This is a genomic window from Aeromonas sp. QDB03, assembly GCF_027707985.1.
In the GTDB taxonomy this organism is placed as follows: domain Bacteria; phylum Pseudomonadota; class Gammaproteobacteria; order Enterobacterales; family Aeromonadaceae; genus Aeromonas; species Aeromonas hydrophila.
This window is the reverse complement of sequence record NZ_JAPCJG010000002.1, coordinates 340,429-397,051: the sequence shown is the minus strand read 5'-3', so window position 1 is coordinate 397,051 and position 56,623 is coordinate 340,429. Positions and strand designations below refer to the sequence as shown.

Below are 56,623 nucleotides of genomic sequence, written 5' to 3'. Positions count from 1 at the left end.
CAAGCGCCTGCCCTGGCTCAGTGGCGGCCGTTACGGCCTCTCCTCCAAAGAGTTCACCCCCGCCATGTGCGCGGCGGTGTTCGAGGAGCTGGCATCCGATGCGCCGCGCCCCCGCTTTACCGTGGGGATTGTCGATGATGTGTCGGGCCTCAGTCTGGCATGGCACCCCATCGGTGATCTTGAGCCCGCCAGCTGGGTGCGGGCACTCTTCTTCGGCCTTGGTGCCGACGGCACCGTGGGCGCCAACAAGAACAGCATCAAGATCATCGGCGAGCTGGAGGGGTTCCACGCCCAGGGCTACTTCGTCTACGACTCCAAGAAGTCGGGCTCGCGCACCGTCTCCCACCTGCGCTTTGGCCCCGAGCCCATCGACGCCCCCTGGCTTATCGAGCAGGCGAGCTTTATCGGCTGCCACCAGTGGGGCTTTGTCGAATCGGTGGATCTGCTGGAGTTCGCCGCCGAGGGGGCGACCCTGCTGCTCAATGCCCCCCATGAGCCCGACCGGGTCTGGGCCGAGCTGCCCGAGCGGCTGCGCGCCCGCATCCGTGCCCTCAATATCCAACTCTATTGCATCGACGGCGATCGGGTCGCCGAGCGCAACGGCATGGGCAATCGCATCAACACCATCATGCAGACCTGCTTCTTCGCGCTGGCCGGCATCTTGCCGCGGGACGAGGCGATCGCCCTTATCAAGGAGAGCATCGAGAAGAGCTATGCCCGCAAGGGGCCCGAGGTGGTGGCGCGCAACTTCGCGGCGGTGGATGACACCCTGGCCCATCTGCACCGGGTGGCCATCCCAGCCGGTGAGGAGCAGATCAGCGATTATCCGCTGCCGCTGGCACCGGGGGGCAGCGAGTTTGTCCAGCGCGTCACCGGCGAGATGCTGGCGGGGCGTGGCGATCGCATCCCGGTCTCCATGCTGCCGGTGGACGGCACTTACCCCACCGCCACCAGCCGCTTCGAGAAGCGGGATATCGCCCGCGAGATCCCGATTTGGCACTCGGATATCTGCATCCAGTGCGGCAACTGCGTCTTTGTCTGCCCCCACGCGGCGCTGCGGGCCAAGTTCTACCATCAGGACTGGCTGGCGAGCGCCCCCGAGGCGGCGCAGTCGGTACCCGTCACCGCCAAGGGCTTCCCCGACAGTCGCTACACCTTGCAGCTCTATCCGGAGGATTGTACCGGCTGCGGTCAGTGTGTGCAGGCCTGTCCGGTGCGGGCCGGAGCGGATGAGAGCCATGAAGGCGAGCGTGCCATCGCCATGATGGACAAGGCGCCCCATCTGACTGGCCAGAAACAGGCGCTGCGCTGGTTCGAAAGCCTGCCCTGGCCTGCCCGCGAGCGGGTGGATTTCTCCACCGTGCGCGGCACCCAGTTCCTCGAACCGCTGTTCGAGTTCTCCGGCGCCTGCGCCGGCTGTGGCGAGACCCCCTACCTCAAGTTGCTGACCCAGCTGTTTGGTGACCGCATGCTGGTGGCCAACGCCACCGGTTGCTCCTCCATCTATGGCGGCAACCTGCCGACCACCCCCTGGGCCAAGAACGGCGAAGGGAAGGGGCCGGCCTGGTCCAACTCGCTGTTTGAGGACAACGCCGAGTTTGGCTTTGGTTTTCGTCTCACCGCCGACCAGCATCACGGTCAGGCGATGGCAGCCTTGCAGGCGATGAAGGGGGAGATCGGGGTCGAGCTGGTGGAGACACTTGTCAGCGCACCGCAGCGGCTGGAGTCGGAGATCCGTGCCCAGCGCACCCGGGTCGCGCAAGTGCGGGAACGGTTGGAAGAGGTGAAATCCGGCAAAGCCCGCGAGCTGCTGTCGCTTATCGATCAGCTGGTGCGCCGCTCGGTCTGGATCATCGGTGGCGATGGCTGGGCCTATGACATCGGCTCGGCGGGGCTCGATCATGTGCTCGCCTCTGGACGCGATGTGAACGTGCTGGTGATGGATACCGAGGTCTACTCCAACACCGGCGGCCAGATGTCGAAATCGACCCCGCTCGGTGCCGTCGCCAAGTTCGCGGCGGGGGGCAAGACCTTGGCCAAGAAGGACGTGGCCTTGCAGGCCATCTCCTACGGCAACGTCTATGTTGCCCGCATCGCCTTTGGGGCCAACCCGCAGCAGGCGCTGCAGGCCTTGCGTGAGGCCGAAGCCTATCCGGGCCCGTCGCTTATCATCGCCTACAGCCACTGCATCGCCCACGGCATCGACATGGAGTTTGGCCTGACCCAGCAAAAACGCGCCGTGACCTCCGGTCACTGGCCGCTGATGCGCTACAACCCGGTACTGCGCTGTGCGGGGCAGAACCCCTTCAGCCTCGACAGCCTGCGCCCCTCCATCCCGCTTGCCGAATACCGGCAGGAGGAGACCCGTTATCGGGTGCTGGCCCAGAGCCATCCACAGGAGGCCGAGCGGCTGATGCAGGTGGCACAACAAGTGGCGTGGCAGAAGTGGGCCACCTACGAGGAGATGGCCACCCGCGAGGCCAGCCATTTCCATCCACCGGTGTGAGGATTGGGTTAACTCTGCATAAAACGAAGCGGGCCACAGGCCCGCTTTTTTATGACTGGATTGACTGGGTTCGCTCAGGGGCTGGTGGTACGCAGTACCTTGAGGTGCAGGGTGCGCTCCTGGTGGGCCGCTATCTCCTGCTCGGTGAAGCGCATGGGCTGCCACTGCTGACGGGCGAACTGCTCGGTCTGATCGGTGAAGTGCGGGCTCTCGGGGTCATGGGACTGGCCGTAGCTCAGGAAGCGCTCCGCCTTGGGGCCGGCGGCATCAAACTGCAGGGCCAGCACGAAGCTGGAACCGTAGTTGGCGCGATAACGCAGCTCGGGCTGGCCGTCACCGTCGTCATCCAGGCTGCGCAGCGTGGTGCCTGCCACGGCCTTGCCGGTCACTATGTTGGCGAGATCCGAGCTGCTGCGCGAAGGCAGATTGGTCTGCACCATGTTGAACATGCCCTCGAACGAGTTGCCTCCCGGCAGCGCGATGGGGCTCAGTCCGGCCGCTTTTTGCACGAATTGCAGTGCGCTGAGTTCGGCATCGGGCGCGATACCGGCCGCCTGCAACCGCTGCTGGGCCTGGGCCAGCGCCAGCAGGGCGGGATCCAGATCCGGCGCGCCGCTCCAGGGGGCCAGCCCGCTCGGGGTGGTGGCGCCATGGGCCGGATCGAAGGGGATGGCGAACAGGACATCCTTGATGTCTCTGTGACCGCTGGTGCGAAACGTCGTCAACCATTCGCGCATCAGGTGGGCGCCGCGGCTCTCCAGCTGATATTCGCCATCCCAGTTGGCGAGTGCATTGCAGCTCGGCGTCAGGTCCAGCGGGCCGCTGGTCAGCTGGATCAGCGGATGTGCCTGGCAGCGAGCCAGCAGGGGATCTCTGAGCTCACGGGCAAACAGGGAGCCGTTGTGGGTCAGTACCCGTTGCAGCGACTGCAGGGTGAAACGCCGATCGCTCCCGGTCAGTCCCATGGTGTCGGGGGTGCTGATGAGCTGGGCGTTGTAGCGGGTTCGCGGGCTGCGCACCGTCTGCTCCGGCCCGTAGAGGATGGAGTAACCCTCCAGCGGGGCCGCCAGGTTGGTCAGCCAGTGGCTGCTGTTGGCGTTGTAGACGTAGTCGCTGCGAGTCTGGCGGGGGGCCTGGCTCAGGGGGACAAGGCCGGGAACGCGGGTCTGGCCGCTGTCGACCCACTCGAAATCGGGGTCGTTGCCCGGCAACAGCACGCTGCCCTCGCCATTCAGCCAGATGGGGGCCAGCTGCGGCGTCTGGGACGCTGTTCGCCACCAGGCTTCTGCCTTGGTGCCGAGGCGGGGCACCTGGGTGGCATCTACATAGCTGGCCTGACCCGTCTTGTCGATCAGCAGTGTATTGACCCAGGGCACCCCCTGATGCTCGGCCAACGCATCGAAGAAGGCCGGGGTGCTCTGGGCCTTGGCCATGGCCAGCCACTGTTCCAGCATCTTGTAGTTGCCGGCGTTGGCATCGCGGAAACTGATGGCGCTGCTGCTGGTCCAGCCCAGGCTGGGCGAGAGGGTGGCGAGGTTGACCATGGGGCCGAAGTGGCTGGCATAGACGGTCTGGAGATAAGGTTGCAGGCTGCCTCGGCCTGGCGTACCTGTACGGTGATCGCTTTCTGACTCATCTCCCGCCACTGGTCGCCGTAGCGGTAACGCAGCGGGTTGGCGGGGTCCAGGGTGAGCTGATAGAGGGTGAAGCGCTTGGACTGGGAGACGGTGTGGGTCCAGCCCAGTTGCTCGTTGAAGCCGATCAGGATGGCGGGAAAGCCCATCATGGTGGCACCGGTCACGTTGAGCTCCCCCGGGATCTGCAGGTGCTGTTCATAGAATCTGAGTTCGCCATCCCAGGGGAAGTGGGGGTTGCCGAGCAGCAGGCTGTTGGCGTTGCTGCTGCGATCCGCCCCCAGCGCCCAGCCGTTGCTGCCGATCCCCTCCGAGGTCAGCAATGCGGCGGGATCCTGCTCGGGCACAGGCAGGGCGGTGCGCGCCCGTGCGCTGCTGCCGGGGGGCTGGGCACTGGCCATGGCGCCGATAAAGCTGCGGCCGCTGGCCAGCTGGGCGAGATCCAGGTGATAGGCCAGCAGCTGGGTCGGGGTGATGGGTTCGACCCACTCGGCCCCGCGGCAGGGGGAGGGGTAGTCCGCCGGGCCGGCTCGACCGCTGAGTGAGTGGTTGAACCCCGCCACGTAGCCTTCGATGAGATGACGGGCATCCGGCGCCAGCCTGCCATACAGATCGGCAGCCTGGGCTGGCAGGTCGAGCGAACGATAGCCCACGTCGGAGAGCAGGTTGCGCTGCTGCTCCCCGGCCCCCAGCCAGCGGGATTTTTCTCCCCGCAGCTTCATGATCTGCTCGCTCAGGGTACAGAGGTTCTCTTCGGCATGGGCATAGCCGGCGCCAAAGCCCAGGCTGGCGTAGTCGTTCGCCTTGATGTGGGGAACACCCTGCTCCGTATAGGTGAGGGTGACGTCGTAGTGGCGAGCGGGATCCGGCTCGCTGCTGTTCTCCTGGCAGCCGGCCAGTACGAGGCAGCCGAGCAGGGTAAGGGGGAAGGGCGTTCTCATCTTGGTTCCTTCTGTGGTCCTGACTTGTTATGGTTCTGTTGCTTTTCAGCCGCAGGTGACGGTATTTAAGAACAGCACCGGTTTGCTGTCGCCTCGCTGGATGGAACCGGTCGAGAGTTGGAAAACACAATAAAAACAAGGATAAGCAGGTACGGTTCGATGGAGCCGCACCTGCTGGAGGATGCATATGCAGTGGGAAGAAGTGGCCGCCGTGCTCAGTCTGAGCCTGACCGGCATGTTGCTGCTGGCCACGCTCGGCTGGCTGCGCCGCATGCGGCGGGATGCCGCCGCCGGTTATCTGCTGGCCCTGCTCAGCCTGAGCGGCTTGCAGGCGCTGGAATATCTCTATCACCAGCAGCAGTGGTTCCACCATTGGCCCCACCTGCTCAAGCTGGCGGATCCCCTGGTGGTGATGCTGCCGTTTTGTCTGTATGGCTATATCAGGGCTCTGCAGGGGGAGGCGGTACTCGGTGGCTGGCGTGACCGGTTGGTGCACGGCTTGCCCATGCTGCTGGTTGCCGCGCTGGCGCTGCCCTACTGGTTGCAGCCGGGGGCCGACAAGGTGAGCTGGATCCTGCTTGGCAAGCAGGGGGATGCGTTGTGGCCTGGGGTGACCCTCTATGGCAACCGCTATCTGGCCTGCATCGCCCTGCTGGGGCTGGCTTACTGGTGGCAGCAGCAGCGCCTTGGGGTGGTCAGCCGCAAGCCGGCGCTGCGGGCCTGGGTGGCTCAGTTGCAGGGGCTGCAACTGCTGGTGGCCTTGCTGTTGCTCGGCCGTATCACCTTGAGCTGGCTCGGCTGGCCGCTCTCTACCGTTTATTTGCAGGCTCCCGTCACCGCCTATCTGCTGCTGCAGGTGCTGGCCCATGCCCGCTTGCCCCAGCAGGGAGGCGCGCCGGAGGGGGGCGTGCGCGAGCGAGCCACTGACGCCGCTTCTGAGCCGGTGCGAGATGATGGTCTGCGCCCCCTGTTCGAGGAGCTGGAACGCCAGCTCGGGCGTGGTGCCTACCGGGACCCCGCGCTCTCCCTTGGCAAGCTGGCCGAGGAGTGCGGTCTGAGCCTCCATCAGGCATCCAGTGCCATCAACGCCTGTTCAGGGGGCAACTTCTACGACTGGCTCAACCGCCATCGGGTGGAGGAGGCCAAGCGGCTGTTGCAGGCGAGTGACGAGACGGTGGCCAATGTCTGCTACCGGGCCGGTTTCAACAGCAAGTCCACCTTCAACAGTGCCTTTCGCCGTCACACCGGCCAGACCCCCAGCGAGTTTCGACGCCAGGGGGCGCAAGTGGTGGTCGCCTCCTGATGAGCGGGCAACAAAAAGCCCGGCGTCGGGCCGGGCTGGCAGGATAAGTTGCTTATCCAGGTATTCGTCGAGGCGTCTATTGTGGATGTTGTTTGAGGATGTCGTAGATCTCCTCTTTCAGTTTAAGTTTCTGTTTTTTCAGATCCTTCACCTCGGAGCTGTAGTCGCTGGCGTGATGCTTTTCCAACTTTCTAATCTCCACATCCAGGTCGTTGTGCAAGTCAAACTTCTTTTGGAAATGGACATCACTGCTCTTCAGTTGCGAGATGAGCTCTCTGTACTCTGGGAACATGTAATGCGGCCTCCTTGGTTTCGTTTGATTGTGCCTGCAAGACCAAACTACCGCGTCCCCCGCGAGATAAATGTGATCCGGCTCCAATTCGGGACCAATGATTTGCTGCATGGGATGGGCGATTTTTAACTGTTTGAATCACAAGCTGATAAGGTTTTTATCGGTAAGCAGAGAGTCTGAAAAGTGCCGGATGGATCACAATTGTGACGGCCGGATGACAGCTTGTGACCACCGGGTGGGCAGCAAAAAGGGGCGCTGGGCCCCTTCTTGGTAACAGGTGCGGCGTTTACTCTTTTTTCTTTTTCTTCTCGGGCAGCGGCTTGCCGTCGCGGGCGATCACCTTGCCCACCTCGAAGCCGATCTGCGCCGCCAGCTCTTCCAGATCCGCGGCCTTGGCTTCGTTGCCGATGGCGTACTGGTAGTTGGCGATGGTGATCTTCTCGGCCACCGGGGTACCCGGGACGATGGGCTCGCGCCAGCCTTGACCCACATGGGCCACCAGGGTGCCGTTCATGATGAGCTCGCCGACGATCTCCTGGGTGGGGATGCCCTTGCCGTAGGTGAGGCCCTGCGGGTGCTTCTTGCCGACCAGCGGCTCTTGGCTTGCGGGCATCAGCTTGGTGCGGATCAGCCACTTGGGCGATTTGGTCTTGCCCACCGCCTTGCCGGTCTGGTACTCGTTGATCTTGATGGTCTTGATCATCTGGGCCATGAAGTCCTTGGTCAGCGCTTTTTGCGCTTCGCTGGTTTCATCGATGGCGATGGGGGCCACGTACCAGGTCTGGGCCGCCTGTGCCTTGGGGGCGGCGGGGGCGGTTTGCGCCATGGCGAGCGGGCTGAGCAGGATGGCCGCCAACAAGAGTCCTATCTTCTTCATTGTGATTCCGCTTATGTTTCAACAAGAATTTTGTTTTGCCAGCGACGACTGCGCCAGCGCCAGAACATGGCCAGACCGCGCACCCACTCGTCGCAGGCGAGCGCCAACCAGATACCGACCAGTCCATAACCCTGCATGATACCAAGGAAATAGGCCAGTGGAACGGCAATCCCCCACATGGAGACGAGCGCCATGTAGAGCGGGAAACGGGCATCCCCGGTGGCGCGCAGGGCGTTGATCACCACCAGATTGAAGGTACGGCCGGGTTCCAGAATGAGGCTTATCAAGAACAGCTGCGCCACCTGGGTGATGATGTCGGCGTCATTGGTGAACAGGCTGATGATGGTGCGGCCGTTGAGGGCCGCCAGCAAGGCGATGAAGGCGGTGACGATGAGCCCCAGCTTCAGGCTTTTGAGCAGCTGGCGGTAGGCCTGCTCGAAGCGGCGAGCCCCCGCCAGGTGGCCGATGATGATCTCGTTGCCAAGGCCGATGGAGAGGCCGAACAGCAGGATGAACAGGCAGATCTGGAAGAAGTAGGACTGGGTCGCCAGCGCCTTGTCGCCGAGCAGGCCGACGAAGGCGGTCACCACCATGAACTGCAGCATCCAGGAGAGGTTCTCGCCGGCGGCCGGCAGGCCGATGTGCAGCACCTTGCCCAGCATCAGTCGGCTGGGTTTGACGATCTCCGGCAGGCGCAGCCGGATGCCGGTCTTGCGTGCCACCAGCCACACCAGCAACACCACCCCGACGATGCGGCCCGCCACCGTGCTGATGGCGACCCCGGCCACCCCGAGCTGGGGCAGGCCGAACCAGCCGTAGAGCAGCAGCAGGTTGCCGACGAAGGTGATGAGGTTGACGATGAGGGTCACGTACATGGCCTGACGGGTGTGGCCGTGGGCGCGCAGGGTGGCGGCCAGGCAGAGGGCCGCCGCTTCCGGCAGCAGGCACAGGCCGATGATCTGCAGGTAGAGAGTGGCATCGCTCATCAGGTTGGCGGGCAGATTCATCAGCGCCAGCATGGTACTGGCCCCGGCGATGACGCCGACGGCGGCCACCAGTCCCACCAGCAGGTTGAAACCGATGGCGGTGTGGATGACGACGCGCGCTTTCTCCTTGTCGCCGGCCCCCAGATACTGGGTGATCACCACGCTGGTGCCGATGCTGACGAAGCTGAACAAGGTGATGGCGAGATCGAACACCTGGTTGCCGACCGCGAGCGCCGCCACCCCCTGATAGGAGACGTGGCCCACCATGAAGGTGTTGAGGGCCCCGGTCAGAAAGTGCAGGGCGAGATCGATAAACAGTGGCCAGGTCAGGGAGAAGAGGGTGCCCGGACCTGCGTGGGATTGAGTTTGCATGGGGTGTCCAAATACTGGGGATGGCCCTCGTCAGCGCCATCTGGACGGGCATTTAACACCAAGCGGGTGCGAGGCGCAATCGTGGCGGTGACCAAGAGGGGGAAGAGAGCGCAGGCCCTGCAGCCATGGGCAGGGCCCGCTCGGGATCAGGCCGGGGTGGCGCCCGCCTCCTGTTCGCTTGGCAGGGTGAGGCGCGCCGAATCGGGCAGGGCGTCATCCTGGGGCCAGCGCGAGAGGATGGCTTCGGTGGTGCTCTCCACCACCTCGTCATCCTTGAACACCGGCTCGCGGTAGCAGCGGGTCATGCGCAGCGCCTGATACATGTCGGGGCAGAGGATGATCCCCTCGTCGCCGACCCGGATCCCGGCCTGCTTGAGCCACAGGCTCATCTGGCCATGGCGGCCGGCCATTACCATGTGGATGCCGCGTCGTTTCAAATCCTTGTGCAGCTCCCCCAGCATGCTCATCACGCTGATGTCCTGATGGGTGAAGCAGGCCACCGCATCCACCACCAGGCATTTGGGGCTGTGGGGATCTTGCACCAGCAGCGCCAGTACCCGCCGCTTGAAGTAGGGGGCGTTGAAGTAGGTGAGCGGTGAGTTGAAGCGATAGACCAGGATGCCGGGAATGGCCTTGGCCTGCTCGTTGTCCCCCAGGGTGCGCACCACCCCCTCGTCGTCCATGCCGAGCAGCTGGTCGGTGGGTCGCATCACGTTGCGCAGGAACTGGAACAACCCCAGCAGCACCGCGAGGGTGATGCCCGGAATGACCCCCATGGCCAGCACGCTGATGAAGGTGATGAGCGCCAGCCAGAAGGCGGAGCGATCGGAGTGGCGCAGGGCCCACAGACCGCGAAAGTCGGTGAGGGACAAAGACGCCATCACCAGCACCACGCCGAGGGCGGCGGTGGGGATGTATTGCAGCGGCGCCGTCAGGTAGAAGGTGACCAGGGCGATGACGGCGGCGGCGATGATGGAAACCAGCTGGCTCTTGCCGCCGTTGGCGTCGTTGACCGCGGTGCGTGAATCCGCGCCGCTGATGGCAAAGCCCTGAGAGGCTGCCGCCGCCAGGTTGGCCATGCCGAGGGCACGAAACTCCTTGTCCGCATCTATTTCGTAGCCGTTCTTGGCGGCGAAGCTGCGGGCGGTCAGCATCATGGAGACGAAGCTCACCATGGCCAGGTTGAGCGCCGGCAGCACCAGCTCCCGCATCAGGCCGGGGGGAAACTCCGGCAGCTGGAAGGCGGGCAGGCCGGAGCCGATGGCGCCCAGGGTGGCGATGCCGAACTGGCCGAGATCGAGCGCCCACACCAGTCCCGCCGTCACCACCATGGCCACCATGGAGGAGGGCCAGGCGGGCTTGAAGCGCTTGGCCAGCAGCAGGGTGAGCAGGGCGGTCAGGCTCATGGCCAGGGTGGGCAGATGGGTCTGGGTGATGTAGCTGGCACCGCCGGCGATCCGCTCGATGAGGTAGCGCTCGCTGAAGGTGAAGCCGAAGATCTTGGAGAGCTGACCCACCATGATGGTGATGGCCACCCCGTTGAGCAGCCCCATCAGGATCGGGCGGGAGAGAAAGTCCGCCAGCACCCCCAGCTTGAAGCGGCTGGCGATGAGGCACCAGAAGCCGGTCATGGCGGTCATGGTCATCACCAACTGCCAGTGGCGGGTGGCATCCCCGGCGGCGAGCGGGGTCACCACGGCGGCGATCACCGCGCAGGTGGCGGCGTCCGGGCCGACGATGAGCTGGCGGGAGGTACCGAACAGGGCATACACCAGCATGGGCAGGATACAGGAGTAGAGGCCGACCAGCGGCCCCACGCCGGCCAGCTCCGCATAGGCGATGGCCACGGGCAGGGCCACGGCGGCCACCGACAATCCAGCGCGCATATCCGGCATCAGCCAGGCCCGCTGGTATTGCAGCAGGGCGGCGAGGCCCGGTAGCCAGCGTTCGAGTGAGAAGAAGTCGCGCATTATTTAACCCATTGAGTTACAAACAGCTTTTCCTTAGTGTGCCCAAGGTTATCGAAACATTGCAATCAAGTTATGGCCAGTTCACTACCAGGTCAGGCCACAGCCGTTGCCACCCCTTGGCCTTGACCCGCTCGGTAAAGACCCGGCGCTCTTGGCGGCAGCGCGGGTTGGGATCCACCTGCAGGGACCAGTTGGGGGCAAAGCCGTAAGGGGCCAGCCACTCGAATGAATCGTCTGCCAGCAGCCGGACCCCGATGCAGGTGGGCACTTCCACCCAGTGGCTGAGGGCCGAGAGCGAGCTGGTGAACGGGGGCACCAGCTGGCGCACATGCATGCGGGCCTGGTTGCGCACCTCCCACTGCTGGCCCGGCATCCTGGCGGCGAGCCGGGCTTCGTGATCGGCCTCCTGCAATCCAGTGGGATCCGCACTGTCCAGATAGATAAGGTCGATGTCGTTGAGGGCGGTCGGCACCGATTTGCGGTGAAGGTGATCCCAGATGAGGTTGCGGATAAAACCGGCCCCCAGCGCCCAGTCGGGCAGTGCCAGTTCACGGGCTGCCCGCAGGCAATCCATGCGCTGATCATCGGCCCGCAGCAGGGCTTCGGTTTGCGCCTGCAGGTCGGCTTCCAGGGCGCTCTGGCGAGCGTGCGAGGCTGGCGTGCTGTGACGCGTCTGGGTGTCAGCCGGCATTGCGGCGCAACCAGACGTCGATGTAGCTGCAGCTCGGCACTATGGTGAGCCCTTCCGCCTGGGTCCAGCTGTAGAAGGTGCGAGCCAGCTGATCGGCGATCCCCTGCACCCTGAGCTCGGGCGGGACGAAGGTGCTGTAGGCGTCGATGGTTTTGGCGTCGAGCCGCCGGTAACGCAGCCTGGACTCCTTGCCATCCACCACACAGATGAATTGCTGCTGGTTGGCCTGATGAATGATCTCGCTCATGCTTGCTCCTCGGTACGGGGGATGGGGTTATCTGACCATGTTGGCGCCCCTTTGCCAACTGTTCGGGGTCGCTTACACTGCGAGCCCGGCCGGGTATATACCCGCTAGCCAAGGTATAGAACAGTTCACGAAGGATGGATCCCATTATGGCTTTTGCCACGCTGGAAGAGTTGATCGGCAATACCCCCCTGCTGGCGCTGCGTCGCATCAATCCCCACCCCGGTGTCACCCTGCTGGTCAAGCTGGAGGGCAACAACCCGGCCGGCTCGGTCAAGGACAGGCCGGCGCTGAACCTCATCAAGTGCGCGGAGGCGAGCGGTCACTTAGCGCCTGGGGCCCGCCTCATCGAGGCCACCTCCGGCAACACCGGCATCGCGCTGGCCATGGTGGCGGCGGCGCGGGGCTACCGGATGCGGCTCATCATGCCAAATACCATGAGCCAGGAGCGGCGCGATGCCATGCAGGCCTATGGCGCCGAGCTGGTGCTGGTGGAGGGCGGCATGGAGGCCGCGCGCGACCTCGCCCTGGCGATGCAGGCGCGGGGCGAGGGGCTGGTGCTCGATCAGTTCAACAACCCGGCCAACCCGGATGCCCATTACCTCTCCACCGGCCCCGAGATCTGGCGTCAGAGCGAGGGGGCGGTCACTCACTTCGTCTCGGCCATGGGCACCACGGGCACCATCATGGGGGTCTCCCGCTACCTCAAGGAGCAGAACCCGGCGGTGCAGGTGATCGGCCTGCAACCGGCCGAGGGGAGCCAGATCCCGGGGATCCGCCGCTGGCCCGCGGCCTACTTGCCGGCCATTTTCGAGCCTGCCCGGGTGGATCGGGTGCTGGACGTGACCCAGCAGGAGGCGCTCGTCATGATGCGCCGGTTGGCGCGGGAGGAGGGGATCTGCTGTGGGGTCAGCTCGGGCGGTGCCGTGGCCGGCGCGCTGCGGGTGGCGGCAGAGATCAAACAGGGAGTGGTGGTGGCCATCATCTGCGATCGGGGGGATCGCTACCTCTCCACCGGGGTGTTCAGCGACGAGCAGGCGTAAGAGCACTGCGTCAGCGCGGTGATTAACGTGATATGTATCAACAGCTTGCTGATACATTGCACTGTGTACCCCTTGTAACAATCAACCCTGCTGGCAGGGTTGATTCCATTTGCCGCCTGTTTGACACTCGGCGCCCTTGGTTGACCGATGCAAACAGGAGCGTCCCATGATCTTGCCTTCCTCTCTTCGTCTTTCTCTGTCTGGCCACGGCGGGTTGTACCGTCGAACCCTATGCCTATCAGTGCGGCGATAAGCAGTGCTCGGTGATTGATCACCAGGGGCAGAAACACCAGCGGCCGCTGGACGAGGTAAAACCCGTCTGGGAGCGCAAGCAGGAGCGGGAAGAGGCCGTGCGCCGCAACAAGGAGTCCATCTGGCGCGAAAAAACACCCGAGGAGCGCGGCAACTACGGCGCTGGCGCCACCATCAGCTGGTAACAGGAGGCCCCGCGAGGCGGGGCCTCTGTCTGATTACTCCCAGGCCAGCTCGAGCAGGCCGAGCAGCTGGGTGCGGTCGGCATCCTTGCGGTTGTAGAGCAGGGCGCCGTCGTTGATGGCAAGATCGCGGATCTCGGGCAGCAGCGCCTTGTCGGTGACGCCGGCCTCGCGCAGGGTGCGCGGCAGCTTCACCGCCTGCCACAGGGTATCGCGCAGCGCCTGCAGCGCCTCGATGGCGGCCTGGGCCCGCGCGGCGGCCGGGGTCGCGGCAAAGCGCTCGGCCCCCACCAGCGGCAGCAGCAGGCGGGCCAGTTCGGGATCGATGCCCGGCCGGTTGTAGTCGAGCACGGTGGGCAGGAAGAGGTTCATGCACAGGCCGTGGGGCAGGTGGCAGCGGGCCCCCAGGCTGTGGCCGAGGGCGTGCACCAGCCCCACCATGGAGTTGGAAAAGGCCATGCCCGCCAGGGTGGAACCTTCCGCCAGCTGCAGCCGCAGCCGCTTGTCCTGCGGGTTGTTCAGCACCTGGGGCAGGGCACTGGCGATCTTCTCCACCGCCATCAGGGCCAGGGCGTCGCTGACCGGGTTCTTGGCGTTGCCGATGAAGGCCTCGATGGCATGGGTCATGGCATCCATGGCGGTGGCGGCGGTGATGTTGAGCGGCAGCCCCTGGGTGAGGCGCGGATCCAGCACCGCCAGCTGGGGCAGCAGGAAGGGGGAGGTAAAGGGCACCTTGCGCCCGCTCACCTCGTCCTTGATCACCGCCACCAGGGTCACTTCCGAGCCGGTGCCCGCCGTGGTGGGTACCACCGCCAGCGGTTGCAGCGGCCGGGTCAGGCAGCCGGCGCCGGCGTAATCCAGCAGCCGCGTTCCCCCCATGGAGGCGAGAATGTTGACCGCCTTGGCGGTGTCGATGACGGAACCTCCGCCCAGTGCCACCAGGCTGTCACAGCCAAGCTCCCGGTGACGGGCCGCGATCCGCTCCACCACGGCGGTGGAGGAGTCGGCCGGGATCTCGTCCCAGATGGCGGCCACCGGCAGCTCTCCTTCGGCCAGCACCCCGGCCAGCAGGGTGGCGAGGCCGGTGCCGCTGACCCCCTTGTCGGTGAGCAGCAGCGGCTTGCGCGCCCCCAATCCCGCCAGTTCGCCGGCCAGTTGCTCCAGCGCCTGCTCGCCCGCCATCAGTTTGACCGGGCAGAAAAAATCGTAATAGCGACTCATGGTGCTCATCCTCTCGTTCAGCCGGTCAACAGACCCAGGTAGATGTGGCAGGCCCGGCTCAGCTTGTGGCGTGGGCTCGGATAGTGGCGCAACAGCGGCCGCGCGATGAAGGCGGGCAGGATCAGGGCCTGCAGCTGTTCCAGCGCCCGCACCAGGTGCATGGCGACGGTGAGATCCCCCTCCACCAGCAGGCGGTTCTCGCTGAACGCCTGATTGACCCCGAGCCGAAAGCTGAGGGCGCGAAAGGCGATGGCGGGATGCTTGAAGCGTACCCGCAGCGGATGCAGCCCGCCGGTGTCGGGTGCGGGGCCGCTCTGCCAGCGGCCGGCCGCCTTGTGGATGGTCAGGCCGCGGGCCATGCCGCTCACCTCCAGCCGGATGGTGAGCCCGTCCGGCAGGGGGGCGAGCTCCTGGCTTACCGCCTCGTCGATGCGGGCGGCGTGGCACAGGGTGCGGCCGATGATCCAGAGCAGGCAGCTGATCCAGAGCCGGCGACCCAGCGCCGCCAGGGAATCAAGGTGTCGGTTGTGCATAGGCGTGAACTCCCGAGATGGCGGACCAGAACAGGGCGAAGGCGCTGGCTTGCCAGTGGCCGTCCCGTCCCAGTTCAGGTTGGTCGACAAACAGCGAGGCGCAGGCCAGGAACTGGCCCTGGCACACCTCCAGCATCAGGGCCGGTGGAGCTTGCATCAATTCGCCGCTGGCCTGGCCCTGGGCCAGCAGGCGGGGTAGAAAACGCAGGGTGTCGCTCAGGATCTGGCTGCGCAGCGGGCGAGCCAGCAGGGGGGAGTGAAAGAAGCCCAGCACGAACTTGAGCTCGTGGGGGTGGGCCTGCATCCAGGTCATCGCCTGGCTCCAGTAGTGGCGAGCCTGCTCCTGAAGGGGCAGGGCGGCGTCAGCCTCGGTGATGGCGGCGCCAAGGCGCAGCTTGATGTCCTGGTAGAGGCTCTGGATCAGCACCTCCTTGCTGGGAAAGTGGTGAAACAGGGTGCCGTTGGCCACCCCGGCCGCCTTGGCGATGCGGGCGGTGGCGGCGCCCTGCAAGCCATCTTCGGCACAGAGGGCAAGGGCGGCATCCAGGATCTGGCGGCGCTTGTCGGTCACGGGTGTGTTCATGCTGGCCTCGTCAGCGCAAAAACAGGGCCATCATCAGCCGCTGGTGCCAGCGCCGATAGGGAGGGTGCACCATGGTGCCGGTGCTGAAGCGTCCACGGCTCAGCACGGTCTTGGCCTTGGAGAAGGTGAGAAACCCCTCGTGGCCGTGGTAGTGACCCATGCCGGAGGCGCCGATGCCGCCAAAGGGCACGTCATCGGCCGCCACCTGGAACAGGCTGTCGTTGATGGCCATGCCGCCGGAGTGGGTCTCCCGGATCACCTTCTGCTGCAGGGCGGGGTCCAGGCTCATCAGGTAGAAGGCGAGCGGGCGGGGCCGCGCGGCTATGTAGGCGAGCGCCTCGTCCAGCGAGTCATAGGGCACGATCGGCAGCAGCGGGCCGAAAATCTCCTGCTGCATCAGCTGGCAGTGGTTTGGTACCTCGGTCAGCAGATGGGGCAGCAGGCGGTGGGCGCCATCGTCCCGGGCCGGGCTGCCACAGGGGTGTATCTGGGCGCCTGCCCGCTCGGCTTCGGCCAGCCAGCTGGTGAGCCGTTCATACTGGCGGCCATTGATGATGGAGCCGTAATCCGCGCTGGCCAGCCCTTGGGGGTAGAGGCGGGCGAAGTGATCGCGATAGGCCTCGACAAAGGCTTGCTCCTGACCGCGCGGCAGCAGCACATAGTCGGGGGCGACGCAGATCTGGCCGGCGTTGAGGCTCTTGCCGAAGATCATCCGCTCCACCGCCAGCGCCAGCGGCATGTCGGGGGCGATGAGGCAGGGGCTCTTGCCGCCGAGCTCCAGGGTGAGCGGGGTGAGCTGGGGGGCCGCCGCGGCCATCACCAGCCGTCCCACGGCGGTGGAGCCGGTAAACAGCAGGTGATCGAAGGGCAGGGCGCTGAAGGCGGCCGCCACCTGGGCGTCACCTTCAATCACCATCACCTCGCGCTCGTCGAAGACGCCGTCCAGCAGCTCGCGCAGCACCCGGTTGGTGTGGGGGGTGAATTCGGAGAGCTTCAGCATGGCGCGGTTGCCGGCGGCGATGGCGCTGATGAGGGGGCCGAGGCTCAGCATCACCGGGAAGTTCCAGGGCACTATGATGCCGACCACCCCGAGCGGCTGATAGAACACCTCTACCCGGGCCGGTGCCAGCAGCAGGCCGGTGTGGCGGCGGTGCGGGCGCATCCAGCGCTTGATCCGTTTCTGGGTGTAGTTGATCTGCATGACGCAGGGGAGGATGTCGGCAATCATGCTGTCGTAGTCGCTGCGCTGGCCATAGTCTTTGGCCAGGGCATCGCACAGCGGCTGCTTGTGGGCGATCAGGGCACGCTTGAGCTGGCTGAGGTGGGCTCTGCGCTCGCTCAGACTCGGCATGGGATGTTGCTGACAGGCGTCTCTGAGTCTGGCTAATCTGGCCGGGAGCGACAACTTGTCGGTGGCCTCCTGCAACTGCATCGCTTCCATGGCATACCCCGCTGGTTAGGGACCGACTGATTGGTCGGTCTAAATCTAGCGTCTTGTTAACTGGCTGTAAAGTTTTGCCCGTTGGCTTAGGATGGGGCGCGGATGACTCACCCGGCGACTGTGCTGGCCTCCACACTTTCGTGGATTTGGGGTTGGTGAATTATCCAATAAGGGGTAGTTTTTGGCTATCAACCGACAAGGAGAGAGTGTGATGACCAGGGAACTGAACAGCTTGTTGGCCCGCCTGGAAGATGTGGTCGAGCGGATGCCGGATTGCTTCAATACCTATGAATTTGCCCAGAAGCTGGCGTTGCAGCATCAGCGCGAGTTTTTTGCCGCGGGTCACTCCCTGGCCGAACAGGAGGGGCGCCTGCTGCGGGTGCTGCACGAGAAGATTGCCGAGGCCCTGGCCGGCAGTGACAAGGTGATCGAAGGGGCGCTGTTGCCCTGCGTGACCCCCTGGGGCGAGCGGGCCACCTCGCCACGCTGGCATCGCAAGCACTGAGCCAATCGGCTGGATCAACAACAACAGGGCCCGTCGCGGGTCCTGTTGTTTTATGGCGGTCACTGGGTGAGGCGGCGCGCCTGCCAGTAGCGGCTGTTCCAGTAGACGTTGTCGAGGCGTGAGCGGATCACCCCCTTGCTGGTGGAGGCGTGGATGAACTCCCCGCCGCCGGTGTAGACGCCGACGTGGTATTGCTGCCAGCCGGTCTTGAAGAAGACCAGATCGCCGTGCTGCAGCCGGTAGCGATCGACCGGTCGGCCCAGGTTGGCCTGGGATTCGGTGGTTCTGGGCAGGTTGAAGCCCATCACCTGCTGGTAGGCAAGCTGGGTAAAGGCGGAGCAGTCGAGGCCGGCCCGATCCGAACCACCCATGCGATAGGGCACGCCGCGCCACTGTTGATAGAAGCCTTCAAAGGCGCTGCTCTGCTGGCGCGGCGGGGCAGGCTCGGGTGTGCTGGAACAGGCGGCCAGCAACAGGGCCAGCAGGGGTAGCAGCCATTTGCAATCCATGGGGGCTCCTTCGAGACGACAACGTCTCCATCATAAACGGGGTTCGGGGCTCGAACATAGCCTTGCTTGCAAGAAACAGCCTCTGGCTACCTCAAAAGAGGCGCAAATGCAGAGGGTTATAATATTGTTTGTATTCATTTGAATAATATTTGGCGATTATCTTGAATGAGTATTTCAATATTAAAGTAGTTATTCCAATCAGCCCTGTCATGAAATGATAATTAACCTTGTTGACGCCGCTCCGTGATCTGTGTCACGTTCTGTCTCAGGGTTAATTCGTTATGATGGCGCCATCAAATAAATGGCAAGGGACTCCGCCATTTTCACCGCCAATATGATGGCAGCACCACAAGATATCTCTGGGTATATTCCCGCAACTGGTTCACATAATAATATTCGGCCAATGACTGGCGTCGGCTGACAATATCACCAGACAGAGGAGGGCCATCCCATGATATCCGGTCCATAGCAGTGAGTGTTCCCTCGCACCAGGAGGCCTGCGGCATCAGGCTGTCGCACCATCGTTCAGGCCGATGGGCGCCACCGCCAAGCCAACGGGCACTATGCGAGATGCAAGGCGCAGTCAGGCGACCTTGAGGGAAGATTGCCAACAGAGCGCGACTCCCGTGTAATAGCCTCGGCGCATGCCGAATCATCCACCTTAGATCGCATCGTGATCCTTGTCCTGTCAACAATATATGCATTCGCCGCCACGCTGTTAATTCACGGCGAGAATAATGAATGTCATGACAGGCAAGCAGAATAACGCCCCGAAATATAACCGTGAATAATATGGTCATGCCGTATTCGTTCATTGTTTAAATAGCTTGGCGTGATTCTACAAGGAGATAACAATGAAAAACAAAAAACCACGCAAATTCATCACGCAAGCCCCCACTCTCAGTCTGCTCGCGCTGGCCTTGTTGGCAGGCAGCGTGCAAGCCGAAGATATTGGCGAACGTACCGACCAAGGCACCGCCATGCTGGCCAGCCTGCAATCCGAACAGGGTCTGATTTATCTCAATGCCGATGTCTGGCTGAAGGGGCAGGAGGCGACGCCGCTCATGACCCGGGATCAGCTGCGCGAGCGGGTGCTGGCACGGGGCGAGCGTCTGTTCATCGATTTCAGCGCCGTCACCGACAAGAATGAGCGACAGCAGGCCAGAAAGGCCATGGAGCAGCTGGCCGGCATCTCTTTTGATGCAGACTGGGTGCTGGTGTCCGGCTACAAGGGGGAGCTGCTGTTCACCCCGCTGGGAGGCGTCGATGACCCGGCCTTCTATCAGGTGATGGAGCGGGTCGAGAGCCTGGAAGGGCAGGGCAAGCGCCACAAGCGCTCGCTGACCCAGCCGCCTGCCGCCGAGGCCGGCCTGCCCCACGTGGCCTTCTACCTCAACGTCAACCGCAAGATCAGCGATGCCGAGTGTACCTTCCCGCGCTCGCGCACCTGGAGCCGGGGCGATCGGCTGTTCTGCGATTCGCCGAACATTTCGCTGGTTTACCGGGTCAACCTGGAGCGCTCCCTGCAATTTGGCAACACCGGCTCCGCCACGCCGGATGCCAAGATAGTGCGGATCTCGCTGGACGAAGAGTCGGCCGGTGCCGGCATCCAGCTCAACGAAGATCTCAGCTGGAGCGAGAACATCGCGGACTACCTGCTGCTGGATGGCTGGGCCCGCGACTATGCCACCGATGCCATCGCCCAGGATTATCGCTTCAGCATCGAGGCGTCCAACACCAAGGCGGCGGTGCTCAAGAGCCTGCCGACCAACCTCAACAGCAAGTACGAGCATCGCGAGATCTCGGGTTTCGAGGTGGGGGTCACCGGCGGGGTGGAGGTGAACAAGGATGGGCCCAAGGCCAAGCTGGAGGCGTCGGCCAAGTTCAGCCAGCAGCGTCAGCTCGCCTACAACACCCAGGATTACCGGGTCGAACGCTCGGCGCCGAGCGCCCAGAAGATGAGTTTCAGCTGGGTGCGCGATCAATATGCGACTGCGGAGTCCCTGCTCTCCTCCAAGACGGCCACCGTCTGGGGCATGGGCTACGACGTGGATCACAACCGCATCCAGCCACTCAGCTACAAGGGGTTCGTGCCGAATCTGGACGTCATCTACAAGGCGGCACCGGACGAGACGGGCAGCACCGAGTTCAAGATCGACTCCTCGGTCAACATCCGTCCCATCTATACCGGCATCTACAAGCACTACTACGTGGTGGGGGCCCATGTCTCCTTCCAGGGCTTTGAAGATACCGACAAGCGTAGACGGGTGACGGCGTCCACCAGCTTCAAGGTGGACTGGAACCACCCGGTGTTTACCGGCGGTCGCCCGGTCAACCTGCAGCTGGGTGGCTTTGACAACCGCTGCCTGAGCGCGGATGCCAACCATGGTCTGAGCGCGGTGACCTGTGACGAGACCTCGGCCGCCCAGTCCTTCATCTATGACCAGTACGGCCGCTATGTCAGCGCGCAGGATACCCGCCGCTGCCTGGACGGCAACAACCTCGGCCAGCTGCAGAGCTGCAGCCTGAGCCTGGGTCAGCGCTGGGAGTGGAAAGCGGACAGCGATGCGCTCAGCAACCTGAGTGCCCACCAGCTGCTGGGTCATGACAAGCAGAGCGGGGCGCTGGGGCTCTACGACGAGAATGGCAACCCGCAGAATGTGAGCGTACGGACCCTGACCTCCTACACCCGCATCTTCGGGCCACCGGCCAGTCACTGACAGAGCAGGGCCTTGCGCCCAACACAACAACGCCGGCAAGTGCCGGCGTTTTTTATGAAGGACGGATCAGGCCTTGTTCTCGATGAGCGGGGCGAGCAGCTCCGCCAGCTTGTAGAAGGTCTGCACCCGGGTGGTGCTGGGGCGCCACACCAGCCCTATCTCGCGGTAGGGGTGCTCTCCCGGCAGCGGAATGGCCACCAGATCCGTGTTGTCGAGGATGCCGGCATCGATGGCCATCTGCGGCAGGAAGGTGGTGCCGAGCCCGGCGCCGACCATCTGCACCAGGGTGTGCAGGCTGGTGGCGGCAAACGGGTTGATCTTGCTCTTGTCCCGCAGCCGGCAGGCGCTCACCGCGTGTTCGGTGAGGCAGTGCTCCCGCTCCAGCAGGAAGATGCTCTGGTTGGGCAGCTCCTTGTAGTCGAACGGGGTGTGCAGGCTGGCCGCCATGCTGGCGGGCATCACCATGTGGAAGGGATCCTGGCCGACCGTCTTGCAGTGAAAGCCGCCGATCTCTACCGGCAGCGCCAGGATCAGCAGGTCGAGTTGACCCTGCTCCAGCTGCTTGAGCAGGTTGGTGGTGGTGTCTTCACGCAGCAACAATTCCAGCTCAGGATAGGTCTTGCCGCACACCTGCAGCAGCTTGCTGAGCAGGAAGGGGGCGATGGTGGGAATGCAGCCCAGGCGTACCGTGCCGTGCATGACGCCCCCCTGATGCTGACCGAGCTCCATCAGATCCCGCGCATCGGAGAGCAAATTGCGAGCTCGCTCGACGATTTCCATGCCGACCGGGGTCATAATGAAGCTCTTGTGGTCCCGTTCCACCAGTTGCAGGTTCATCATGTCCTCCAGTGTCTGGATCCCGGTACTCAGGGTCGACTGGCTGACATGACAGGCCTTGGCGGCGCGGTTGAAGTTCTTGTGCTCGTCGAGAGCAACCAGATATTGCAGCTGTTTCAGGCTGGGCCAACGTTGCATAGGAAAACCCGATTAATGCTATCTATTTAATTTGATTTAACTAATCTACCATCGGGGCTATAGTTTGTCGCTTTAATTAGACGGACTTGGCTCTAGGTAGCCTGATCCTGACAGGATTGTTCACTTCACATAAAGAGGAATTGAATATGGTATTGGTAGGCCGTCCCGCACCCGATTTCACCGCTGCTGCCGTTCTGGGCAATGGCCAGATCGTTGACTCCTTCAACCTGGCATCCCACATCAAGGGCAAGGCAGCCGTCCTGTTCTTCTATCCGCTCGATTTCACCTTCGTCTGCCCGTCCGAGCTGATTGCCTTCGATCACCGTCTGGAAGAGTTCAACAAGCGTGGCGTGGAAGTGATCGGTGTTTCCATCGACTCCGAGTTCTCCCACAACGCCTGGCGCAACACCAAGATCGAAGACGGCGGCATCGGCCCGGTCAAGTACCCGCTGGTTGCCGACATCAAGCACGAGATCTGCAAAGCCTATGACGTCGAGCACCCGGAAGCCGGTGTTGCATTCCGTGGCTCCTTCCTGATCGACAAGAACGGTGTCGTCCGTCACCAGGTTGTCAATGATCTGCCGCTGGGTCGCAACATCGACGAGATGCTGCGCATGGTCGACGCCCTGCAGTTCCACGAAGAGCACGGCGAAGTGTGCCCGGCTCAGTGGGAGAAAGGCAAAAAAGGCATGACCGCCTCTCCGGACGGCGTTGCCAAGTACCTGTCCGAGAACGCTGCTTCCCTGTAATCGGGTCAACAATCCGGATAGTGAAAAACCGATGCCCAGGCATCGGTTTTTTTATGGCCGTGATTCGGCACTCTCGTTTCGCAACGGTGTCCAGCAACCTTTGGCCAGCAACCCTTGTCCAGAACCCCTTGCTCAGCAGGATTGTGGTTGCCGGCAGATTGCCGATAAACGGCAGGCATAAAAAAGCGCGCCCTTTGGCGCGCTTTTGTCATGGGTGTCCGGACTACTCGTCAAAGATACCGAAGTGATCCTTGGCGAAGTTGACCCGCTGCTCCACGTTCATCTTCACCTGACCCAGCTTCTCGATGGTCTTGAGGTTGGGCACCAGACCACGGCCGTTGGCGATCTGGATGGCAAGGCCCGGGCGGGCGTTGAGTTCCAGCAGCATGGGGCCGCGGAACTTGTCCAGCACCATGTCGGTCCCGATGTAACCCAGGCCCGACATCTCGTAGCAGGAGGCTGCCAGGGTCAGCAGGGTGTCCCAGTGGGGCACCTTGAGCTCATAGAGATCGAGGCCGGTGTCCGGGTGGTGGCGCAGCGGATTGCCGAACTGCACCGCCCGCAGCGCACGGCCGGTACGCAGGCACAGACCCACCCCCACGGCGCCCTGGTGCAGGTTCGCCTTGCCGTCGGACGCGGCGGTTGAGAGGCGCATCATGGCCATCACCGGGAAGCCCTTGAAGATGATCACCCGGGCATCGGGGACCCCTTCGAACGAGTAGCCGTCGAACACGTCATCAAAGTTGATGAGGCCTTCCACCAGCGCCACGTCGGGCTTGCCGCCCAGCGAATAGAGCCCGGCCAGGATGTTGGAGACATGACGCTCCAGATCCTGCCCGTTGGAGGCGCTGCCGTTGGGCTTGTAGAACAGGCCCTCTTCCTGGCGCAGGATCACCAGGATCCCCTTGCCGCCGGAGCCGCGCGCCGGCTTGATGCAGAAGCCCGGCCAATCCTTCACCAGCTCGGTGATGCGGCTCACGTCGTGCTGGGCACGAATGGTACCGATCAGTTCCGGTACCGTGACGCCGGCATCCAGCGCGATGCGCTTGGTCTGCAGCTTGTCATCCACCAGCGGATAGAGGCTGCGCGGATTGTAGCGGCTGATGTAGGAGTGGTTGCGCTTGTTCATGCCGAGGATGCCTGATTGGGACAGGCTCCACGGGGTGGTGTACTTTTCCCAGAACCACATCTGTTACTTGTCCTTACCCGGAGTGGCACCCGATTTGATCTCGTCCACCAGCGGCTTGAAGCGTTTGAGTTCGCTCAGCTTGTAGCCGGTGTAGTTACCCATCAACAGCACGGTCGCCATCAGCACCAGCTGCAGGCCGAGGAAGTTGAAGGTGAGGTGACGGATCAGTTCGTTATCCATGGCCAGATAGGCGATGACAGCCACCAGCAGAGAGCCGCCACCCTGGCGGAACACTTCTTTCGGACCCTCTTCTTCCCACAGGATGGACATCCGCTCGATGGTCCAGGAGAGGATGATCATCGGGAAGAAGGTGATCTTCATGCCGTCAGTCAGCCCCAGCTTGAAGGCAAACGCGGAGAAGATGCCGATCATCGAGATCACCATGATGATGATGGCCGATATTCGGGCGACCAGCAGCAGGTTGAGCCGCGACAGGTAGGAGCGGATCACCAGACCGGTGCCGACGATCAACAGGAAACCGATGAGACCGGTGACCAGCGAGGTCTGGATGAAGGCGACCGCGATCAGCACCGGCATGAAGGTGCCCGAGGTCTTGATCCCCACCAGTACCCGCAGGAACACCACCATCAGCACGCCGATCGGGATCAGCAGCAAGCCCTTGAACAGAGTCTGCTCTTCCAGCGGCAGGCTGTGGATGGAGAAGTTCATCATCTCCGATTTTTCAAACTTCTGAGCCAGCGCCACGCTGACCGGCTGTTCCTGTTCGATCATCGAGAAGCTGACGCGGGAGTTGTGACCACCGGTCACGTCCAGCAGGGCGCCGGAGTTGTATTCCCACAGCAGCAGGTTGGCAGGGCGACCCTGTTCACCGGTCTGCGGGTTGAACAGCTTGTAGTCGGTCGGGCTGTTGAACACCTGCAGGTAATCCACCAGCTCCTGACGACGGCGACCATCTTCCAGGCTCAGCGCGTGAACGACACGGGTCGGCACGTCGGCGTTGTTGAGCAGCTCGGCGATCAGGTTGGCGCGGCTCTTGTGCTTCTTCAGCAGCTCGGCGTTCTGCTCCTGCTTCTCGATCTCCTTGATGATCTCGCGCGTCAGGGTGTAGCCGTCGGCGGAGCGCTCCTGGGCACGTTCCAGGATCTGCTTCATGGCGGTGGCGTAGGGCTCGCTCTCGATCTGCTTCTCGATGGCCGGCGGCAGCGGGTTGGCGGCCGGTTTGGCATGGGCATCGGCCATCATGTCGACGCGGTAGTAGAGCTCCTGACGGCCGGAGGCGCTGCGGATGGACCACTCGGCGCGGGCATCGCCATCCTTCTCGACGAAGGAGAGGCCGTAGCCCGGGCTCGCGGCGTTCTCGTTCATCAGGGTGAAACCGGGCTGGGTGCCCGGAATGGCCAGGGAGGCGATCACCGGCTCGCCGGTGGCCTCGAACTCCAGCTTGGCTTCGATGGACCAGATCTGGCGTTTTTCACCCGGCGTGAGCGGTACGTCCAGCGCGATGTGGTGATAGAACGTCATCCCCAGGCCGACAATGTACAGCAGGGCTACCAGCAAATAGAACGGCTTACGGGAAACCATGGATTATTTCACATCCTTGAGCTTGGGTTTGGGTTGGATATATTCGCGGGCCACATCAACCACGGCGATGTCTTTCAAAAACTCACGGCCCAGCAGCACGGGGAAGGCCATGTCGCTGCGGTCCTTCAGGGTAAATTCGGCCTTCTCGGTCATGTCGCCGATGCGTACCGCGAGGCGCACCACCGGACGGCGGTCGAGATCGTCGGCGGAAGCCTGACGCACCCGCACGTGGCGCACCAGCGGCGCTTCAATCTGGATCTTGTCGTCCATCTCCTGATGGCTCAGGAAGAAGCGCACCCAGTTCTTGCCGTTGCGCTCGAAGATGGTGATGTCCTGGGCGCTGATGGAGGAGGTGGTGGCACCGGTATCGACCCGCGCCTGGAAGGCGTCGTTGGCCGCGTCAACCCAGATCCACTCCGCCTCGCCGACCAGCAGCTTGCCGTCGACGGTGTGACCCTGGCTCGGGGCCTGGCACTTCTCGGTCGGGATCGCCATGGGTTTGGGCGGCTCGGGCGGCAGGGATTCGAGCTTGCTGCCGACTTTGTTCACGGACTCTTTCATGTTGTTGACATCAGTGTTGAGCTGAACCAGCAGGTGCTGTTGCTGCACATACTGCTTCTGTTGCTGTTCCATGGATGTTTGCAGGCGCTGCTCGCTCAGATTGATCTCGTTGCGAAGCTCGGCCAGCGTCAAGGTAGGTACCGGGGGCGCTTTCTCCATACTGACACACCCGCCGAGACTGAGCAGGGAGAGCAGGGTCATTCCTTTTAATTTGCTTTTCATGTCATTCATTTAACTGTGCTTCCTGGAATTGGGTCAGTGTAACTTCCACAGCCGCCATCGGCTAGTCTTTGGCCTTTCTGGCAATCAGTACGGCACGTTTCGGTGCCGGGTGTCCTTCTACCGTGAGTGCGGGATTGGTTGGATCCAGATAATCACTCAGGGATTCATTAATCATCCAGTCGGTACGACGCTGTTCGTCGGTGCTGGTCATATTCTCGTCGACAATCCGCACATCGGTAAATCCGCAGCGCTCGACCCACAGCTTGAGGGCCGCGCTGGAGGGGATGAACCAGACGTTGCGCATCTTGCCGTAGCGATCGGTGGGCACCAGCACGTCGTTGACGCCGCCATCGATCACCAGCGTCTCCAGCACCAGCTCGCCGTCGTCTTTCAACTGGTTGCGCAGCTGTTCGATGTGCTCGATGGGAGACTTGCGGTGATAGAGCACCCCCATGGAGAAGACGGTGTCAAACGCCCGCAGCTCCGGCAGCTCCTGAATGCCGAGCGGCAGCAGGTGGGCGCGCTGGTCGTTGCCGGCGAAGTGGCGGATGGCCTCGAACTGGCAGAGGAACAGCGGGCTTGGGTCGATGCCGACCGCCAGTTTCGCCCCTTCGCCCACCATGCGCCAGAGGTGGTAACCGCTGCCGCAGCCCACGTCCAGCACGTAGCGACCGGCCAGCGGGCTGATGTGGGGCAGCACCCGATCCCACTTCCAGTCGGAGCGCCATTCGGTGTCGATGTGGATGCCGTGCACCGTGAACGGCCCCTTGCGCCAGGGCATGAAGTGGCGCAGCAGGCTCTCCACCTTCTTGCGCTCCCCTTCGCCAAGGCTCTCGGCCGAGCCGATTTCGACCCGGCTGTGCAGCTCGATGTGGCCGGGGGCCACCTGCGGCAGCTTGTTGAGGGCGCGGTTCCAGCGCGGCAGATCGCCGTGCTGGTTGTCGTGCTGCCAGGCGTGCAGCTGGGCGGGCAGGGTATGCAGCCAGTGGCTCAGCCGATTCTTGGCGATCAGCTGATAGAAGTTGGCAAAGTCGATCATGGCTGGGCAGGCTCGCTCGATTTGATGGCAATCATGGAGCCGAAGTTGAAGCACTGGAACCAGAGATCCTGATGGGCGAAGCCGGCGTCTCGCAGGCGGGCTTGATGCACCGGCAGGCTGTCGGTGCGCATCACGTTCTCAAGGGCGGTGCGCTTCTGGCTGATCTCCAGCTCGCTGTAACCGTTGGCGCGCTTGAAGTCGAGGTGCAGGTCGATGAGCAGCTCGTTGACCGGTGCATCTTCGAAGCGGAATTTTTCGCTCAGGATCAGGATCCCGCCCGGGCGCAGCCCATCAAAGATGCGCTGGATCAGGGCGGCCCGTTTCTCGGGCTCGACGAACTGCAGGGTGAAGTTGAGCACCACCACGGAGGCGTTCTCGATGGCGATGTCGCAGATGTCCGCCTCCACCAGCTCCACCGGCACCTCGGACTTGAAGCCGGAGAGGTGGGCGCGGGCGCGCTCGATCATGGGGTGGGAGAGATCCACCGCCGTGATGTGGCAGCCGGGCTGGGTGACGTGGCGACGCATCGCCTGGGTGGCGGCGCCGAGCGAGCAGCCGAGGTCGTAGAGCCGGCTCTGGGGCTGGGCGTAGCGGGCGGCCATCATGCCGATGGCGGAGATGATGTTGCTGTAACCCGGCACCGAGCGCTGGATCATGTCGGGGAAGACATCGACGACCTGTTCGTCAAAGCAAAAATCCCCCAATCGAGCGATAGGGGCGGCAAAAATCTGATCTTTGGTATGCATGCTGGCGCAACCTGACAGCCGGTGCGCGAACCGACTGTTTTGTTCAATTGAATCGTTGGGTGACACCGGTCCGGGCCGGGTCGTCACCGGTTCACGAACGGGGTGGCGGGCCTTGAGATCCATCGGGCCGGTTCCGTTCGCAATGGACCATCATCCTGGTCCTTTCTGAGGGCGGCACCATCTGCGGCAACGAGTTGCAGCGCACTGGCGTCAGGGCCCTATTTATGGCGCCGGACGCCTGCCTGCATCGGATTGTGCTGGGCTGGCGGTCCGGGTCCTTACTTGGGGCGCTAGTGTAGAGGAAAGGTCGGCGTTTGTCTTGACGCCAAGCCCCGTCCAGCCACAAAAAAACGGCTTTTTTTCGCGGCGGGGAAGACGGGGTGAGGCGGCTGACTAAAAGGGCAGCACGCCCTGCTGCGCGCGATCGTTTTCCCCCGGCCAGGGAGCCATCTCTTCCCCCAGCAGGCGGGCAACCTGACGGGCCAGTTCGGGGGACTGGGCGTTGTCGGCGGTATGTATAAAGAGGTAGAGATCTTTGCCCTCCGCCAGCCACTGGCGCCAGTGCGGCAACCAGCCTGGCAGGAAGGGGTGGTTGGCGGCCGGATCCGGCAGGCCGATGAGCCGCACCACGGGGGCATTGGCAGTAGCAAGCAGGTGCACCGGCAGTCTCGGCTTCTTGCCCTGGGCATCGATCATGGCGGCCGTGGTGGCTGGCACCGAGAACAGCGGCCGGCTGTCGAGCATGATGCGGTTGATGCCTCTCTCCATCAGCAGCCGGTTCAACTGACGTTCCGCCTCGCCCTTGGCGAAGAAATCGGGGTGGCGCACCTCGAGGGCATAGCGAAACGCCGGCGGCAGCCGTTCGAAAAAGGCCGCCAGCCGGGGCAGCCCCTGTGGGCCGAAGCGGGCGGGCAGCTGCAGCTTGAGCAGCCCCAGCTTGTCATGCAAGGGCTCCAGCAGGCGGATGAAGTCGCTCACTTGCTTGTCGGCGCTCACCAGATCGCTCTGGTGGCTGATGGTTTGCGGAAACTTGAAGCTGAACCGAAAGTGGGCGGGCACCGCATCGGCCCAGCGCCGGACCGTGTCGGGGGTCGGCGAGGCGTAGAAGGTGGTATTGCCTTCCACCGTGTTGAATACCCGGGCATAGTGGGCGAGGTGCTCGGCGGGCTTGGCGCCCATGCCCAGCAAATGACCTGGCCAGGCCGGGTGCGACCATTGTGGCAGGCCCAAAAAGAGGCTCATGAGGGATCCTGTCTGCGGGTTTATCTCGTTTTACCCCCCTTTTTTGCCCCGGGATGTAAAAAACAAGGCAAAGGAGGCTGCTGGCCATTTTACCCAAATGGGGGTTTTCCTCTATAATGCCAGCCCTTTTGTTTGCCAATTTGTTGTGACTCACGCCGCTGTACGCATATTGTGACGACGGCAGCGGCCATGATGCGGCCAAACAACAATCGCTTGCCGATGCCTCCGCCCGACACCCCGGCCGCTTGCCAGCCGCCTCTGGTCGAGCCGATATCGGCGGCAGGTGTCCGATCCCGGCGGTCGGACGGTACGAGACAGATTTCAAACCGGGCAAGAACAGGATCTGGCCAGCTGTGAGACAGACGGTGCTTGCCAGTCGTGCCCGGCGACCCAGGTTAACCGTCTCTCTACAAATTCGAAGGAAGAAGTCCATGCGCTCTATCTATTGCGGACAGGTCAATGAGGCCCATGCAGGGCAGACCATTACATTGTGCGGTTGGGTCCATCGTCGTCGCGATCTGGGCGGCCTCATCTTTATCGACATGCGCGACCGGGAAGGGATCGTGCAGGTATTCTTCGATCCGGACAAGCCGGATGCCTTTGCCCTGGCCTCCGAACTGCGCGGCGAATTCTGCATTCAGGTCTCCGGCGTGGTGCGCACCCGTCCCGACTCCCAGCGCAACAGCGACATGGCCACCGGTGCCATCGAGGTGTTTGCCCACGAGCTGACCATCATCAATCGTGCCGAGCCGCTGCCGCTGGACTTCAACCAGGTCAACAGCGAAGAGGTGAGCCTCAAGTATCGCTACCTGGACCTGCGTCGCCCCGAGATGGCCAAGTACTTGAAGACCCGCGCCAAGGCCAGTGCCTTCGTGCGCCGCTTCATGGACGAGCACGGCTTCCTCGACATCGAGACCCCGATGCTGACCAAGGCCACCCCGGAAGGGGCCCGTGACTACCTGGTGCCGAGCCGCGTGCACAAGGGCAAGTTCTACGCCCTGCCGCAATCCCCGCAGCTGTTCAAGCAGTTGCTGATGATGTCCGGCTTCGACCGCTACTACCAGATCGTCAAGTGCTTCCGCGACGAAGACCTGCGTGCCGACCGCCAGCCGGAATTCACCCAGATCGACGTGGAGACCTCCTTCATGACCGCACCCCAGGTGCGTGAAATCATGGAAGAGATGATCCGCAAACTGTGGCTGCACATCCTGAACGTGGATCTGGGCGACTTCCCGATCATGACCTTCGACGAAGCCATGCGTCGCTACGGCTCCGACAAGCCGGACCTGCGTCTGCCGATGGAGCTGGTCGATGTGGCTGATCTGCTGACTGCGGTCGAGTTCGCCGTGTTCGCCGGCCCCGCCAACGATCCGAAAGGCCGCGTGGCCGCCCTGAAAGTACCGGGCGGCGCCGAGCTCTCTCGCAAGCAGATCGACGAGTACACCAAGTTTGTCGGCATCTACGGTGCCAAGGGCCTGGCCTGGATGAAGGTCAACGAAGCGGCCAATGGCATCGAAGGGGTGCAGTCCCCGGTGGCCAAGTTCCTCTCCGACGCTATCGTGCGCGAGATCCTGGCCCGCACCGGCGCAGCCGACGGTGACATCATCTTCTTCGGTGCCGACTCCAAGAAAGTGGTATGCGATGCCATGGGCGCCCTGCGTCTGAAAGTGGGCCGCGATCTGGGTCTGTTGGAGAACAGCTGGAAGCCGCTGTGGGTCATCGACTTCCCGATGTTCGAAGAGGATGGCGAAGGCGGTCTGGCGGCCATGCACCACCCCTTCACCGCGCCGAGCGGCCTGAGCCCGGAGCAGCTGAAAGCCAACCCGGTAGGCGCTTACGCCAACGCCTACGACATGGTGATCAACGGCTACGAAGTGGGTGGCGGTTCTGTCCGTATCCACAACAGCGAGATGCAGGCCACCGTGTTCGACATTCTGGGTATTACCCCGGCCGAGCAGCGCCTGAAGTTCGGCTTCCTGCTGGATGCCCTGAAGTACGGTACCCCGCCGCACGCCGGCCTGGCCTTCGGCCTGGACCGTCTGAGCATGCTGCTGACCGGTACTGAAAACATCCGGGACGTGATTGCCTTCCCGAAAACCACGGCGGCCGCCTGTCTGATGACAGACGCCCCCAGCTTTGCCAACGCCGCCCAACTGGGCGAGCTGGCGATTGCGACCACCGTCAAGGGTGATGAATAAGCCGTTACCGGCAGCAAAGGCCGCAGCAATGCGGCCTTTCCCTTGCATTAGTCATGACCAGTGTTACTGAAATTCAAAAATAACGGAGAGTCCCTATGGCAGGTCACAGTAAATGGGCCAACATCAAACACCGCAAGGCGGCGCAAGACGCCAAGCGCGGCAAGATCTTCACCAAGCTGATCCGCGAAATCACCACCTCCGCGCGTCTGGGTGATGCCGATCCTGCCAACAACCCGCGCCTGCGTGCGGCGGTGGCGGCTGCCCTGACCGGCAACATGACCCGCGACACCATCAACCGTGCCATCCAGCGTGGCGCCGGCGGTGGCGATGGCGAGCAGCTCGAGACCATCGTGTACGAAGGTTACGGCCCGGCCGGCTCTGCCGTCATGGTGGAGTGCCTGACCGACAACCGCAACCGTACCGTTGCCGAAGTGCGTCACGCCTTCAGCAAGTGCGGTGGCAACCTGGGCACCGATGGCTCTGTTGCCTATCTGTTCAGCAAGAAAGGGCTGCTGACCTTCGTGGGCGTCGATGAAGATGCTCTGATGGATGCCGCGCTGGAAGCCGGTGCCGACGACGTGGTGACCGAAGAGGATGGCTCCATCGAGGTGTATACCACCCCGAACGATTTCGGCACCGTGCTCGATGGTCTGGAAGCCGCCGGCTTCAAGCCCCAAAGCGCAGAAGTGACCATGATCCCGTCCACCGAAGCCGAGCTGGATGCCGAGACCGCGCCCAAGCTGATGCGCCTCATCGACATGCTGGAAGATCTGGACGACGTGCAGGAGGTGTACCACAACGGCTCCATCTCCGACGAAGTCGCCGCGACCCTGTAACCCGGTTCGTGAACACTCAGGTGGCGACGCTCTGCTCGCCCCCGCTAAAACGGCAGCCTCGGCTGCCGTTTTTCTTGTGATGACCTTACGCCTGAAGGCCGTGCCGGCCATGGCATTGCCCGCCTTAATTTTCCCTTAAGTTTGGCTTTTTAAGCTGCCTGCCGTGTCCGGGCCTCGCTGCCCCTTGCCGCCATCACCTCGGGAGGAGGGATCGGCAAGCGAGACTGCAACAAGAGGTGCCCTGTGTGGCCCCCTGTCCTGCCTGGTTTGTCGGAGTATCGTTATGCGCATCACCCTGGGTGTGATGAAGGTGAATCTGTTGCTGGTGCTGTTGTTTGCACTGGTATTCAACTGGCCCATTTTCCTGCACTTTTACACCATTCTCACCAAGCTGGAACACGTCAAGACGGGCTTCGCCCTCTCGATCCCCTTCGTGCTGCTGGCCGCGCTCAACGCGGTGTTCCTGCCCTTTACCTTCCGTTATCTGCTCAAGCCCTTCTTCGTGCTGCTGATCCTGATGGGATCCGTGGTCAGCTACGCCATGCTCAAGTACGGCGTCATCTTCGACGTGAGCATGGTGCAGAACATAGTCGAGACCAACACGGGGGAGGCGACTTCCTACTTCAATGCCTCCATCCTGCTCTGGTTCGTGCTGACCGGCCTGTTGCCGGCGCTGGCCCTGCTGTGGGTGAAGATAGAGTATCCCCGTCCCTGGTATAAGGGGCTGGGCCTGCGGCTTGGCTCCATCTCTCTGTCACTGCTGTTTCTGGTGGGGGTGGCGGCGCTCTATTACCAGGATTACGCCTCGGTCGGGCGCAACAACAAGTCCCTCGGCAAGGAGATAGTGCCCGCCAACTATGTGCACGGCCTCTATCGCTATGCCACCGACATCCTGTTTGCCACCCCGATCCCGTATCAGCCGTTGGGCACGGATGCCAGGGTGGTGGGGCAGGGCGGCAAGCCTACCCTGATGTTTCTGGTGGTGGGGGAGACGGCGCGCAGCCAGAACTACTCCCTCAACGGTTACGGCAAGGCCACCAACAGCTTCACGGCGAGGGAATCGGGCATGGTCTCGTTTCGCAACGTGCGCTCCTGCGGCACCGCCACCGCAGTCTCGGTGCCCTGCATGTTCTCCAACCTGACGCGGCGCGGCTATGACGACACCCTGGCCCAGTCCCGCGACGGCATGCTGGATGTGTTGCAGCACGCTGGGGTCTCCGTACTGTGGAAGGAGAACGATGGCGGCTGCAAGGGAGTATGCAAGAACGTGCCCACCATCGAGATCGAGGCCAAGGATTTTCCCCAGTATTGCCGGGGAGGCTCCTGCTACGACGAGGTGATGCTGGAGGGGCTGGATCGGCAGATCGCGCAGATGAAGGGCAACAAGCTGGTGGCCTTCCACCTGATGGGCAGCCACGGTCCGACCTACTATCGCCGCTATCCCGCCAGTGAGCGGACCTTCGTGCCGGACTGCCCGCGCAGCGATATCGAAAACTGCACCAATAAAGAGCTGGTCAACACTTATGACAACACCATCCGTTACACCGACAAGGTGGTGGCCCGTCTCATCGACAAGCTCAAGACGCTGGAGCAGGATTACAACGTGGGGCTGGTCTATCTGTCGGATCACGGCGAATCCCTCGGGGCCATGGGGCTCTACCTGCACGGCACGCCCTACAAGTTCGCCCCGGACGATCAGACCCGGGTGCCGCTGATGACCTGGTTCTCTCCCCAGTTGCAGGCCGATCGCAAGTTGGATCTGGATTGTCTGCAGCAGGAGGCGGCCAGCAAGCGCTTTTCCCACGACAACCTGTTCCACTCCATGCTCGGCATCATGGATGTGCAGACCCAGGTGTATGACGGTGCGCTGGATCTGTTCAAGCCTTGTCGGGCTGGGTGAACCGGCGAAAGTGACCAATAAAAAACGGCAGCCACTGGCTGCCGTTTTTTATATCGCAAGGCCGGGCCTTACTTCTGCTCCATGATGATCTGCAGCAGATCCCCTTCCAGCAGGGCCCGCTTCACCAGCGCGAAACCGCCGACGGTGGGCTGATTCTGGAAGCGTGCCTTCACGATGGGCAGGCCGCGATGAAAGCTTGGCAGCGACTGGTGCTCCACGCAGCGGCGGATGGCCGGGAACAGGATCTCTTCGGCGGCGGTGATTTCGCCCGCGATCAGCACCTTCTGCGGGTTGAACAGGTTGACCGTGATGGCCACCGCCCGTCCCAGATGCTCACCCACGTTCTCGATCACGCTGCGGGCCAGCTCGTCACCGGCCATGGCCGCCTTGCACACCTCCTGGATGGTGATGTGCTTCTCCTGCAGCGAGCTCAGGTGGCCGCGGCTGATGAGCTCCTTCACCTTGTCGACAATGGCCTCGTTGGAGGCGATGGTCTCCAGGCAGCCGAAGTTGCCGCAGTGGCAGCGCTTGCCGAGCGGTTCGACCTGGATGTGGCCGATCTCGCCGACGTTGCGGTTCTGGCCGAGAAACACCTTGCCCTTGGTGATGATGCCCGAGCCCGCCCCCTGGTGCACGCTCACCAGGATGGAATCCATGCAGTCGCGGGACTCGCCGAAGAAGTGTTCGGCCAGTGCCAGCGAGCGGGTGTCGTTGCCCACGTAGCAGGGCAGGTTGAAGTGGTTTTCCAACAGCTTGGCCAGCGCCAGATTGCGGATCTGGTACTTGGGGGTGTAGATGACCATGCCCGATTCCGGATTGACCAGACCCGGCATGGTCAGCGCGATGCTGATGAGGTTGCGGCTGCGATCCTGCTGGGAGTCGATGAAGGCACCGATCTCCCGCAGCAGCATGTCGACCACAGGTTGTTGCTCGATCTCGGTCACCTGGGTGATGTGCTGATCGAGCTCCTTGCCGTCGAGGTCATACAGGGCGAGCTGCAGGTAGCCGCGGCCGAGCTTGGCGGACACAAACTGGAAGCGATGCTTGATGGTGGTCAGGGAGATGGCGCGCCGGCCGCCGGTGGAGGCTTGTGGCGAGGTCTCCTTGATCAGGCCATGCTCGATCAGTTGCCGGGTTATCTTGGTCACGCTGGCCGGGGCCAGCTGACTCAACTCGGCAATTTTGACCCGCGAGATGGGCCCCTGCAGGTCGATGAGCCGATACACGGCTGCACTGTTGACCTGCTTGATAAGATCTACGTTTGCTATTTGTCCGCCAGTCATAGTGTCACTGTGTTGTGTAGTGTCCGTTAACCACGGTCCCGCAGACCGTGAAGGCCTGATCAAAGACAGTCAGGTTGGCTATTTTTCCTACCTGGATACTACCGAGACGTGAGTCCCATCCAATGGCGCGAGCAGGGTAAAGGGTGGCCATTCTCAGTGCTTCATCGAGCGGTAATCCGACCTGTTTGACCAGATTCTCCACCCCCTCAATCATGGTGAGGGCAGAGCCGCCGAGTGTACCATTCTCGTCGACGCACTGACCATCGCGGAAATAGACGGTTGCACCACAAAAATCAAACTTCTCAAAGCCTTCCGGTGCCCCTGCCGGTGCGGTCGCGTCGGTGACCAGCACCAGCCGCTCTCCCAGCATCTTGTGCGCGAGGCGCACGTTGGCCCAGTGCACGTGATGACCGTCGACGATGACGCCAGCGTAGACATCCTTGCGATCGTAGATGGCACCGACCACGCCAGGCTCGCGGCCGTTCACGGTCGGAGTCATGGCGTTGTAGAGGTGGGTGGCAAAGCGGATGCCGTTGTCGAACCCGGCCATCGCCTGGTCATAGTTGGCGGCGGTATGGCCCGCGGAAACCAGAATACCGGCCTCCACCAGCCGGTGGATGTGCTCCGGCTTGTTGCGCTCCGGCGCCAGGGTGATCTTGGCGATGGCATCCGCGTTGGCGCAGAAGAAATCGATCATCTCGTCGGCGGGCTGGCGGATCTGCTCGGCCGGGTGGATCCCCTTGCGCTTGAGGTTGGTGTAGGGCCCTTCCAGATGGACGCCCAGAACCTCGTTGGGGTGCTCAGCCATGTAGTCGCGGGTGACGGCGACGGCCTGCTTCATGTCCGCATCCGGACTGGTGATCAGGGTCGGCAGGAAGCTGGTGGTACCGGATTTCAGGTTGGCGGCCTGCATGGTCGCCAGGGTCTGGGTGGTGATGTGGCCGTTGAACATGACGCCGCCACAGCCGTTGAGCTGGACGTCGATGAAACCGGCGCTCAGGTTGGCACCCTTGAGATCAATGCGTTCGATGCCGGCCGGCAGTTCGGCCAGGCGGGAGATGGCGACAATCTTGTCGCCCTCGATGACCACCCCGTAACCGGTCAGCACGCAGCTGCCGGTGTAGAGGGTGCAGTTGGTCAATGCGTACATGGTGACTCCTTACAGACGGCCGATGTTGGCGGCTTCGAGCTGCTGGAAGTAACGCACCGTCTTGACCTTGAGCTCCATGGTGGAGGGCTCGTCACACACCATCATTCCCTTCGGATGCAGCTGCAGGGTGGAGATGGTCCACATGTGGTTGACGCTGCCTTCCACCGCGGCCTGCAGGGCCTGGGCCTTGCCGTGACCGGTCACCAGGATCATGATCTCTTCCGCATCCATCAGGGTGCCGACACCTACGGTCAGCGCCAGCTTGGGCACCTGCTCCATGTCGCCGCCAAAGAAGCGGGAGTTGGCGATGCGGGTGTCTTCGGTCAGGGTCTTGACCCGGGTGCGGGAGGAGAGGGAGGAGGCCGGTTCGTTGAACGCGATGTGGCCGTCGTTGCCGACACCGCCCATGAACAGGTGGATCTTGCCGTAGGACTTGATTTTGTCTTCATAGCGCTTGCACTCGGCCACCAGATCCGGCGCGTTGCCGTTGAGGATGTTGATGTTCTCGGGGCGAATGTCGATGTGGCTGAAGAAGTTGTTGTGCATGAAGCTGTGGTAGCTCTCCGGGTGATCTTCCGGCAGGCCGACGTACTCGTCCATGTTGAAGGTGACCACGTTCTGGAAGCTCACTTCACCGGCTTTATGCAGTTCAATCAGGCGCTTGTAAGTGTTGAGCGGGGTGCCGCCAGTGGGCAGGCCCAGTACGAAGGGGCGCTCGGCAGTGGGTTTGAACCCATTGATACGGTCAACGATGTAACGGGCAGACCACAGGCCCACTTGGCTGGCAGATTTCAACGGGATCAGGCGCATTGTAGATACCTCTGTACGGGTTGCTGCCGGGATGTCGGCGGCAAATAGACTGGGACGGATTCAAGTTGTTTTATAGCGTAAATAAAGATTGCGAACTAAGCCACATCTATCCGCCACCTTTATCTCGTTTGGGTGATAATGATCACGATTATAGGTTTATTAATTTGCGCAGCGAAATAAAAGCCCTAGACTGCCAATCAAGCCTTGATGGCTTATGCGTCAAACGTGATAAGCACTTAATTTCTAGAAAAACATTAACTAAGGAGAGGAACCGTGAACATTCTCGGTTATTTGCAAAAGATCGGCCGTGCCCTGATGGTGCCGGTAGCGGTATTGCCTGCCGCCGCGATCCTGATGGGGGTTGGCTACTGGATTGACCCGAATGGTTGGGGTGGTGACAGCGCGCTGGCCGCCTTCCTGATCAAGGCGGGTTCAGCACTGATCGACAACATGTCCACGCTGTTTGCGGTCGGTGTTGCCTATGGTATGTCCAAAGACAAAGACGGTTCTGCCGCGCTGGCCGGTCTGGTCGGTTTCCTGGTGGTGACCACTCTGCTGAGCCCTGGTTCTGTGGCGATGATTAAAGGCATCCCTGTAGAGCAGGTTCCGGCAGCCTTTGCCAAGATCAACAACCAGTTCGTCGGTATCCTGTGTGGTGTCATCGCCGCCGAGCTCTACAACCGCTTCAGCAGCGTAGAACTGCACAAGGCGCTGGCTTTCTTCTCCGGCCGCCGTCTGGTGCCGATCGTAACCTCCGTGGTGATGATCGTCGTCTCCTTCATCCTGATGGCCGTTTGGCCGGTCATTTACGGTGGTCTGGTGAGCTTTGGTGAATCCATCGTCAGCCTGGGCTCCACCGGCGCCGGTATCTACGCCTTCTTCAACCGCCTGCTGATCCCGATTGGTCTGCACCACGCCCTGAACTCCGTGTTCTGGTTCAACGTGGCCGGTATCAACGACATCCCGAACTTCCTGGGTGGTCAGGCTACCATCGATGCCGCTCTGGCTGCAGGCAAGAGCCTGGATCAGGTGAAAGGCGTGGTAGGCATGTACCAAGCTGGCTTCTTCCCGATCATGATGTTTGGTCTGCCGGGCGCCGCACTGGCCATCTACCACTCCGCCAAGAAAGAGAACAAGGACAAAGTTGCATCCATCATGATCGCAGCCGCCTTTGCCTCCTTCTTCACCGGGGTGACCGAGCCGCTCGAGTTCTCCTTCATGTTCGTGGCACCGGTGCTGTACGTCATTCACGCTTTCCTGACCGGTGTTTCCGTGTTCATCGCAGCCTCCATGCACTGGATGGCCGGCTTTGGCTTCAGTGCCGGTCTGGTGGATATGGTGCTCTCCAGCCGCAACCCGCTGGCGACCAACTGGTACATGCTGATCCCGCAAGGTCTGGTGTTCTTCGGTCTCTACTACGTGGTATTCCGCGCTGTCATTGCCAAACTGGGTCTGAAAACTCCGGGTCGTGAAGATGATGAAGCTGCTGCTCCGGCTGCTGCCCAGACCACCGACCGTACCGAACTGGCACGCCAGTATCTGGAAGTGTTGGGCGGTCAAGAGAACCTGGTGACCATCGATGCCTGCATCACCCGTCTGCGTCTGACCCTGAAAGACCGCAGCATCGTTGACGAGCGCAAGCTCAAAGCCCTGGGCGCGGCCGGTGTGGTCAAGCTCGGTGAGCAGAACCTGCAGGTGATTCTGGGCCCATTGGCCGAAATCATCGCCGGTGAGATGAAGGCCCTGCGTTAATCGGGCGCCAAGCTCGCCTCAAGTCTAAGTCCATTGTTGACATAACTAAGGGCCCCGCCTCGGGGCCCCATATAAAAAAAGCCAAGAAAATCCAACCTTTACTTCAAATGAGAGCAGCAGTTATGAACTTGAAACATTCTCTGTTAGCCATTGCCATGTCTACCGTTTTCGTCAGCCAGGTACAGGCAGCCGATGCCGCCAAGCAAGCCGTGGTCGACGCCCTCGCCAGCAACCTCGTCGTCAAGTACGAAGTCGTCACCAACGACGGTGCCGGCGCCGGCCTCGACTGCCAGGCGCTGGGCTCCGAGTGGGCGAGCTGTGGCGTTGCCAAGCTGCACCTGACCAATACCGGTGCTGACGTCACCTCCAAAGACTGGAGCATCTATGTATCCTCCATCCGCCGCATCCAGCGGGTGGACAACGATCAGTTCACCATTACCCACCTGACCGGCGACCTTTATCGTTTGACGCCGACCGAGAAGTTCCAGGGCTTTGCCAAGGATGCCACGGTCGAAGTGCCGCTGGTGGTGGAGTACTGGGTACTGTTCGAATCTGACATCATGCCGAACTGGTATGTCGCCAGCGAAGGGGCCGAGCCGAAAGTGCTGGCCAGCATGAGCAACATCGACGATGCCACCACCTACGAGAAGCCGATGCCGGCCGACGGCTGGAAGCGCACCAAGGATGACAACAACATCCTGATGAACAGCGAAACCCGTTTCGCCGCCAACCAGACCAGCACCTTGCTGCCGGCTGGCAAGGTCGACAACCAGATCCTGCCGACCCCGATGAAGCAGGTTGTCAAGGCCGGCCCGCAGGTCGACTTCTCCACCATCAAGCTCAATGCCCTGGACCTGCCGAGCGATCGCGCCGAAGCCCTGAAGGCTCAACTGACCAAGCTGGGTGTTACCCTCTCCGACACCGGCTACCCAGTGACCATCAAGCTTGGCAGCAAGCTCAAGCAGGCCGAAGGCTACGACATGACCATCGGCCAGAAAGGCACTGTGGTGCAGGGGCATGACATCGAAGGCGCCTTCTGGGGGGCCCAGTCCCTGATCTCCCTCCTGGGGGTCAACGACAAGCTGGTCAGCCAGATGCATGTCGAAGATGCGCCGCGCTTTGAATACCGTGGCATGCAGACCGACGTGGCCCGTCACTTCAGAAGCCCAGAAACCCTGAAGAAGCTGGTTGACCAGATGTCCGCCATGAAGCTCAACGTGCTGCACCTGGGGCTGACCAACGATGAAGGCTGGCGTCTGGAGATCCCGGGCCTGCCGGAGCTGACCGACGTTGGCAGCCAGCGTTGCCACGACGAGTCCGAAACCAAGTGCCTGATGCCGCAGCTGGGCTCCGGCCCGACCAGCGACAACCAGGGTTCCGGTTTCTACAGCAAGGCCGACTACATCGACCTGGTTCGCTATGCCAAGGCCCGCGGCGTGACCGTGATCCCCGAGATCAACATGCCGGCGCACGCCCGCGCTGCCGTGGTCTCCATGGAAGCGCGTTACAAGCGCCTGATGGCTGAAGGTAAAGAGACCGAAGCCAACCAGTTCCGTCTGACCGACCCGGCCGATACCTCCAACGTCACCTCGGTGCAGTTCTACGACAAGATGTCCTTCATCAACCCCTGCCAGCCGGGCGCCGCCACCTTCGTGGCCAAGGTGATGGATGAAGTGGCCCAGATGCACCAGGCCGCCGGCCAGCCGCTGACCGCCTGGCACTACGGTGGTGATGAGGCGAAGAACATCATGCAGGGCGGTGGTTACCAGGATCCGGCCGTCACCAAGAAAGAAGAGCTGGTGGCCTGGAAGGGCAACGTCGACTCCAGCAAGCAGGACAAGCCGTTCGGCAAGTCCCCGATGTGCCAGAAGATGATCGACGATGGCAAGATCAAGGATGTGGCCGAGCTGCCGGTGTACTTTGCCAAGGAAGTGAGCGAAATGGTCAAGGGCCACGGCTTCTCCACCCTGCAGGCGTGGGAAGATGGTCTGAAGTACGCCAAGGATGCCAGCGTATTCGCCACCGACAAGACCCGGGTCAACTTCTGGGAAACCCTCTACTGGGGTGGCTTCAACGAAGCGATGAAGTGGGCGCACAAGGGCTATGACGTGGTGCTCTCCAACCCGGATTACCTCTACTTCGACTTCCCGAACGAGGTACACCCGGCCGAGCGCGGCTACTACTGGGCCACCCGTTTCAACGACACCCGCAAGGTGTTCGCCTTCGCCCCGGAAAACCTGCCGCAGAACGCCGAGACCTCGGTTGACCGCGACGGTAATGCCTTCGTGGCCAAGGGTGACCAGGATCCGGTCAAGTTCAAGGGGATCTCCGGTCAGCAGTGGAGTGAAACCGTGCGTACCGACGCGCAATACGAGTACATGGTCTACCCGCGCATCTTCTCCATGGCCGAGCGTGCCTGGCACAAGGGCGGCTTCGAGCTGGACTACGTGAAGAACCGCGAGTTCTCCGGTACCACCAAGTTCGTCAACAAGGCCACCCTGAACAAGGAGTGGAACCAGTTCGCCAACGTACTGGGTCAGCGCGTGCTGCCGAAACTGGAGCAGGCCGGGGTGGAATATCGCCTCTCCGTACCGGGCGCCAAGGTGGTGAACGGTGTGCTGGAAGCGAACGTGGATCTGCCGGGTCTGCCCATCCAGTACAGCCTGGATGGCAAGAGCTGGAGCGCCTACGACGCTGCCGCCAAGCCGACCGTGGATGGCAAGGTCTACCTGCGTACCACCAGCTTCGATGGCAAGCGCACCAGCCGCGTCACCGAGCTGAACTGATAGTCCTCAATCCATAACGCAAGGTGGGTCGCAAGACCCGCCTTTCCCAAGGGCGATGGCCATCGGGCTTGGGAAAGGTTGACTGTGCGTGTGAGCCTTTGTTGTGTGTGTATTGTCTGTTTTTGTTTTTCATCACCTTGAACCCCGCCTCGCGCGGGGTCTTTTTTTCGCCAGTCAGTCAAACCGGCCACCAGTGCAGGGCGTTTTGCTGCGCCAGTACCCCGAAACGGGCAAATTCAGGTTGAGACAGGGCGCGTAATGAGGGATCATATCCGGCTTGACGGCGGGGGGATGAGGGTGCCAGCCGGCACAACTTCCGCCAGTGACGCATTTTTGAGGTGAGCCATGAGTCAGGCGAACAGCCCAACTAACTTTATTCGTCAGATCATTGATGAAGATCTGGCCAGCGGTAAGCACAGCAGCGTGCATACCCGTTTTCCGCCCGAGCCGAACGGTTATCTCCATATCGGTCACGCCAAGTCCATCTGCCTGAACTTCGGCATCGCCCGCGACTACCAGGGCCAGTGCAACCTGCGCTTTGACGACACCAACCCGGTGAAGGAAGATATCGAGTACGTTGAGTCCATCAAGCAGGACGTACAGTGGCTCGGCTTCCAGTGGAACGGCGAGATCTGCTACTCCTCCGACTATTTCGACAAGCTGCACGGCTATGCCATCGAGCTCATCGAGAAGGGCCTGGCCTACGTGGACGAACTCTCTGCCGAGCAGATGCGCGAATACCGTGGCACCTTGACTGCGCCGGGCAAGAACAGCCCGTTCCGCGATCGTTCGGTGGCCGAGAACCTGGCACTGTTCGAGAAGATGAAGAACGGCGAGTTTGCCGAAGGCGCCGCCTGCCTGCGTGCCAAGATCGACATGGCATCCCCCTTCATGGTGATGCGCGATCCCGTCATCTATCGCATCAAGTTTGCCCACCATCATCAGACCGGTGACAAGTGGTGCATCTACCCGATGTATGACTTCACTCACTGCATCTCGGACGCCCTGGAAGGGATCACCCACTCCATCTGTACGCTGGAGTTCCAGGACAACCGTCGTCTGTACGACTGGGTGCTGGACAATATCACCATCGATTGCCACCCCCGTCAGTACGAGTTTTCCCGGCTGAACCTCGAATACACCGTCATGTCCAAGCGCAAGCTGAACCTGCTGGTGACCGAGAAGCACGTGGACGGTTGGGACGATCCGCGCATGCTGACCGTCTCCGGTCTGCGCCGTCGCGGCTATACCCCGGCCTCCATCCGCGAGTTCTGCAAGCGCATCGGCGTGACCAAGCAGGACAACATCGTCGAGATGAGCATGCTGGAAGCCTGCATCCGCGAAGATCTCAACGAGAATGCCCCGCGCGCCATGGCTGTGCTGCACCCGGTCAAGGTGGTCATCGAGAACCTGGCCGCCGACGAAGTGCTGACTGCCCCGGCTCACCCGAACAACGCCGAGATGGGCTCCCGTACGCTTCCCTTCACCCGCGAGATCTTCATCGACGAAGCGGACTTCAAAGAAGAAGCCAACAAGCAGTTCAAGCGACTGGTGCTGGGTAAGGAAGTGCGCCTGCGCAATGCCTACGTCATTAAGGCCGAGCGGGTCGAGAAAGATGCCGATGGCAAGGTCACCTGCATCTACTGCTCTTACGATCCCGAGACCCTGGGCAAGGATCCGGCGGACGGTCGCAAGGTGAAGGGGGTGATCCACTGGGTCAGCGCCACTCACTCCCTGCCGGCCGAAGTGCGCCTCTACGACCGTCTGTTCAAGGTGCCGAATCCGGGCGCCGAAGAGGACTTCGAAGCGGCCCTGAACCCGGACTCCCTGGTGATCATCGAGGGCGCCCGCGTCGAGGCCTCCCTGAAGAACGCCAAGCCGGAGCAGGCTTACCAGTTCGAGCGTGAAGGTTACTTCTGCGCCGACAACAAGCTCTCCAGCCCGGAGCATCTGGTGTTCAACCGCACCGTGGCCCTGCGCGACGTGTGGGGCAAGGCCGAGGCCTGATAACAGCAGAGGGCAGGGGAGACCCTGCCCTTTCTTGATCTGGGAACCTGTTTAGAGAGGTTGTCAGCAAGGTGAAGAGCAGTACAGGAACCGGACCGTATGGATCGTATAGAGATACGTGAGGGGTTTGAGCAGCAGATGAGCCTTGAATCACGACCTCGGAGCAAGATCGTAAATGGGTTCTAAATGACGGACACAAAAAAGCCAGCGTGATGCTGGCTTTTTATTGCCTCTGTGTCGGGCGGGTCAATCTTCGTGCTTGCACTCGCCGGCGGCGCAGTGGCCGTACAGATAGAGGCTGTGATTGGTCAGCCGGATGTTGTGCTGCTGGGCGATATCACGCTGGCGCTGTTCGATCACCTCGTCGGAAAACTCGATCACCTTGCCGCAGTCGAGGCAGACCAGGTGGTCGTGGTGTTCCTGGGTGGCCAGTTCGAACACCGACTTGCCCCCTTCGAAGTGGTGACGGGTAACAATACCGGCATCATCAAACTGGTTGAGAACGCGATATACGGTAGCGAGACCAATCTCTTCACCCTGGTCGATCAGTCGTTTGTACAGATCTTCCGCACTGGTGTGCTGGCAGTCCGGCTGTTGCAGGATTTCCAGGATTTTGACACGGGGCAAGGTGATCTTGAGCCCGGCCTTTTTTAACGCTTGGTTGTTGTCTGCCATATTCTATTTATTCGCATTCTCGAAGGTGTGGTTATTCTGATTGACTGCCGCTGGAATGGCAACCACGAACTCGCTTGGCCTGTCATTATAGGTCGTAGCTCACCTAAAAATAAACCCAGTAATTCAAGGGCTTTAGCGCAGATAGCGCCATCCGGCGGAATTGGCCGGATTCTCGTGACGGCTTGCTCGTTTGGTGAATGTTGATAAAATGTAACCTTCTTCACTGTCTGGTCGGATGAGATCCATGGATTGGCTTTTTGACAATGCGGCCTGGGTGCGCCGCGCCCTCAACGCCTGGCCCCCCTTCTGGGGCGCCGGCATCAAGATAGAGACATTGAGCGATGATTTTCGCTTCTGCCGGGTTACTCTCAAGTCCCGCTGGTGGAACAAGAACGCCAACCGCACCCAGTTTGGTGGCAGCATGTTTGCGATGACCGATCCCATCTATCCGCTGATGCTGATGGGCTATTTCAAGAACCGCTATTACGTCTGGGACAAGGCGGGCAGCATCAACTACATCAAGCCGGGCAAGGGCAAGCTGGTGGCCGAATTCAATCTGACCGACGGCAAGCTGGCCGCCATCGTGGCGGCGACCGACGGGGGAGACAAGCACTTCCCCGAGTTCGAGGTGACGGTGCAGGATCAGAGCGGCGAGCTGGTGGCCCAGGTCAAGCGCACCCTCTATGTGCGGGCCAAACCGGAGCACCGAAGTGGCGAGAGAGCATGAGCCAGAAAACAACAAGGGCCCCGTGGGGCCCTTGTTGTCAGAGAGGCTGGCGAGCCTGGATCACTCCAGCTCGGCCAGGCACATCTCTTCGTGCAGCTGCTTGCACCAGCCCTTGACGCGCTCGGCGGTCAGCTCCGGCTGGCGATCTTCGTCGATGCCCAGACCCACGAAGTGCTTGTCGTCCACCAGTGCCTTAGAGGCTTCGAATTCGTAGCCGGCGGTTGGCCAGTTGCCGATGACGATGGCGCCTTTGGCTTCGACGATGTCACGCAGGGTGCCCATGGCGTCGAGGAAGTACTCGGCATAGTCTTCCTGATCGCCGCATCCGAAGATGGCGACCAGCTTGTTGGTGAAGTCGATCTCTTCCAGCTCGGGGAAGAAGTCGTCCCAGTCGGCCTGGGCTTCGCCATAGTACCAAGTCGGGATACCGAACATCAGCAGATCGAAGCTGTCGATGTCGGCCTTGCTGCTCTTGGCAATGTCACGGACTTCAATCAGTTGTTTGCCCAGTTCTTTCTGGATCATCTTGGCGACAGCTTCGGTATTACCGGTATCGCTGCCGAAAAACAGACCTACACTAGCCATAGTGTTTAGTTACCCGTATCTGGTGTTAATGCTTAACGGTCAGATTGTGATGCCTGCAGCATGTGCAGACTCAATCTGTTGCTTCAGGATAGATTGGATCAGCTCGGCTCGGCTGACGTTCTGTTGTAACGCAAGTTGGTTCAGGCGTTCCAGCAACTCGGCCTCCACCTTTAACTCTACCCGCTTCAAACCGTTCTCCCGATCGCGCTTGAGCTGGTTGCGCTTGTTGATCTTGAGCTGGGTCTCGCGGGGGAGTGGGTTGGTCTTTGGCCTGCCGGGGCGCTTCTCATTTGCGAACAGATCCAGTGTTGTTCGATCAGTTTGCTGTTTGGCCATACATCACAGATGAAAATAAGTTAGCCGATGCCTGAGCCTTCCCAGCCCAGTTCGATCAGCCCCTTGGCGACAAAACCTGCACAACCCAGGAAGAGTACCAACCAGACGATGAGTCGGCCAAAACGGGGCACGTTGCCGCGTTTGAGCACGTCCTGAATGGCCAGGCCAATCAATACGAAAATGGCCACAAAGAATAACTTCAGGCCCAGACTCTCAATCAGGTCGATATGTTCACTTAGCATGGATTGCGCACACTCCTTATGACGGGCGCACTATATCACAAAGGATTTGAAACTGTTAACCGCCTGTCGACAGGAAATCCACAACCAGTTTGTTGAATAAAACCGGCTTTTCTGCGTGTAGCCAGTGACCGGTACCGGCGATGCCCCGGGCCTTGGCGGCGGGGAATTGCGCCATCACAGTCTCGGTATGCTCGGGTTGCATGTAGTCGGAATCCCCCCCCTTGATGAAGAGCGCAGGGCCCTCGAAACGGCTCTGTGCATCGGGCCAGCCCATGATGTTGGCGTAGTTGCGCTCAAGGGCCGGGACGTTGAAACGCCAGCCCCAGCCGTGCCCGGTTTTGGCAAACGACTTGAGCAGGAACTGGCGTACGCCGGCGATCTCGATGTGCTGCGCCAGGATGGCTTCCGCCTCGCTACGGCTTTGCGGAGCGAGTTCGAGGGTGGCGTTGAGGCCGGCGAACACATTCTGGTGGCGGGCGTGAGGGTAGGCGACCGGCGCGATATCGGCCACCACCAGCTTGGCAACGCGCGTTGGCGCGAGCTTGGCCAACTGCATGCCCACCTTGCCCCCCATGGAGTGACCCACGATGGCCACCTGCTCAAGCCCGAGCCGATCCAGCAGGGCGAGCAGATCGGCGGCCTGGGCCGGGTAGCTCATCTCGTCGGAGTGAAAGGAGGCGCCGTGGTTGCGCAGATCGACGCTGATGACCCGGTATTGTTCGCTCAGCGGGCGCGCCAGCAGGCCGAGGTTGTCGAGGCTGCCAAACAGCCCGTGGATCAGCATGACGGGCTGGCCCTGGCCCTGCTCCTTGAAGTTCAATAATGGGTTTTGTTGCAAAATGACACCTTGTCGGTCGTGAGTGCGTTGCACGTTGTGATTTAACACACTGGAAAGAAAAGGATTTCACTCATTGCGGAGCAAAAAAGTGTGGTTTTTTTTCTAAAAAAAGTCTGCCAGATCGGCTATCAGTGCGACGGATCACACACTTGGCCCGCTATTATGCCGTATTCTCGATGAGATTCATGCACATCTGTCCGCCCCTTGCTTGGGCTGCCGGGTTTGCCTATGTATAATCGCCGCATCCGAATTTCGACGAGTCCAGCGCATCCCTATGAAAACCATCGAGCTTGATGACGATCTCTACTTCTATATCGCCAGCCAGACCCGGCACATCGGCGAGAGTGCCTCCGATATCCTGCGCCGCCTGCTGGAACAGCCCGCCAACCAGACAGCCCCGGTATCCGAGCCGGTGACGACGGCCCAGCCGCACGCTGTGGCCGATGCCATGGGGCTGGAGGCGCTGCTCGACTCCGGCGAGCTGCAAAAAGAAGAGAAGTCCATCAACCGCTTCATGCAGGTGCTCAGTACCCTCTACCGGGATGACCCGGTCGGGTTTACCCAGGCTACCGAAATCAAGGGGCGCAAGCGCGTCTATTTCTCGCGGGATCCCGATGCCCTGCGCGCCAGCGGCAGCACCACCAAGCCAAAGCCGGTGCCACAAACCCCGTTCTGGGTGATCACCAATACCAACACCAGTCGCAAGCAGAACATGGTGGCCCAGCTGATGACCAGCATGGGATATGGCGATGAGGTGATCGCCCGGGTGTGCGGCGCAATTTAACGCTTCATCAGACTCAGGCCTTGCCGGGCAAGGCCGCCATCAAGCAAGGACAACGCCATGGCACAGCATTCCCACGCCGGTCAGCCGGCCCGTTTGAGCGACCTGACCAACATCCCCCGTCTGGTCAGCGCCTACTACCTCAACAAGCCCGACATGAGCCGCCCCGAGCAGCGGGTTGCCTTCGGCACCTCCGGCCACCGCGGCAGCGCCCTGCACAACGCCTTCACCGAATCCCACATCCTGGCGGTGACCCAGGCGCTGGTGGAGTATCGCCAGCAGGCCGGCATCACGGGCCCGCTGTTTGTCGGCATGGATACCCACGCCCTGTCTGAATCCGCCTTTGCCAGCGCGGTGGAAGTGTTGGCGGCCAACGGCGTCGAGACCCGCATTCAGGCCGGTCTCGGCTTCACCCCGACCCCGGTCATCTCCCACGCCATCCTGCGCCACAATGCCAGCAAGCCTGCCGCGCGCGCCGACGGCGTGGTGATCACCCCGTCCCACAACCCGCCGGAAGACGGTGGCTTCAAATACAACCCGCCCCACGGCGGTCCTGCCGAAGGGGAGATCACCAAGTGGGTGGAAGACCGTGCCAACGCCATCCTTGAGGCGAACCTTGCCGGGGTGAAGCGCATGCCGTTCGCCGAGGCCCTCAAGAGCCCGTTCGTGGCCCTGCACGACTATGTGACTCCCTATGTGGATGACCTGAAGAACGTGCTGGACATGGAGGCCATCAAGCAGGCCGGCATCAAGATCGGTGTCGATCCGCTGGGCGGCTCCGGCGTCGCCTACTGGGACGTCATCGCCAAGACCTATGGTCTGAACATCGAGGTGGTGAACTACAAGGTCGACCCGACCTTCTCCTTCATGACCCTGGATAAAGACGGCAAGATCCGGATGGACTGCTCCAGCCCGTTTGCCATGGCCAGCCTGATTGCCCTCAAGGACAAGTTCGACATCGCCCTTGGCAACGACCCTGACTACGACCGTCACGGCATCGTCACCAAGTCCGGCCTGATGAACCCGAACCACTATCTGGCGGTGGCGATCCAGTATCTGTTTACCCATCGTACCGGCTGGTCCAAAGAGTCTGCGGTCGGCAAGACGCTGGTCTCTTCCTCCATGATCGACCGGGTTGCCGGCGAGATTGGCCGCACCCTCAAAGAGGTGCCGGTCGGCTTCAAGTGGTTCGTGGATGGCCTCTACAGCGGCGAGTTCGGCTTTGGCGGCGAGGAGAGCGCGGGCGCCTCCTTCCTGCGCAAGGACGGCACCGTCTGGACCACCGACAAGGATGGCTTCATCCTGGCGCTGCTGGCGGCGGAAATTCTGGCGGTGACCGGCAAGGATCCGCAGGCCCACTACGATGCACTGGAAGCCAAGTTCGGTCGCTCCAGCTACCGCCGTATCGACGCCCCGGCCAACAGCGCCCAGAAAGCGGTGCTCTCCAAGCTGGATCCGGCGCTGGTGGAAGCTTCCACCCTGGCCGGCGAGCCCATCGTCGCCAAGCTGACCAAGGCGCCGGGCAACGATGCTGCCATCGGCGGCCTCAAGGTGGTGACCGAGAACGGCTGGTTCGCGGCGCGCCCCTCCGGTACCGAGTCCATCTACAAGATCTACATGGAGAGCTTCAAGGGCGAGGCGCACCTGGACCTCATCCAGCAGGAGGCCCAGCAGATCGTCTCCGCCGCCCTGGCCAAGGCCGGGGTCTGAGTCCGACTCAAGCACCTGCGGAATGTGAAAGAGGAGCCTTGATGGCTCCTCTTTTTTATTGCGCTTGAGCTGGATGGTTCGTGCTCACGGCTTGCCGCACTGGCCGGTGCTCGCCCGGCGGGCCTGCCAGCGCTTGAAGAAGGGGCGGGCCGGCAGCTTCATCAGGAACAGGGAGAGCAGGATCACCCCGATGCCGAGCCATTGGCGAGCGTCCAGCGTTTCCCCCACCATCAGCACGCCGCAGGAGACCGCCACCATGGGGTTGGTGAGGGCCAGCATGCCCATCACCTCCGGGCCGTGGCGCTTGAGCCCCCACAGCCAGGCCCAGTAGGCCAGCGCCGTGTTGAGCAGGATCAGCCAGAGCAGGCCGGGAACGCTTGCCGGCTGCGGCATTGGCATGGGGCCGGCCAGCCACCAGGCGAGCGGGATCAGCATCAGGCCGCCCAGCAGCAGCTGCCAGGCGGTCAGCGCCAGCAGATCGCTCACCGGCCAGCGCTGCATCCAGCGGCTGGACTGGCCGATGAGCAGGGTAGCCAGCAAGGCGCAGGTCACGCCGACAGGATCCAGATTGGCGGAAGGGTTGAGCAGCAGCAAGACTCCACCCAGCCCCATCAGGCCCAGCAGCAGCCATTTCAGGGACGGCCTGACGCCATCCTGCAACCAGGCCAGCAACATCAAGACCAGCGGCAGGGTGGCACCCAGGGTGCCCGCCACGGCCCCGGGCAGCCGGAAGGCGGCCACGAACAGCAGGGCAAAAAATGCAGCGATGTTGCAAAACGCCAGCAGGCACTGCTTGCCCCAGGGCAGGGGTGGCAGGCGCGGGCGTACCAGCAACAGGAGCAGGCCGGCCGGCAACGCCCGCCACACCGCCACCCAGTAGGGGGAGTAGTCGGTCAGAGAGAGGCTGACGACGGCATAGGTGCTGCCCCAGAGCAGGGGGGCCAGCAGGGCGATCAGCATGGGCATGAACTTGTCTCTTTATGAAGTATCTTTAAGTAAAGATAAGTTAGCCTCAAATTGGTTTACCATCAAGTATCTCGATAAAAAGATAAGTGGCCGAAGATGGAATCAGATCATGTAGACCTGCTGCTGGCCCAGTGGGCCCGGCAGCGACCGGATCTCGACTGCTCTCCCATGGGCGTGCTGGGACGGGTGGCGCGAATGGCGGCGATCGCCGGACGGGAGGTGAGCGAGGAGCTCAAGGAGTGCGGCCTGCTTGGCAGCGACTTCGACATTCTGGCGACCCTGCGTCGGGCCGGCGAACCGCTCACCCCGACCGTGCTCTATCAATCCACCATGTTGAGCTCGGGGGCCATGACCGCCCGGCTCGACAAACTGGCAGAGCGAGGCTTGATCGAACGCCAGGCCGCCCCGAGCGATCGGCGCAGCCTGCTGGTCTGCCTGACCGATGCGGGCCGGGAATTGGTTGACCGGGCGGTGGAGCGGCACGTGGCCAACGAGCGGCGCCTGCTGGCGCCATTGACCCAGGCCGAGCAGGACCAGCTGGCCGCCCTGCTCAAGCGCTGGCTGCTGGAAAACGAATAAAAAAACGGGCCCGCGGGCCCGTTTTTGGTGTCGCTCAATCTTGGCTCAGTAACCGCCGCGGGCATCCTTCACCGCCAGCCCCAACTGCCACACCGCCATGGCGTAGTGGGTGCTGTGGTTGTAGCGGGTAATGGTGTAGAAGTTCGGCAGGCCGTACCAGTACTGATAGCCAGTGCCCACATCGAGGCGCAACAGGCTCGCCTCGCTGTGGTTGCCAAGGGTGCTGGTGGGAGTCAGCCCGGCGCGGCGCAGGGAGGCGACCGGGTAGCGGGTCTGGAAGCCGTGCTCGTAGCCGGGCAGCTGGCCCTGACCGCGCACCGCCACCGGCTGTCCCTTCTCCCAGCCGTGGGCCTTGAAGTAGTTGGCCACGCTGCCGATGGCATCCACCGGATCCCACAGGTTGGTGTGGCCGTTGCCGTTGAAGTCCACCGCGTAGCGCTGGAAGCTGGAGGGCATGAACTGGCCGTAGCCCATGGCGCCGGCGTAGGAGCCCTTGGGTTCGGTGGGATCCATCCCCTCGTCGCGGGTCATCACCAGGAAGGATTCCAGCTCGCTGGTGAAGAACTCGGCCCGGCGCGGGTAGTCGAACGCCAGGGTCGCCAGCGCATCCAGGATGCGGGTCTTGCCCATCACCCGGCCCCAGCGGGTCTCCACGCCTATGATGCCGACGATGATCTCCGGCGGTACCCCATACACCTGCTGGGCACGGTTGAGCTCGTTCTCGTACTCACGCCAGAAGCTGACGCCGTTCTGTACGTTGTCCGGGGTGATGAACTTGGCGCGGTAACGATTCCAGGCGCCGGTCGGACCGGTGGGCGGCGTGGTGGTGGGGGCCTGGGCATCCATCAGGCGGATGATCCAGTCGTAGCGTTCGGCCTGGGCCAGCACCCGGTGCAGCTCGGCACCGTCGAAGCCGTGCTTTTGCACCATCCGCTGCACGAAGTTGTCCACGTTGGCGCGATTGGCGAAGTCCCCCTTGCTGACACCCGGCTGGCTCACCTGCCCGTAGAAGGGTTTGCTCGGCGGCGTCTGGTTGATGAAGGCGCTGTTGGGCTGGGGCTTGACCACGGGCTTGGCAGCCGGCGTGCTGCTGCAGCCATAGAGCATGGGAAACAGGGAGAGGGTGAGCACGGAGACAAGGCGACGCATAAGGTTCTCATGAGCCTGAAAAAGAGTGTCGCCATGGTAAAACATTGTCGTCCATGCGCAAGTGTTCCGTAGCGGGCCCCTCCCGCCGTCCTGCCTCAACGCAGGGTGTGATAACCGCTCCAGAGCCGGGTCAGGGTGGTGATGGCGCAGAGCAGGGCAAAGCCGTAGGCGAGGGGGGCGAAGGCGGCGGGCCACAGGCACATCAGCACGAACAGGGCGATGGTCTCGCTCCCCTCGGTGAGGCCGCCCAGATAGTAGAGGGACTTGTGGTGGTAGACCGGATTGTCGATGCCCCGCTTGCCCGCCATGATGGCAAACGCCAGAAAGCTCGAGCCGGTGCCCATGAAGGCAAACAGCAGGGTGGCGGCGGGCAGCGCATTGGCGGGGGCGGCGAGGGCAAAGCCCAGCACCACGGCGGCATAAAAAATGAAATCCAGCGTGATGTCGAGAAAGCCGCCGCAGTCGGTGATGCCGGTTTCCCGCGCCACGGCGCCGTCGAGCCCGTCCAGCAGCCGGTTGAGCAGGATCGCCGCCAGCGCCCATTGATAGCAGCCAAAGGCCAGCAGCGGCAATGCCAGCATGCCGATGGCAAAGCCGGTGAGGCTTACCTGGTTGGCGCTGATCCCGGCGCGGCAGAGCGGTCTGGCGAGCCGGGTGAGGGGGCTGCGGATAACGGGGATCAGGTGGCGGTCAAACAAGGTGAACTCCTCGGTCAAAAACAGGATTCGGTAAGCTGGAGTATGGTGCCCGGCGCGTCATCTTCGTCGTGGGTCACCAGAATGGCGGGGATGGCCAGTGCCTTGATCTGCGCGAACACCAGTTCGCGAAAGGTGGCCCGCAGCGGCTTGTCGAGGCGGGAGAAGGGCTCGTCCAACAACAATGCCTCGGGCTCGGCCAGCAGGGCTCGCAGCAGGCTGACGCGAGCCTTCTGGCCGCCGGAGAGCGCCCCCGGCAGCTTGTCTGCCTGACTGGTCAGATCTACCTGTGCCAGCGCGGCCACTGCCTTTTCCCACCGCGCCCCGTGCCCCTTCAGGCTGGCCGGCATGCCGAACATCAGGTTCTCCGCCACCGTCAGGTGGTCGAACAGCAGATCATCCTGAAACAGCATGCCGATGCGCCGCGCCTGGGGCGGCAGCTGGGTGAGCCGGCGCTCGCCAAGGGTCACGTCCCCCTCCAGCCGGATCGGGCCGCTTGCCGGCAATACCCCCGCCAGCGCCGCCAACAGCGAGCTCTTGCCACAGCCGCTGGGCCCCATCAGGGTCAATACCTCGCCCGGCGCCACCTGCAGGGCGGGCAGCGAGAGCAGCAGGTTCTCCTCCAGATAGAGGTGAAGAGGCGTGGTGCTCAGCATATGGCTATTTCCAACATGAGAGTTCATCGTGAGCCGCTCCCTTTGAGCGCCGGGTTGAGTCGGGCCGGCAGCCAGAGCGCCAGCAGATAGATAACGAGCGGCAGCAGCAGTTGCAACAGGCCGTAGAGCCCCGCCAGCCGCCGGTTGAGGCCGCTGCCGATGGCCACTGCCTCGGTGGTGATGGTGACCACCCGGCCGGCACCAAACAGCAAGGTTGGCAGGTATTGGGCCAGACTCACAGCGGCTCCGACGCCGAAGGCAAACAACAGCGGACGGGCCAGCAGCGGCCCTTTCACCTGCCACCAGGCTCGCCACGGGGTTGCCCCCAGCAGCAGGGCGCTCTGGGTGATCCGCGAATCGAACTGGCGATAGGGGCCGTGCAGGCACAAATAAACGTAGGGAAAGACAAACAGCAGCTGGCTCCAGAGCACCCAGCCCCAGCCGATGCCATCGCCCCCCCACCCGAGGCTGAACCAGTCCACCCCGAGCCGAATGCCAAACAGCAGGCTGGCCTGCGGCAGCAGCAGCGGCAGGCAGATAAGCCAGAGTGGCCAGGGGCGGCGGCCCGCCTGCGCCTCCAGACTCAGCACCGCCATCACCAGCGCTATCGCCCCGCTCGCCAGTGCCAGCAGTATGCTGGTGGTCAACAGCGGCGACAGGGTCGGCAGCAGGTCGATCCAATGGCGGCCGCTCCACTGGCTTGGCCAGAGGGCGGGAAAGGGCCAGCGCCGGGTCAGCGACCAGAGCAGCAAGGCCCCCAGCACCGCCAGATTGAGGGCAATCAGGGTCGCCACGCTGCCGGTGGCAAGGGCGCGGCCAAGAGCGCTTGGGTTTGCTCGCCGGCCATCGAGCCAGCCGGGTTTGCCAAGGGTTCGATGGGCCAGCTCCAGCAGCCGCAGCAGAGCCAGCAACAGCGCCGTGATGGCGAGCAGCAACAGGGCGCCGCTGGCGGTGGCGCCGCGCCAGACCAGATCCGGGTCCTGATACCAGAGCCACAGGCGCACAGCCAGCGGAGCGGGGGCATCGGGCCCGAGCAGCTGGGCCAGATCCACCACCGCCACCCCGTAGGCGGCTACCGCATAGAGGGGCAGGCGCAGGGCGGGCCACAGCGCCGGCAGCAGCAGGCGCCACCAGATCTGGGGGGTGCTGAAGCCGAGGCTCGCCCCCAGCCACTGCTGGCGCGCCACCCTGGCGGGGTCTTGTGCGCCGAGCGCCATCAGCAGCAGGAAGGGAGTCTCCTTGAGGGTCAGGGCGAGAATGAGCCCGAGCCCGGCGGGATCGCGCAGGGTCTGCCAGTCGGGGGGCAGCTCGAACCCGGTGAGGGTCGGCGAGAGCAGGCGCAGCAACCAGCCGGAGGGGGTGAGCAGAAAGGCAAAGCCGATGGCAAAGGCGACGTGGGGCAGCGCCAGCAAGGGCGAGAGCAGCCGGCGCAGCCAGCCGACGGCCCGGCTGTCGCTGTGGGCCAGCAGCAGGGTGGTCAGCAGCAGACTGGCCAGGGTCGAGGCGGCGCCAATCCACAGGCTCAGCAGCGCCGAGTGCCACAGGCCCGGTTGGGCCAGCAGCCGTTGCAGGTGAGCCGGACTCAGCCCCTCAGCCAGCAGTTGCCAGCCCCCCGCCAGCAGCGGAAGGCCAAAAACCAGGGCGCACCCGGCGGCGAACAGGGGGCGCCAATCAAGCGAAGAGCGGCCGAACCGGCTCATCAGTGACCGTAGCGCTCGGCCCAGGCCGCTTCCAGCCTGAGCTGCCAGCTGGGGTGAGGTTCGGCCACCGCCGTGAAGCGCAGCGCCGGCACCGGCTGCTGGGTGGCGGGCAGGGCATCGGCCCGCAGCACGCTGGGATCGCCCCAGAAGGCGGGCTCGGCCTTGCGCGCCTGGGCGGCGGGGCTCAGCAGGAAGTTGGCCACCACCTTGGCGCCGGCGCGGGCGTTGGCGTTGAAGGGGATGGCGAGGAAGTGGCTGTTGGTGAGCGCCCCTTTCGTCATGGCCACCGCCATCACGCTGGGGGGCAGGGTGCCGTTTTGCACCGCGCTCTGCGCCTCCTGTGGGTTGAAGCTGATGGCCATCGCCAGCTCGCCGTCATCGAGCAGCTGGCGGGTCTCGGCGGCGCTGGTGGGGAACAGTTTGCCATTGCGCCAGAGCGTCGGGTGCAGCTCATCCAGCCAGGTCCAGAGCGGGGCGGTAATCCTGGCAAAGTCGGTATCGGTCGCCTCCCGATAGAGGGGGGCGGGGTCCGGCGTCAGCTCCAGCAAGATCTGCTTGAGGAAGCTGGAGCCGTGGAACTGGGGCGGCTTGGGATAGGTGAAGCGGCCGGGGTGGGCCTTGCTCCAGGCGAGCAGGGCCGCCGCCGAGGTGGGCTGCTGTTTGACCTCTTCGCCGTTGACCATCAGGTTGAGCTGGCCGATACCCCAGGGGGCTTCCAGCCCCTCCACCGGCACGGTGAAGTCCTCACTCACCGGCAGGGCGCCGTCGACCAGCGCCATGTTGGGCAGCTCCCGGGTAAAGGGGGCGCCGAGCAGCCCCTGCTCCTTGAGCGCCTTGAAGTTCTCGCCGTTGACCCAGAGCAGGTCGATGGGGCCGTCAGCTTGCTTGCCGGACTGCTTGCCGGCCTGCTTGTTGGCCAGCAGTTGGCTGACGCTCTGGGCGATGTCGTCCACCTTCACCTGCACCAGTTTGACCTGGTATTCGCGCGCCAGCTCCTGGCCGGCCCACACCAGATAGGCGTTGATCTCCGGGCTGCCGCCCCAGGCGTTGAAGTAGACGGTCTGCCCCTTGGCCTCCTCGAGGGTCTGCTGCCACTGCGGGTTGTCGGCGGCGTTGGCCTGGGTGAAGAGGAGGCTGCCTGCCAGCAGGGGCAGGGCACGCAGCAGCTGTGTGAACGAGGGCAATGAGTGTC

General features: G+C 62.5%; 50 protein-coding genes and 1 pseudogene (2 of these 51 running past the window's edge). 17 read left to right on the top strand and 34 right to left on the bottom strand.

All coding sequences use genetic code 11. From position 1 onward, the window contains the following. Window positions 1–2,506 carry the 3' portion of a pyruvate:ferredoxin (flavodoxin) oxidoreductase gene (nifJ, locus tag PG900_RS06545; RefSeq protein ID WP_270831115.1) on the top strand. 1,070 nt of this gene lie to the left of the window's left edge, so 2,506 of the gene's 3,576 nt are visible here — the last part of the coding sequence; its start codon lies off the left edge, out of view; it ends in the stop codon at window positions 2,504–2,506. A 74-nt stretch (window positions 2,507–2,580) separates the two neighbouring features. Here the strand turns inward: nifJ and PG900_RS06540 are convergent, their stop codons facing one another. Continuing rightward, window positions 2,581–4,050 carry a penicillin acylase family protein gene (locus PG900_RS06540; protein WP_270831114.1) on the bottom strand — a complete coding sequence of 490 codons (1,470 nt, stop codon included), beginning with the start codon at window positions 4,048–4,050 and terminating at the stop codon, window positions 2,581–2,583. Window positions 4,051–4,172: 122 nt separating this feature from the next. After that, window positions 4,173–5,081: pseudogene (locus tag PG900_RS06535) on the bottom strand (penicillin acylase family protein); the annotation flags it as partial. Between the two features lie 187 nt (window positions 5,082–5,268). Here PG900_RS06535 and PG900_RS06530 point away from each other — a divergent pair. Further along, window positions 5,269–6,384: a helix-turn-helix domain-containing protein gene (locus PG900_RS06530; RefSeq protein ID WP_270831113.1), complete on the top strand. Its 1,116-nt coding sequence runs from the start codon at window positions 5,269–5,271 to the stop codon at window positions 6,382–6,384. 76 nt (window positions 6,385–6,460) lie between these two features. Here the strand turns inward: PG900_RS06530 and PG900_RS06525 are convergent, their stop codons facing one another. The 6 genes from PG900_RS06525 to PG900_RS06500 all read right to left on the bottom strand — a co-directional run bounded on the left by PG900_RS06525 (window position 6,461) and on the right by PG900_RS06500 (window position 11,819). Continuing rightward, window positions 6,461–6,676 carry a YdcH family protein gene (locus PG900_RS06525; protein ID WP_011705396.1) on the bottom strand — a complete coding sequence of 72 codons (216 nt, stop codon included), beginning with the start codon at window positions 6,674–6,676 and terminating at the stop codon, window positions 6,461–6,463. A gap of 286 nt (window positions 6,677–6,962) precedes the next feature. Beyond that, window positions 6,963–7,553: a hypothetical protein gene (locus PG900_RS06520; RefSeq protein ID WP_029303482.1), complete on the bottom strand. Its 591-nt coding sequence runs from the start codon at window positions 7,551–7,553 to the stop codon at window positions 6,963–6,965. Window positions 7,554–7,564: 11 nt separating this feature from the next. Then, window positions 7,565–8,911 (bottom strand): MATE family efflux transporter, encoded by a 1,347-nt coding sequence (locus PG900_RS06515; protein WP_106552153.1) that lies wholly within the window; start codon window positions 8,909–8,911, stop codon window positions 7,565–7,567. Window positions 8,912–9,057: 146 nt separating this feature from the next. Further along, window positions 9,058–10,881, bottom strand: a complete 1,824-nt coding sequence (locus PG900_RS06510; RefSeq protein WP_011705399.1) for a SulP family inorganic anion transporter — start codon at window positions 10,879–10,881, stop codon at window positions 9,058–9,060. 70 nt (window positions 10,882–10,951) lie between these two features. Continuing rightward, window positions 10,952–11,572 (bottom strand): nucleotidyltransferase family protein, encoded by a 621-nt coding sequence (locus tag PG900_RS06505; RefSeq protein ID WP_270831112.1) that lies wholly within the window; start codon window positions 11,570–11,572, stop codon window positions 10,952–10,954. Further along, window positions 11,562–11,819 carry a GNAT family N-acetyltransferase gene (locus PG900_RS06500; RefSeq protein WP_011705401.1) on the bottom strand — a complete coding sequence of 86 codons (258 nt, stop codon included), beginning with the start codon at window positions 11,817–11,819 and terminating at the stop codon, window positions 11,562–11,564. Before PG900_RS06500 ends, PG900_RS06505 begins: the two co-directional genes overlap by 11 nt. A gap of 134 nt (window positions 11,820–11,953) precedes the next feature. On the opposite strand from PG900_RS06500, the gene cysM reads away from it, so the two are divergent. After that, entirely contained in the window at window positions 11,954–12,859 is a 906-nt protein-coding gene (cysM, locus tag PG900_RS06495) for a cysteine synthase CysM (RefSeq protein ID WP_043118822.1), read from the top strand. A gap of 263 nt (window positions 12,860–13,122) precedes the next feature. After that, a complete protein-coding gene (locus tag PG900_RS23045) occupies window positions 13,123–13,296 on the top strand; it encodes a hypothetical protein (RefSeq protein ID WP_270831111.1) in 174 nt (57 codons plus the stop codon). Between the two features lie 33 nt (window positions 13,297–13,329). Here the strand turns inward: PG900_RS23045 and PG900_RS06485 are convergent, their stop codons facing one another. From PG900_RS06485 to PG900_RS06470, 4 genes are read right to left on the bottom strand one after another with little or no spacing between them, the layout of a single operon-like run. After that, window positions 13,330–14,514: an iron-containing alcohol dehydrogenase gene (locus PG900_RS06485; RefSeq protein WP_270831110.1), complete on the bottom strand. Its 1,185-nt coding sequence runs from the start codon at window positions 14,512–14,514 to the stop codon at window positions 13,330–13,332. 17 nt (window positions 14,515–14,531) lie between these two features. After that, on the bottom strand, window positions 14,532–15,047 hold the full coding sequence (locus PG900_RS06480) for a hypothetical protein (RefSeq protein WP_270831109.1): 516 nt from the start codon (window positions 15,045–15,047) through the stop codon (window positions 14,532–14,534). Next, window positions 15,028–15,630, bottom strand: a complete 603-nt coding sequence (locus PG900_RS06475; RefSeq protein ID WP_041216624.1) for a TetR/AcrR family transcriptional regulator — start codon at window positions 15,628–15,630, stop codon at window positions 15,028–15,030. The genes PG900_RS06480 and PG900_RS06475 overlap by 20 nt, the downstream gene beginning before the upstream one ends. A 10-nt stretch (window positions 15,631–15,640) precedes the next feature. Then, a complete protein-coding gene (locus PG900_RS06470; RefSeq protein WP_270831108.1) occupies window positions 15,641–17,071 on the bottom strand; it encodes a coniferyl aldehyde dehydrogenase in 1,431 nt (476 codons plus the stop codon). Between the two features lie 211 nt (window positions 17,072–17,282). Here PG900_RS06470 and PG900_RS06465 point away from each other — a divergent pair, with 211 nt between their 5' ends. Then, on the top strand, window positions 17,283–17,576 hold the full coding sequence (locus tag PG900_RS06465; protein WP_005299095.1) for a hypothetical protein: 294 nt from the start codon (window positions 17,283–17,285) through the stop codon (window positions 17,574–17,576). Window positions 17,577–17,635: 59 nt separating this feature from the next. Here the strand turns inward: PG900_RS06465 and PG900_RS06460 are convergent, their stop codons facing one another. Further along, complete coding sequence (locus PG900_RS06460) at window positions 17,636–18,085, bottom strand: C40 family peptidase (protein ID WP_011705408.1); 450 nt, start codon at window positions 18,083–18,085, stop codon at window positions 17,636–17,638. Window positions 18,086–18,939: 854 nt separating this feature from the next. On the opposite strand from PG900_RS06460, the gene ahh1 reads away from it, so the two are divergent. Further along, a complete protein-coding gene (gene ahh1, locus PG900_RS06455; RefSeq protein WP_270831107.1) occupies window positions 18,940–20,805 on the top strand; it encodes a hemolysin Ahh1 in 1,866 nt (621 codons plus the stop codon). Between the two features lie 66 nt (window positions 20,806–20,871). On the opposite strand, the gene PG900_RS06450 is transcribed toward ahh1, so the two are convergent. Next, window positions 20,872–21,780 (bottom strand): hydrogen peroxide-inducible genes activator, encoded by a 909-nt coding sequence (locus tag PG900_RS06450; protein WP_011705410.1) that lies wholly within the window; start codon window positions 21,778–21,780, stop codon window positions 20,872–20,874. 146 nt (window positions 21,781–21,926) lie between these two features. Between PG900_RS06450 and PG900_RS06445 the strand changes: the two genes are divergently transcribed. Continuing rightward, window positions 21,927–22,529, top strand: coding sequence for a peroxiredoxin C (locus PG900_RS06445; protein WP_005299113.1), 603 nt, complete (start codon window positions 21,927–21,929; stop codon window positions 22,527–22,529). 223 nt (window positions 22,530–22,752) lie between these two features. Here the strand turns inward: PG900_RS06445 and PG900_RS06440 are convergent, their stop codons facing one another. From PG900_RS06440 to PG900_RS06415, 6 genes are all read right to left on the bottom strand, one after another. Continuing rightward, the gene (locus PG900_RS06440; RefSeq protein ID WP_011705412.1) at window positions 22,753–23,718 is read right to left on the bottom strand and encodes an alpha-L-glutamate ligase-like protein; all 966 of its coding nucleotides are present in this window, start codon (window positions 23,716–23,718) and stop codon (window positions 22,753–22,755) included. 3 nt (window positions 23,719–23,721) lie between these two features. Beyond that, window positions 23,722–25,260 carry an inactive transglutaminase family protein gene (locus tag PG900_RS06435; RefSeq protein ID WP_011705413.1) on the bottom strand — a complete coding sequence of 513 codons (1,539 nt, stop codon included), beginning with the start codon at window positions 25,258–25,260 and terminating at the stop codon, window positions 23,722–23,724. A 3-nt stretch (window positions 25,261–25,263) separates the two neighbouring features. Beyond that, window positions 25,264–26,052, bottom strand: coding sequence for an ATP-dependent zinc protease family protein (locus tag PG900_RS06430; protein ID WP_039213166.1), 789 nt, complete (start codon window positions 26,050–26,052; stop codon window positions 25,264–25,266). Window positions 26,053–26,104: 52 nt separating this feature from the next. Beyond that, window positions 26,105–27,082: a tRNA 5-methoxyuridine(34)/uridine 5-oxyacetic acid(34) synthase CmoB gene (gene cmoB, locus PG900_RS06425; RefSeq protein ID WP_041216623.1), complete on the bottom strand. Its 978-nt coding sequence runs from the start codon at window positions 27,080–27,082 to the stop codon at window positions 26,105–26,107. Beyond that, on the bottom strand, window positions 27,079–27,828 hold the full coding sequence (cmoA, locus tag PG900_RS06420; RefSeq protein WP_011705416.1) for a carboxy-S-adenosyl-L-methionine synthase CmoA: 750 nt from the start codon (window positions 27,826–27,828) through the stop codon (window positions 27,079–27,081). Before cmoA ends, cmoB begins: the two co-directional genes overlap by 4 nt. A 393-nt stretch (window positions 27,829–28,221) precedes the next feature. Further along, window positions 28,222–29,070, bottom strand: coding sequence for a DUF72 domain-containing protein (locus PG900_RS06415; RefSeq protein WP_257684501.1), 849 nt, complete (start codon window positions 29,068–29,070; stop codon window positions 28,222–28,224). Window positions 29,071–29,501: 431 nt separating this feature from the next. Between PG900_RS06415 and aspS the strand changes: the two genes are divergently transcribed. The 3 genes from aspS to PG900_RS06400 all read left to right on the top strand — a co-directional run bounded on the left by aspS (window position 29,502) and on the right by PG900_RS06400 (window position 34,004). Then, window positions 29,502–31,268, top strand: coding sequence for an aspartate--tRNA ligase (gene aspS, locus PG900_RS06410; protein WP_016350206.1), 1,767 nt, complete (start codon window positions 29,502–29,504; stop codon window positions 31,266–31,268). 95 nt (window positions 31,269–31,363) lie between these two features. Next, the gene (locus tag PG900_RS06405; RefSeq protein ID WP_011705419.1) at window positions 31,364–32,104 is read left to right on the top strand and encodes a YebC/PmpR family DNA-binding transcriptional regulator; all 741 of its coding nucleotides are present in this window, start codon (window positions 31,364–31,366) and stop codon (window positions 32,102–32,104) included. A gap of 283 nt (window positions 32,105–32,387) precedes the next feature. Then, window positions 32,388–34,004, top strand: coding sequence for a phosphoethanolamine transferase (locus PG900_RS06400; RefSeq protein WP_270831106.1), 1,617 nt, complete (start codon window positions 32,388–32,390; stop codon window positions 34,002–34,004). A gap of 68 nt (window positions 34,005–34,072) precedes the next feature. Here the strand turns inward: PG900_RS06400 and nagC are convergent, their stop codons facing one another. The 3 genes from nagC to nagB are packed head-to-tail and all read right to left on the bottom strand — an operon-like array spanning window position 34,073 to window position 37,247. Continuing rightward, window positions 34,073–35,287 carry a DNA-binding transcriptional regulator NagC gene (nagC, locus tag PG900_RS06395; RefSeq protein ID WP_016350209.1) on the bottom strand — a complete coding sequence of 405 codons (1,215 nt, stop codon included), beginning with the start codon at window positions 35,285–35,287 and terminating at the stop codon, window positions 34,073–34,075. Between the two features lie 4 nt (window positions 35,288–35,291). After that, on the bottom strand, window positions 35,292–36,437 hold the full coding sequence (gene nagA, locus PG900_RS06390) for an N-acetylglucosamine-6-phosphate deacetylase (RefSeq protein WP_270831105.1): 1,146 nt from the start codon (window positions 36,435–36,437) through the stop codon (window positions 35,292–35,294). A gap of 9 nt (window positions 36,438–36,446) precedes the next feature. Continuing rightward, entirely contained in the window at window positions 36,447–37,247 is an 801-nt protein-coding gene (gene nagB, locus PG900_RS06385; protein WP_011705423.1) for a glucosamine-6-phosphate deaminase, read from the bottom strand. A 273-nt stretch (window positions 37,248–37,520) separates the two neighbouring features. Here nagB and nagE point away from each other — a divergent pair, with 273 nt between their 5' ends. The 3 genes from nagE to glnS all read left to right on the top strand — a co-directional run bounded on the left by nagE (window position 37,521) and on the right by glnS (window position 43,792). Next, a complete protein-coding gene (gene nagE, locus PG900_RS06380) occupies window positions 37,521–38,999 on the top strand; it encodes an N-acetylglucosamine-specific PTS transporter subunit IIBC (RefSeq protein ID WP_016350212.1) in 1,479 nt (492 codons plus the stop codon). Window positions 39,000–39,121: 122 nt separating this feature from the next. Then, complete coding sequence (locus PG900_RS06375; RefSeq protein ID WP_270831104.1) at window positions 39,122–41,785, top strand: beta-N-acetylhexosaminidase; 2,664 nt, start codon at window positions 39,122–39,124, stop codon at window positions 41,783–41,785. 345 nt (window positions 41,786–42,130) lie between these two features. After that, entirely contained in the window at window positions 42,131–43,792 is a 1,662-nt protein-coding gene (gene glnS / locus PG900_RS06370) for a glutamine--tRNA ligase (RefSeq protein WP_270831103.1), read from the top strand. A gap of 246 nt (window positions 43,793–44,038) precedes the next feature. On the opposite strand, the gene fur is transcribed toward glnS, so the two are convergent. Next, on the bottom strand, window positions 44,039–44,467 hold the full coding sequence (gene fur / locus PG900_RS06365) for a ferric iron uptake transcriptional regulator (protein ID WP_011705427.1): 429 nt from the start codon (window positions 44,465–44,467) through the stop codon (window positions 44,039–44,041). A gap of 244 nt (window positions 44,468–44,711) precedes the next feature. On the opposite strand from fur, the gene PG900_RS06360 reads away from it, so the two are divergent. Further along, the gene (locus PG900_RS06360) at window positions 44,712–45,194 is read left to right on the top strand and encodes a DUF4442 domain-containing protein (RefSeq protein ID WP_016350215.1); all 483 of its coding nucleotides are present in this window, start codon (window positions 44,712–44,714) and stop codon (window positions 45,192–45,194) included. Between the two features lie 60 nt (window positions 45,195–45,254). Here PG900_RS06360 and fldA read toward each other — a convergent pair whose 3' ends face one another. From fldA to PG900_RS06340, 4 genes are read right to left on the bottom strand one after another with little or no spacing between them, the layout of a single operon-like run. Beyond that, the gene (gene fldA / locus PG900_RS06355) at window positions 45,255–45,779 is read right to left on the bottom strand and encodes a flavodoxin FldA (protein WP_011705429.1); all 525 of its coding nucleotides are present in this window, start codon (window positions 45,777–45,779) and stop codon (window positions 45,255–45,257) included. A 39-nt stretch (window positions 45,780–45,818) separates the two neighbouring features. Next, entirely contained in the window at window positions 45,819–46,115 is a 297-nt protein-coding gene (ybfE, locus tag PG900_RS06350) for a LexA regulated protein (RefSeq protein WP_011705430.1), read from the bottom strand. A 20-nt stretch (window positions 46,116–46,135) separates the two neighbouring features. Continuing rightward, window positions 46,136–46,357, bottom strand: a complete 222-nt coding sequence (locus PG900_RS06345; RefSeq protein ID WP_011705431.1) for a DUF2788 domain-containing protein — start codon at window positions 46,355–46,357, stop codon at window positions 46,136–46,138. Window positions 46,358–46,412: 55 nt separating this feature from the next. Next, window positions 46,413–47,177 (bottom strand): alpha/beta fold hydrolase, encoded by a 765-nt coding sequence (locus tag PG900_RS06340; RefSeq protein ID WP_270831316.1) that lies wholly within the window; start codon window positions 47,175–47,177, stop codon window positions 46,413–46,415. Between the two features lie 292 nt (window positions 47,178–47,469). Between PG900_RS06340 and seqA the strand changes: the two genes are divergently transcribed. Both seqA and pgm read left to right on the top strand, forming a co-directional pair. Next, a complete protein-coding gene (gene seqA / locus PG900_RS06335) occupies window positions 47,470–47,979 on the top strand; it encodes a replication initiation negative regulator SeqA (protein ID WP_270831102.1) in 510 nt (169 codons plus the stop codon). A 57-nt stretch (window positions 47,980–48,036) separates the two neighbouring features. After that, window positions 48,037–49,686 carry a phosphoglucomutase (alpha-D-glucose-1,6-bisphosphate-dependent) gene (gene pgm, locus PG900_RS06330; protein ID WP_187267611.1) on the top strand — a complete coding sequence of 550 codons (1,650 nt, stop codon included), beginning with the start codon at window positions 48,037–48,039 and terminating at the stop codon, window positions 49,684–49,686. A gap of 84 nt (window positions 49,687–49,770) precedes the next feature. Here the strand turns inward: pgm and PG900_RS06325 are convergent, their stop codons facing one another. Then, window positions 49,771–50,652, bottom strand: coding sequence for a DMT family transporter (locus tag PG900_RS06325; protein WP_270831101.1), 882 nt, complete (start codon window positions 50,650–50,652; stop codon window positions 49,771–49,773). Window positions 50,653–50,748: 96 nt separating this feature from the next. On the opposite strand from PG900_RS06325, the gene PG900_RS06320 reads away from it, so the two are divergent. Then, complete coding sequence (locus PG900_RS06320; protein WP_270831100.1) at window positions 50,749–51,231, top strand: MarR family winged helix-turn-helix transcriptional regulator; 483 nt, start codon at window positions 50,749–50,751, stop codon at window positions 51,229–51,231. Between the two features lie 45 nt (window positions 51,232–51,276). Here PG900_RS06320 and mltB read toward each other — a convergent pair whose 3' ends face one another. From mltB to PG900_RS06295, 5 genes are all read right to left on the bottom strand, one after another. Next, on the bottom strand, window positions 51,277–52,380 hold the full coding sequence (gene mltB / locus PG900_RS06315) for a lytic murein transglycosylase B (protein WP_011705439.1): 1,104 nt from the start codon (window positions 52,378–52,380) through the stop codon (window positions 51,277–51,279). Between the two features lie 95 nt (window positions 52,381–52,475). Next, complete coding sequence (locus tag PG900_RS06310) at window positions 52,476–53,078, bottom strand: CDP-alcohol phosphatidyltransferase family protein (protein ID WP_045529707.1); 603 nt, start codon at window positions 53,076–53,078, stop codon at window positions 52,476–52,478. 14 nt (window positions 53,079–53,092) lie between these two features. Continuing rightward, entirely contained in the window at window positions 53,093–53,731 is a 639-nt protein-coding gene (locus tag PG900_RS06305) for an ATP-binding cassette domain-containing protein (protein WP_270831099.1), read from the bottom strand. 23 nt (window positions 53,732–53,754) lie between these two features. After that, window positions 53,755–55,431 (bottom strand): ABC transporter permease, encoded by a 1,677-nt coding sequence (locus tag PG900_RS06300; RefSeq protein WP_270831098.1) that lies wholly within the window; start codon window positions 55,429–55,431, stop codon window positions 53,755–53,757. Then, window positions 55,431–56,623 carry the 3' portion of an ABC transporter substrate-binding protein gene (locus PG900_RS06295; protein ID WP_270831097.1) on the bottom strand. Its footprint extends 4 nt past the window's final position, so 1,193 of the gene's 1,197 nt are visible here — the last part of the coding sequence; the start codon falls outside the window, past its right edge; it ends in the stop codon at window positions 55,431–55,433. Before PG900_RS06295 ends, PG900_RS06300 begins: the two co-directional genes overlap by 1 nt.

Bases quoted from the DNA above. Each gene is read 5' to 3' on its own strand.
- PG900_RS06440 (WP_011705412.1), bottom strand. From the start codon at position 23,718: ATGTGGTTCTGGGAAAAGTACACCACCCCGTGGAGCCTGTCCCAATCA.
- PG900_RS06435 (WP_011705413.1), bottom strand. From the start codon at position 25,260: ATGGTTTCCCGTAAGCCGTTCTATTTGCTGGTAGCCCTGCTGTACATT.
- pgm (WP_187267611.1), top strand. From the start codon at position 48,037: ATGGCACAGCATTCCCACGCCGGTCAGCCGGCCCGTTTGAGCGACCTG.
- PG900_RS06445 (WP_005299113.1), top strand. From the start codon at position 21,927: ATGGTATTGGTAGGCCGTCCCGCACCCGATTTCACCGCTGCTGCCGTT.
- PG900_RS06465 (WP_005299095.1), top strand. From the start codon at position 17,283: ATGACCAGGGAACTGAACAGCTTGTTGGCCCGCCTGGAAGATGTGGTC.
- PG900_RS06505 (WP_270831112.1), bottom strand. From the start codon at position 11,572: ATGCCGGCTGACACCCAGACGCGTCACAGCACGCCAGCCTCGCACGCT.
- PG900_RS06320 (WP_270831100.1), top strand. From the start codon at position 50,749: ATGGAATCAGATCATGTAGACCTGCTGCTGGCCCAGTGGGCCCGGCAG.
- PG900_RS06305 (WP_270831099.1), bottom strand. From the start codon at position 53,731: ATGCTGAGCACCACGCCTCTTCACCTCTATCTGGAGGAGAACCTGCTG.
- nagB (WP_011705423.1), bottom strand. From the start codon at position 37,247: ATGCGCCTGATCCCGTTGAAATCTGCCAGCCAAGTGGGCCTGTGGTCT.
- seqA (WP_270831102.1), top strand. From the start codon at position 47,470: ATGAAAACCATCGAGCTTGATGACGATCTCTACTTCTATATCGCCAGC.
- PG900_RS06540 (WP_270831114.1), bottom strand. From the start codon at position 4,050: ATGGTCAACCTCGCCACCCTCTCGCCCAGCCTGGGCTGGACCAGCAGC.
- fur (WP_011705427.1), bottom strand. From the start codon at position 44,467: ATGGCAGACAACAACCAAGCGTTAAAAAAGGCCGGGCTCAAGATCACC.
- ahh1 (WP_270831107.1), top strand. From the start codon at position 18,940: ATGAAAAACAAAAAACCACGCAAATTCATCACGCAAGCCCCCACTCTC.
- aspS (WP_016350206.1), top strand. From the start codon at position 29,502: ATGCGCTCTATCTATTGCGGACAGGTCAATGAGGCCCATGCAGGGCAG.
- PG900_RS06400 (WP_270831106.1), top strand. From the start codon at position 32,388: ATGCGCATCACCCTGGGTGTGATGAAGGTGAATCTGTTGCTGGTGCTG.
- PG900_RS06515 (WP_106552153.1), bottom strand. From the start codon at position 8,911: ATGCAAACTCAATCCCACGCAGGTCCGGGCACCCTCTTCTCCCTGACC.
- glnS (WP_270831103.1), top strand. From the start codon at position 42,131: ATGAGTCAGGCGAACAGCCCAACTAACTTTATTCGTCAGATCATTGAT.
- nagA (WP_270831105.1), bottom strand. From the start codon at position 36,437: ATGTACGCATTGACCAACTGCACCCTCTACACCGGCAGCTGCGTGCTG.
- PG900_RS06480 (WP_270831109.1), bottom strand. From the start codon at position 15,047: ATGCACAACCGACACCTTGATTCCCTGGCGGCGCTGGGTCGCCGGCTC.
- PG900_RS06430 (WP_039213166.1), bottom strand. From the start codon at position 26,052: ATGAATGACATGAAAAGCAAATTAAAAGGAATGACCCTGCTCTCCCTG.
- PG900_RS06300 (WP_270831098.1), bottom strand. From the start codon at position 55,431: ATGAGCCGGTTCGGCCGCTCTTCGCTTGATTGGCGCCCCCTGTTCGCC.
- PG900_RS06415 (WP_257684501.1), bottom strand. From the start codon at position 29,070: ATGAGCCTCTTTTTGGGCCTGCCACAATGGTCGCACCCGGCCTGGCCA.
- cmoA (WP_011705416.1), bottom strand. From the start codon at position 27,828: ATGCATACCAAAGATCAGATTTTTGCCGCCCCTATCGCTCGATTGGGG.
- PG900_RS06360 (WP_016350215.1), top strand. From the start codon at position 44,712: ATGGATTGGCTTTTTGACAATGCGGCCTGGGTGCGCCGCGCCCTCAAC.
- PG900_RS06405 (WP_011705419.1), top strand. From the start codon at position 31,364: ATGGCAGGTCACAGTAAATGGGCCAACATCAAACACCGCAAGGCGGCG.
- nagC (WP_016350209.1), bottom strand. From the start codon at position 35,287: ATGACTGGCGGACAAATAGCAAACGTAGATCTTATCAAGCAGGTCAAC.
- cmoB (WP_041216623.1), bottom strand. From the start codon at position 27,082: ATGATCGACTTTGCCAACTTCTATCAGCTGATCGCCAAGAATCGGCTG.
- mltB (WP_011705439.1), bottom strand. From the start codon at position 52,380: ATGCGTCGCCTTGTCTCCGTGCTCACCCTCTCCCTGTTTCCCATGCTC.
- PG900_RS06345 (WP_011705431.1), bottom strand. From the start codon at position 46,357: ATGCTAAGTGAACATATCGACCTGATTGAGAGTCTGGGCCTGAAGTTA.
- PG900_RS06325 (WP_270831101.1), bottom strand. From the start codon at position 50,652: ATGCCCATGCTGATCGCCCTGCTGGCCCCCCTGCTCTGGGGCAGCACC.
- PG900_RS06500 (WP_011705401.1), bottom strand. From the start codon at position 11,819: ATGAGCGAGATCATTCATCAGGCCAACCAGCAGCAATTCATCTGTGTG.
- PG900_RS06375 (WP_270831104.1), top strand. From the start codon at position 39,122: ATGAACTTGAAACATTCTCTGTTAGCCATTGCCATGTCTACCGTTTTC.
- PG900_RS06450 (WP_011705410.1), bottom strand. From the start codon at position 21,780: ATGCAACGTTGGCCCAGCCTGAAACAGCTGCAATATCTGGTTGCTCTC.
- PG900_RS06485 (WP_270831110.1), bottom strand. From the start codon at position 14,514: ATGAGTCGCTATTACGATTTTTTCTGCCCGGTCAAACTGATGGCGGGC.
- cysM (WP_043118822.1), top strand. From the start codon at position 11,954: ATGGATCCCATTATGGCTTTTGCCACGCTGGAAGAGTTGATCGGCAAT.
- PG900_RS06530 (WP_270831113.1), top strand. From the start codon at position 5,269: ATGCAGTGGGAAGAAGTGGCCGCCGTGCTCAGTCTGAGCCTGACCGGC.
- PG900_RS06510 (WP_011705399.1), bottom strand. From the start codon at position 10,881: ATGCGCGACTTCTTCTCACTCGAACGCTGGCTACCGGGCCTCGCCGCC.
- fldA (WP_011705429.1), bottom strand. From the start codon at position 45,779: ATGGCTAGTGTAGGTCTGTTTTTCGGCAGCGATACCGGTAATACCGAA.
- ybfE (WP_011705430.1), bottom strand. From the start codon at position 46,115: ATGGCCAAACAGCAAACTGATCGAACAACACTGGATCTGTTCGCAAAT.
- PG900_RS06470 (WP_270831108.1), bottom strand. From the start codon at position 17,071: ATGGAAGCGATGCAGTTGCAGGAGGCCACCGACAAGTTGTCGCTCCCG.
- PG900_RS06520 (WP_029303482.1), bottom strand. From the start codon at position 7,553: ATGAAGAAGATAGGACTCTTGTTGGCGGCCATCCTGCTCAGCCCGCTC.
- PG900_RS06460 (WP_011705408.1), bottom strand. From the start codon at position 18,085: ATGGATTGCAAATGGCTGCTACCCCTGCTGGCCCTGTTGCTGGCCGCC.
- PG900_RS06525 (WP_011705396.1), bottom strand. From the start codon at position 6,676: ATGTTCCCAGAGTACAGAGAGCTCATCTCGCAACTGAAGAGCAGTGAT.
- PG900_RS06475 (WP_041216624.1), bottom strand. From the start codon at position 15,630: ATGAACACACCCGTGACCGACAAGCGCCGCCAGATCCTGGATGCCGCC.